Origin of the sequence: Sinorhizobium terangae, assembly GCF_029714365.1 — a bacterium.
Taxonomy (GTDB): Bacteria; Pseudomonadota; Alphaproteobacteria; order Rhizobiales; family Rhizobiaceae; genus Sinorhizobium; species Sinorhizobium terangae.
The window spans coordinates 910407-968077 of the sequence record NZ_CP121659.1 but is presented as its reverse complement, the minus strand read 5'-3'; the positions used below and the strand labels follow the sequence as shown (position 1 = coordinate 968077).

Below are 57671 nucleotides of genomic sequence, written 5' to 3'. Positions count from 1 at the left end.
GGCGTTTGGTGGGAAATGCGCGGGACTGGCCTGCGTCAAAAGAGCACGGTAGTAACAGAACAAGGACGGCTCCTGTCAACGGAAAAAAATTGCCGGACTGTCGCAAAAATGCAAAAAAAGCAGATGACAGCGCCCAATGTTTGAGCTAATTTCGGCTCACAAAACAGGCAAGAAGACCAAATTCTTGCCGGAATTCGCGGTCAAGTCTTGGGAGGATAAGATCTTAGGCGCGCTCGTTCGCTGCCGCCGGAAACGGATTAAAGATCACGCGAAACTTAGAAAACAAGGCTTTACGCCTTGTTTTTTTTTGCTTTTCGCAGCCTCCCTTTCACCGAAGCACTGTTGAAATATGTCAATTCTCTGGCAGTCAACCCGAGAATTTTTCGTTGCCGCTCAGGTCCCGGCGTCGGCGCCACCCGTTCTCCCTCGGAACTGCGAGAAAACAATTATTCAACTGCGAATTTGGCGGCGGGCTTTTGCCCGCTGGCACGATTTTTGCCCATCGGCAATTCGCAGTAGGCCTCGGCAGCCATTCAATAAAATTTCGGCGCGAAACGCGGGATGGAATCGATCCCGTATCCCAGTTTGACCGAAACGAAATACCAGCCGAGGTGAATGGCAGCAGCGATGGCGGTGGTCAGCAGCACGACGCGCAGGGCGCGGAACCGCGCGGGAGCGCTTTCGACACTGCCGGGCACGACATCGTTTTCCTCCGCTTGCGTGCGCACTCCCAGCGGCAGAACGGCAAAGAGCGTGAGCCACCAGATGATGAAATAGATAGCAAGGGTCGAAAAAACGGACATTGCGGGTCTCAATTCTTATCGCTGGATGGCCCTGCAGCGCCGCGCGTCTGATCAGACGCGCAGAGGACGCTGTAGCACTTTGAATTACCGCAAGGCCATCGCGTCCGCCTTATAACGCCACTCAGCCCGGCCGGCAAACAAGTGGGCCGCGCCCGACTGTCACACCTCTTCCAGTTCGATCAAGGTGCCTTGAAAGTCCTTGGGGTGCAGGAACAGAACCGGTTTGCCATGGGCGCCGATTTTTGGCGTTCCATCGCCGAGCACCCGTGCTCCCGCCTCCTTCAACCGGTCGCGAGCCGCAATGATGTCCGCCACCTCATAGCAGATGTGGTGCATGCCGCCCGCAGGGTTCTTCGCAAGAAAAGCGGCAATCGGGGATGCCGCGCCCAACGGCTCCAGCAGTTCCACCTTCGTATTCGGCAGCGTTACGAACACGACCGTGACACCGTGCTCGGGAAGCGCCTGCGGCTCGGTGACGTTTGCGCCGAGCATCGTACGGTAACTTTCAGCCGCCGTTGCCAAATCCGGCACGGCGATCGCCACGTGATTTACCCTTCCCAACATCGAATGCTCCCTTCCTTCGAGGCTCCGCAGTGGATTACGCCGCGCCTTCAGGTGGGGAAATCAGACTTTGGTAACAAAAACCGTGACAACCGGCTTCTTGCCCCATACCTGATTGGCGGTACTGCGCACAGCGCGGCGAACCGCTTCCTGCAACATGGCGAGATCCTTCCGCTTTGCCCGAGGGATACTTTCCACCGCGCCGAGCACAGCGTCGTAGAGCGTATCGCCCATATCCTCGCCCTCGTCGTCGAATTCCGGAAGTCCGATCGGTACGACATCCGGATCACCGAGGAAATCATAGCGATTGTCGAGCACGACATTGACGGAGACGTGGCCGGCGAAGGAAAGCTTACGCCGCTCGCCGATGCCCATCTCGTCGAAGTCGCCGATCAACGTTCCGTCCTTGTAGATGCGACCGTGCGGCGCCTGGTCGATCACCTCCGCTGGGCCGGGTGCCAGGCGCAGGATTTCACCATTGCGCAGCCGCGGCACACTAGCGATACCGGAGTGCAGCGCCAGTTCGGCATGTGCGGTCAGGTGGGCTGCCTCGCCGTGGACGGGCACGACGATCTGCGGCTTGACCCACTGGTACATCTGCTGCAGCTCGTTGCGCCGTGGGTGGCCGGAAACATGCACGAGCGCCTCGCTGTCGGTAATGATGTGAATGCCCTGCTCGATCAGGCCATTCTTGATGTCGTTGATCGCCTTTTCGTTTCCTGGAATGGTACGCGACGAGAAGACGATCGTGTCACCGGCCGAAAACGCCACATTGCGCATCTCATCCCGGGCGATCTTGGCGAGCGCTGCCCGAGGCTCCCCTTGGCTGCCGGTCAGGATCACGACGACCTTGTCGCGCGGAATATAGCCGAACTCGTCCTCAGCCAGGAACGGCTTCAGACCTTCCATCAGGCCGAGGTCCCTGGCGACGTCCACAACGCGCTTCATCGAACTGCCGAGCAGCAGAACCTCCCTGCCCGCTGCCTCCGCCGCTTCGGCGACAGAGCGAATCCGGCCGACATTCGAGGAGAATGTGGTGATGCCGACACGACCTTCAGCATTCGCGATGATCTTGGCGAGACTTTCAGAAACCTGTTGTTCGGATGGCGAAACGCCGTCGCGAAGCGCGTTGGTGGAGTCGCAGACGAGCGCCAACACGCCTTCCTCGCCGATCTGGCGGAAACGCGCTTCGTCCGTGATCGGGCCGAGCGACGGCTCAAGATCGATCTTCCAGTCGCCCGTGTGCACGATAGTGCCGAGCGGCGTGCGGATGACGAGCGACATCGGCTCAGGGATCGAATGGTTGACGCCGATTGCCTCGATGCTGAAGGGGCCGACATTGATCCGGTCCCCCTGCTTGAAGATCGTGACCGGAATTTCGCCGCGGCTTTTTTCGAAATCGCGCTTCGCCTCGAGCATGCCGGCTGTGAAGGGCGAAGCATAGACCGGAACGTTGAGGCCCGGCCAAAGGTCGTTCAACGCACCATAGTGGTCCTCATGCGCGTGCGTGATGATGATCGCCCTCAGATTGCGGCGCTCCTCGGCGAGGAAGGCGATGTCCGGCAAGACCAGTTCGACGCCGGGCAGTTCCGGGCCGGGGAAAGTCACACCGCAATCGACCATGATCCACTGGCGGTTGCCGGGCCGGCCATAGCCATAAAGGCCGAGGTTCATGCCTATTTCGCCGACGCCGCCAAGCGGCAAGAACACCAGTTCTTCTTCCTGCGCCATATCGTCGCGCGCCCCTATTCTTCAATCATCCAAAAAATACATCACCGGCGGCAATCGCCTGCTGGGTGCCGGATCCCGTGTCGAGCAACAACCGGCCGTCCTGATCAATACCGGCAAAGCGGCCCGAAAGCGACCGATCCGGCAGGTTGACGGTGATCGTCTCGCCGATCCCCCGCGCCGCCGCACGCCAGAGCTCGATGATCTTGGCGATGCCTGCGCCGCGGTCCCAGAGGGAGAGCATCTCGGCAACGGCGAGAAAAAGATGTGCGAACAGCTCATCCGGCGACGCCGACGCCCCCTCGCGACGAAGTGACGTCGCGGGATAGAGCGCTCCTTCGGGTGCGATGCCGACATTTACCCCGATGCCGATGACCAGTGCCCGCCGCCCGTCGGCAAGTTCCTCTCCTTCAAGAAGAATGCCGCATACCTTCTTGCCATCAACGAGGATGTCGTTCGGCCATTTGATTTCTACCGGCGCCGCGGCCGGCGGCATTACTGTCCGGATCGCCCGATGCGCGGCCACCGCGACGGCAAGCGGCAGCGAATGCAATCGCGCAATCGGCGCCGGATCGATGAGAAGCAGCGATGCGTAGAGGTTGCCGGGTTCGGAAACCCATGCGCGGCCGCGACGGCCGCGGCCGCCCGTCTGTCGGCCGGCGGTGATCCAGAGATTGCCGGGATCACCTTCTCGCGCCTTCGCCAGACACTCGCTGTTGGTCGAGATGGTCTCGGCAAGCGCAACATGCCGGAAGTCGTCAGGCGAAATCCGGCCGCCGCCCTTCCCGCCGGTCAAAAGAAGGTCCGCGCCGCAACTTCCGCGGCGCTTCCGAGCGGCCCGCCGATCAGCACGTATCCGAGAACGAACAGACCGGAGAGGCCGAAGACAAGGCGCAGTTCGCCGGCGGTGCGCGCGAACTCACCCTTGGCCTCATCGAACCACATGACCTTGATGACGCGCAGGTAATAATAGGCACCGACGACAGACGCGAGCACGCCGATGATCGCGAGCGCGTAGAGATGCGCCTCGATGGCGGCGACGAACACGAAATACTTCGCGAAGAAGCCTGCGAGCGGCGGGATGCCTGCCAGCGAGAACATCAGGATCGTCAGAGCCGTCGCCATAAACGGATTGGTCTGCGAGAGGCCGGCAAGGTCATCGATATTCTCGACGTGCTCGCCTTCCTTGCGGCGCATGGCGAGAATGCAGGCGAAGGTGCCGAGCGTCATGATCATGTAGATCAGCATGTAGAGGATCACGCCGCGCACGCCCGCCATCGAGCCAGCCGCAAGACCGACCAGCGCATAACCCATGTGACCGATCGACGAATACGCCATCAGCCGCTTGATGTTCCTCTGGCCGATTGCCGCGAAAGCGCCGAGCAGCATGGAAGCGATCGAGATGAAAACGACGATCTGCTGCCAGTCCGCGACCACCGGTTCGAAGGCATTGATGACGATGCGAACGAGGATCGACATCGCCGCGACCTTCGGTGCGGCTGCGAAGAAGGCGGTGACCGGGGTCGGTGCGCCTTCATAGACGTCCGGCGTCCACATGTGGAACGGAACCGCGGAAATCTTGAAGGCTAGGCCGGCGAGGATGAAGGCCAGGCCAAAAACGAGGCCCAGCGAACGGCCTTCCGCCGTCAGGGCCGCGGCGATCTCGTCGAAACCGGTATGGCCGGTGAAGCCGTAGACGAGCGACATCCCGTAAAGCAGCATGCCCGACGACAGGGCGCCGAGAACGAAGTATTTCAACCCGGCTTCCGTCGAACGGACGCTGTCACGATTGATCGCCGCCACGACATAGAGCGCCAGCGACTGCAGCTCCAGCGACAGGTAGAGCGAGATCAGGTCGTTCGCGGAGATCATCAGCAGCATGCCGAGAGTCGCCAGCACCAGCAGCACCGGAAACTCGAAGCGGTCGATCTGGGTCGAACGGGCATGGCCGACGGTCATCACCATCGCCGTAATCGAGCCGATCAGCGCCAGGACCTTCATGAACTTGGCGAAGGGATCGGAAAGGAAGGCGCCGCCATAGGCCTCACCCTCGCCTGTCTTCAGGACGAGCCACAGCCCGGCGATGATCAGCAGTGCGACGGCAAGTCCGGTTACGGTTGGCGTGGACGACCTTTCGTTCGAAAAGACGCCAATCATCAACAGCACCATCGCGCCGGCCGCGAGGATCAGCTCGGGAACCGAGAGTTGCAGGCTTGCGAAGAGGGTTTCAGCAGTCATGTCCAGTCACGTCCTGTGGTCATTGCACCGAAAGCGCAACGTCTTGCGCTGCCTGCAGGGCTGCGGAGTAGTTGTTTACGAGCAGATCCACGGAGGCCGCGGTCGCATCGAAGACCGGTGCCGGATAGACACCGAAGAAGATCGTCAGAATCACCAGCGGATAGAGGATAAGCTTCTCACGTGCCGATAGATCGAGGAGCGCCTTCAGGCTTTCCTTCTCGAGCGCACCGAAAATCACCCGGCGATAGAGCCAGAGCGCATAGGCGGCCGAGAGAATGACGCCGCTGGTGGCGAACAAGGCGACCCAGGTATTGGCGCGGAAGGCACCCACCAGCGTCAGCACTTCGCCGACGAAGCCCGAGGTCCCGGGAAGGCCGACGTTCGCCATGGTGAAGACCATGAAGGCGACCGCGTATTTCGGCATGTTATTGACGAGGCCGCCGTAGGCCGCGATCTCGCGGGTGTGCAGGCGGTCATAGACGACGCCGACGCAAAGGAAGAGCGCTCCCGAGACGATGCCGTGCGACAGCATCTGGAAGATTGCGCCCTGTACGCCCTGCGTATTGGCGGCAAACGTGCCCATGGTGACATAGCCCATGTGCGCCACCGAGGAATAGGCGATCAGCTTCTTGATATCGGTCTGCATCATCGCCACCAGCGAGGTGTAGATGATCGCGACGATCGACAGCGTGAACACGAACGGCGCGAAATAGTCCGAAGCGAGCGGGAACATCGGCAGCGAGAAGCGCAGGAAGCCGTAGCCGCCGAGCTTCAAGAGGATGCCAGCCAGAATGACCGACCCCGCAGTCGGCGCCTGGACGTGCGCGTCGGGAAGCCAGGTGTGCACCGGCCACATCGGCATCTTCACCGCGAAGGAGGCGAAGAAGGCAAGCCATAGCCAGGTCTGCATCTCGCGCGGGAACTTGTAGGCCAGCAGTTCTGTGATATCGGTCGTGCCGGCCTGCCAATACATCGCCATGATGGCGAGCAGCATCAGCACCGAGCCCAACAGCGTGTAGAGGAAGAACTTGTAGCTCGCATAGACGCGATCCCTGCCGCCCCAGACGCCGATGATGATGAACATCGGAATGAGGCCTGCTTCGAAGAACACGTAGAAGAGCACGATGTCGAGCGAGACGAAGACGCCGAGCATCAGCGTTTCCAGCATCAGAAACGCGATCATGTATTCCTTCAGGCGCTTCTCGATCGTGAGCCAGCTCGCCAGCACGCAGAACGGCATCAAGAGCGCGGTCAGCGGCACGAACAGCACGGAAATGCCATCGATGCCGAGGTGATAGGAGATGCCGGTGCCGAGCCACTCGCGCTTCTCGACCATCTGGAAGCCCGGGTTCGAGGGGTCGAACTGATACCAGATGTAGAGCGAGACGGCGAAGGTGAAGATCGTCGTCAGCAGCGACACGTTCAGGATGTTCCGGCGGCCGTAGACGCTGTCTTCCCTTGTCAGCAAGAGAAGCAGAACGCCGACGAGCGGCATGAAGGTGACCGCGGAAAGTACGGGCCAATCGGTCATCAGAAAGAACTCCCGAGCATCATCCATGTAACGAGCGCAGCGATGCCGATCAGCATGGCGAACGCGTAGTGATAAAGGTAACCGGTCTGCATCCGCACGACGCGATCGGTTACATCGAGGACACGCGCCGCAACACCGTTCGGTCCAAAGCCGTCGATCACCCGGCCGTCACCCTCCTTCCAGAGGAAGGTGCCGAGGCGCTTGGCGGTACGAACGAACAGGAAATCGTAGAGCTCGTCGAAGTACCACTTGTTCAGCAGGAACTGGTAAAGACCGCGGTGCTGGTTGGCGAGGTACTTCGGCGTCTCCGGCGAGCGGATGTACATGTACCAGGCGGTGTAGAGGCCGAGCGCCATGGCCACGAACGGGCTCCACCGCACCCACAGCGGAACGTGGTGGTATTCCTCGAGAACTTCATTTTCCGGCAGCGTGAAGAGAGAGCCCTGCCAGAACTCGGCATAGTGATGGCCGAAGAAATAATCGTGGAACAGGAAGCCCGCGACAAGCGCGCCGGCGGCCAGGATATAAAGCGGCACCAACATCACCTGCGGCGATTCATGGACGTGATGCATGACGTCCGAGGAAGCCCGCGGTCTGCCGTGGAAGGTCATGAACGTCAGGCGCCACGAATAGAAGCTCGTGAACAGAGCGGCGATTACCAGAAGGATGAAGGCGAAGGTAGAGACGGCACTATGCGAGGCGAAGGTCGACTCGATGATCGCATCCTTCGAGAAGAAGCCGGCCGTGCCGATGACGGTTCCGGGAATGCCGACGCCCGTCAGCGCAATCGTGCCGATGAACATCATCCAGTAGGTGACCGGAATGTGTGTGCGCAAGCCGCCCATGTAGCGCATGTCCTGCTCGCCATCGACGGCGTGGATCACCGAACCGGCACCAAGGAACAGGAGCGCCTTGAAGAAGGCATGCGTGAAGAGGTGGAAGATCGCGGCGCCATAGGCGCCGACGCCGAGCGCCACGAACATGTAGCCGAGCTGCGAGCAGGTCGAATAGGCGATGACGCGCTTGATGTCGTTCTGAACGAGGCCGACCGTCGCGGCAAAGAAGGCGGTGATGGCGCCGATCAGCGTGACGACCGTCAATGCATCGGGCGAGAGTTCGAACAGCGGCGACATGCGCGCGACGAGGAAGACGCCGGCGGTGACCATGGTTGCAGCATGGATGAGGGCCGACACCGGGGTCGGGCCTTCCATGGCATCCGGCAGCCATGTGTGCAGAAGGAACTGCGCCGACTTGCCCATCGCGCCCATGAAGAGCAGCAGGCAGGCAGCCGTCACGGCGTTCGCTTTGTCGAGATGCATACCGAAGAGCGTGATGACGGCTTCCCCGGCTTCGGCGCCTTCTGCAGGCAGGTAGCTCTGGGCGGTGGCGAAAACGGTTTCGAGATTGATCGAACCGAAAAGCACGAAGACCAGGAAGATGCCGAGCGAGAAGCCGAAGTCACCGACGCGGTTGACTATGAAGGCCTTGATCGCCGCAGCGTTGGCCGAAGGCTTCTTGTACCAGAAGCCGATCAGCAGATAGGACGCAAGGCCCACGCCTTCCCAGCCGAAGAACATCTGCAGGAGATTGTCCGACGTGATCAGCATCAGCATCGCGAAGGTGAAGAGCGACAGATAGGCGAAGAAACGCGGCCGGTTCGGATCATGATGCATGTATCCGATCGAATAGATGTGCACCAGCGTCGAAACCGTGTTGACGACCACGAACATGACGGCCGTCAGGGTGTCGACACGGAAGGCCCATTCGACATCGAAGCTGCCGGACTGGATCCAGCGCAGTACCGAAACCTTGAGCATTTCCTCTTCGCCGAGCGCGACGTTGAAGAAAACGAGCCAGGACAGCGCGACCGCGATAACCATCAGCCCGCTTGTCACATATTCGGATGCCTTGGCACCGATCTGCGTGCCCAGAAGACCAGCAACGAGAAAGCCGATCAGAGGCAGAAAGACGATAGCCTTGATAATGGTGTCCATAGCCCAATCAGCCCTTCATCGTGTTGATGTCTTCGACGTCGATCGAGCCGCGGTTGCGATAGAAGACGACGAGAATTGCAAGTCCGATAGCCGCTTCGGCGGCCGCCACCGTCAGAATGAACAGCGCGAAGACCTGGCCGGTGATGTCGTTCAGGAAGGCCGAGAAGGCCACCATGTTGATATTGACAGCGAGCAGGATCAGTTCCACCGACATCAGGATGATGATGACGTTCTTCCGGTTGAGAAAGATGCCGAAGACGCCGAGCGTGAACAGGATGGCGCTGACGGTCAGATAGTGGGAAATTCCGATTTCCATGTTGTAGTTCCTCGACCTCGCGTCCGGATTAGATGCCCTGCCCCGGCTTGACCGTGATCACCTCGACAGCGGTCTCGGGTGCGCGGGCAACCTGCCGCGGAATGCTCTGGCGCTTGATGTTCTGGCGGTGGCGCAGCGTCAGCACGATGGCGCCGATCATGGCGACGAGCAGCACGAGCCCCGCGATTTGGAAGAAGTAGATGTAATGTGTGTAGAGAACGTCGCCGAGTGCGGCCGTATTGGTCCGCTCGGTTACCGGCGGAATCGGCATCGCGATACCCTTGGCGATTTCCGGCGAGAAGGTCGTGCCGCCGACGACGATGATGAGTTCGGCCGCAAGGATCAATCCGATCAGAGCGCCGATCGGCGCATATTCAAGCACACCCGCGCGCAGCTCCGCGAAATCGATGTCGAGCATCATCACGACGAACAGGAACAGAACCGCCACCGCGCCGACATAGACGACGAGCAGGATCATTGCCAGGAACTCGGCCCCCGTCAGCAGGAAGAGCCCCGCCGAGTTGAAGAAGGTCAGGATCAGGAACAGAACCGAATAAACCGGGTTCTTCGATGCAATGACCATGAATGCCGATGCCACCGCAATGAAGGCAAAGAGATAGAAAAAAAGAACCTGCAGACCCATGATCGGTGCCTTTTTCGTCTTGCTCGGCGTGAAGGCGCCTGCCTCCACTCCATGGGCAAAGCCGGACACGGTCCGGCCGGCGCCCAATACCTGTTTCACATGCGTCGCTCTTAAGCGGCGCGATACAGCGTCACGCAGATAGCCTCAGCGGTAGGGCGAGTCCATCGCGATGTTGCGCGCGATTTCCCGTTCCCAACGGTCGCCATTGGCGAGCAGCTTTTCCTTGTCGTAGTAAAGCTCTTCACGCGTTTCGGTGGCGAATTCGAAGTTCGGCCCCTCGACGATGGCGTCGACCGGACAGGCTTCCTGGCAGAACCCGCAATAGATGCACTTCACCATGTCGATGTCGTAGCGCACCGTGCGGCGCGTGCCGTCGTTGCGGCGCGGGCCGGCCTCGATGGTGATTGCCTGGGCAGGACAGATCGCCTCGCACAGCTTGCAGGCGATGCAGCGCTCTTCCCCGTTCGGATAACGGCGGAGCGCATGCTCACCGCGGAAACGCGGGCTGACCGGCCCCTTTTCGAAGGGATAGTTCACGGTCGCCTTCGGCCTGAAGAAATAGCGCATGGACAAGAAGAACGCGCCGACGAATTCCTTGAGGAACAGCGAGTTGACGGCTTGCGAGAGACCGGCCATCATTTACCTCCAAACTTGCCGGCCTCGGAGACGCCGGCGGTATGCAGCGAAGCGCGGACGGACATCAAGCCCACCCCATCAGCTTCAAAACGAATGCGACGATGACGACCATGGCGAGCGACAGCGGAAGGAAGACCTTCCAGCCGAGGCGCATCAACTGGTCGTAGCGGTAGCGCGGCACGAAAGCCTTGACCATCGCGAACATGAAGAACACGAACGAGGCCTTCAGCACGAACCAGACGATGCCCGGGACCCAGTTCAGGAACCACACGTCGAGCGGGGGAAGCCAGCCGCCGAGGAACAGGATCGTCGTCAGCGCGCACATAAGGCAGATCGCCGCGTATTCGCCGAGCATGAACATCATATACGGAGTAGAGCCGTATTCGACCATGAAGCCGGCAACGAGTTCGGATTCGGCTTCGGGCAGATCGAAGGGCGGACGGTTCGTCTCGGCAAGGGCCGAGATGAAGAACACGACGAACATCGGGAACAGCGACAGCCAATGCCAGTCGAGGAACGAAGCCGGCAGGCCGATCATCGTTCCAAGGCCGTCGGTCTGTGCGGTGACGATGTCCGTCAGGTTGAGCGAGCCGACGCAAAGCAGAACCGTGACGATGACGAAGCCGATCGAAACTTCGTAGGACACCATCTGCGCGGCGGAACGCAAGGCGCCGAGGAAGGGATACTTCGAGTTAGACGCCCAGCCGCCCATGATGATGCCATAAACTTCAAGAGAAGATATGGCGAAGACGAAGAGGATGCCGACGTTGATGTTCGCGATCACCCAGTTTGCGTTGAGCGGAATGACCGCCCAGGCAGCAAGCGCAAGCGTCACCGAAACCAGCGGCGCAAGGAGGAAGATCGTCTTGTTGGCACCGGCCGGAATGACCGGCTCCTTGAAAACGAATTTCAGGAGGTCGGCGAAGGACTGGAACAATCCCCAGGGACCGACGACGTTCGGGCCGCGGCGGAGCTGCACAGCGGCCCAGATCTTGCGGTCGGCCAGCAGAATGTAGGCGATGAAGACCAGCAGCGCGACCAGCAGCAGCAACGACTGGGCGATCATGATGATCGCAGGCCAGAGATAGGTCGAAACGAAAGCGTCCATGATACTCTATTCCCTCGCGCTCATTCCGCCGCAGCTTTGAAATTGTTGCGTGCCAAAGCCGAGCATTCGGCCATGACGGCGGATGCGCGCGCTATCGGGTTCGTCAAATAGAAGTCTTTGACCGGAGACGCAAACGCGGATTTTGCCATCGCACCTGCTTTTTGTGCGAGTGCGGCAATTTCATCGCTGTCGCCGGCTGCGATCGCGTCGATATCGGCGAAATGCGGATGTGCCGCGTAGAGTTTCGCACGCAATTCGCCAAGCGAATCAAAGGGCAGCTTCCGGCCGAGCACATCGGAAAGCGCGCGGATAATGGCCCAGTCCTCACGCGCGTCGCCCGGGGCGAAGCCCGCGCGGCTACCAACCTGTACCCGGCCTTCGGTATTGACCCAGGTCCCGGACTTTTCGGTATAGGTCGCGCCCGGGAGAATAACATCGGCCGCATGTGCGCCGTTGTCCCCGTGCGAACCAATATAGACGGTGAAGCCGGCCTTTCGCGCCGAAAGGTCGATCTCATCCGCACCGAGCAGGAAGAGCACGTCGGTGCCGGCGACCATTTCCGCGGCCGACTTGCCGCCCTTGCCGGGGACGAAGCCAAGATCGAGAGCGCCGACGCGCGAGGCTGCGGTGTGAAGCACGGCGAAGCCGTTCCAATCCGCACCGACCGCGCCGACCGCGACTGCGAGCTTTGCCGCATTTGCGAGGACGGCCGCACCGCCCTCCCCTGCCAGCGCACCCTGGCCGACGACGATCAGCGGCCGCTCGGCCTTCTTCAAGGTGGCGAGGAACTTGGCCTTGCCGGAAAGGAGTTCGGCAAGCGTTTCGCTGCCCGCGCCGAGATATTCATAGTCGTAGCGCAGTTCACTCTGTTCGCCGATCACGCCGATCGGAAAATTGCCCATGCGGTAGCGCTTGCGGATGCGCGCATTGAGCACGGACGCTTCAAAGCGCGGGTTGGAGCCGATAATGAGCAGCGCATCGGCGTTTTCGATACCTTGGATCGTCGGGTTGAAGATGTAGCTGGCGCGGCCGAGCGATGGGTCGAGTGCGGCACCGTCCTGCCGGCAGTCGATGTTCTCAGAGCCGAGCGACGCGACAAGCTCCTTCAGAGCGTACATCTCTTCGACGGAAGCGAGATCGCCGGCGATCGCACCGGTCTTGTCGCCCGAGGTGTTTGCCACGGCAGCCTTGATCGCCTGGAACGCATCGCTCCAGCTTGCGGGCTGTAGACGGCCATCCTTCTTGACGTAGGGACGGTCGAGGCGCTGTGTCTTCAGCCCATCCCAGATGAAGCGGGTCTTGTCGGAGATCCACTCCTCGTTGATGTCCTCGTTGACGCGGGGCATGATGCGCATCACTTCGCGGCCGCGCGTGTCGACGCGGATCGCCGAACCGACGGCGTCCATGACGTCGATTGACTCCGTCTTGTTCAGTTCCCAGGGACGGGCCGTGAAGGCGAAGGGCTTGGAGGTGAGAGCGCCGACCGGGCAGAGGTCGACGACGTTGCCCTGCAGCTCTGAGGTCATCGCCTGTTCGAGATAAGTGGTGATCTCGGCGTCCTCGCCGCGGCCGATGAGGCCGAGCTCGGCAATGCCGGCGACTTCCGTCGTGAAGCGGACGCAGCGCGTGCAATGGATGCAGCGGTTCATCACCGTCTTCACCAGCGGGCCGATATACTTGTCCTCGACCGCGCGCTTGTTTTCCTGGTAGCGCGAGCTGTCGATGCCGAACGCCATGGCCTGATCCTGCAGGTCGCATTCACCGCCTTGGTCGCAGATCGGGCAGTCGAGCGGGTGGTTGATCAGCAGGAACTCCATGACGCCTTCGCGCGCCTTCTTGACCATCGGCGTGGTCGTGAAGACTTCCGGCACCTCGCCATTCGGGCCGGGACGCAGATCGCGCACACCCATGGCGCACGAGGCTGCCGGCTTCGGCGGTCCGCCCTTCACTTCGACCAGACACATGCGGCAGTTGCCGGCGACCGAAAGCCGCTCATGGAAACAGAAGCGCGGAACCTCGGCGCCGGCCTCTTCACACGCCTGGAGCAGGGTGAAATGATCCGGGACCTCGATCTCTTTTCCGTCGACTTTCAGCTTTGCCATCTTCGCACTCAATCCTGTCTTCCGTCCGCCTGCCTCTCGGCGGCAGACAATTCCGTTACGGCCACGCCGCTTGGTGGCGATGGCCGCGGAGGGGTCATCGCCTCATAATCTTTCATCACACGCCCTTGAGCGCCTTCGCCTGCCCTACCCAATCGTCGCGCAGGATGCGGCCGTCGAAGCCGAGTTCCTTATCCAGTCGCGCCACGTCCGCCTCGCTTAAGGCGGCGATGTCGGCAAAGCGGCGGATGCCCCTGGCGTTCAAGACCTGCTCAAGCTTCGGACCGATGCCGGAAATCCGCTTGAGGTCATCGGCTGCAACCGACGGCTTTGCAGACTTGGCCGGCGCCTTCGCTTTTGCCTTCGGCCTGGACACCCTGGAGGGCCGCGCAACAACGGGAGCCGGCAATGCTTCCGGAGCTTGCGCTACCACCCGCTTGGCCGGCGCTGCCGTAGGCTTCGGCGCGGCTGCGTGTGGCAGCACCGGCGCCGAGATGCCTTGCTGCATTGCACTCACAGCGCCCTGCATGGCGCCGAACATGATGCCGGCGATATGGCTCGATAGGCCGAAGCCAAGCGCCGTCGCGGCCGCGACCGCGGCCGTCGGATGCGCCATCAGCGGGTGCAGCGGCAGGTTCGGCATGTTTTTCATCCATTCGGCCATGCCGAACGGATCGGCCGGGTCGACGTCGAGGGACCGCGCGAATGGAATGACTACGCCGGGCTTTTCCATGCTTTGTCCGTCCTTACGTGCCCCGGCCATCGGTCGTTACTCCGCTGCTTCGAGCACCGCGCCGTGTGACGTCGCGTTGCGTGTGTATTCGTCGATGCGCTTTTCGATCTCCGGGCGGAAGTTGCGGATAAGGCCCTGAACCGGCCAGGCGGCCGCATCGCCAAGTGCACAGATGGTGTGGCCCTCGATCTGCTTCGTCACATCGAAAAGCATGTCGATCTCGCGCTTCTGCGCACGGCCTTGCACCATGCGTTCCATCACGCGCCACATCCAGCCCGTGCCCTCGCGGCACGGCGTGCACTGGCCGCAGCTCTCGTGCTTGAAGAATGCCGAGATGCGGGCGATCGCCTTGATGATATCGGTGGACCTATCCATGACGATCGCCGCAGCGGTGCCGAAGGACGACTTGACTTCGCGCAGACCGTCGAAATCCATCGGGCAGTCGATGATATCTTCGGCTTTCACGACCGGGCACGACGCACCACCCGGAATGACGGCCAAGAGATTGTCCCAGCCGCCGCGGATGCCGCCCGCATGCTTTTCGATCAGCTCGCGGAACGTGATGCCCATCGCCTCTTCGACCGTGCACGGCCTATTGACGTGGCCGGAGATCATGAACAGCTTCGTGCCGACGTTGTTCGGGCGGCCGATCGAGGAGAACCAGCTCGCGCCGCGGCGCAGAATGGTCGGCGCGACCGCGATCGATTCAACGTTGTTGACCGTCGTCGGGCAGCCGTAGAGACCCATGTTTGCCGGGAACGGCGGCTTCAGGCGCGGCTGGCCCTTCTTGCCCTCAAGGCTTTCGAGCAATGCGGTTTCTTCGCCGCAGATATAGGCACCGGCGCCGTGATGGACGTAGATGTCCATGTCCCAGCCGTGCTTGTTGTTCTTGCCGAGCAGACCCGCGTCATAGCATTCGTCGATCGCCGCCTGCAGCGCCTCGCGCTCGCGGATATACTCGCCGCGCACGTAGATGTAGGCGGTATGGGCGCCCATGGCGAAGCTCGCGACCAGACAGCCTTCGATCAGCGTGTGCGGATCGTGGCGCATGATGTCGCGGTCCTTGCAGGTGCCGGGCTCCGACTCGTCCGCGTTGACTACGAGATAATGCGGCCGTCCGTCGCTTTCTTTCGGCATGAAGGACCACTTCAGCCCGGTCGGGAAGCCGGCGCCACCGCGGCCGCGAAGGCCGGAAGCCTTCATCTCGTTGATGATCCAGTCGCGGCCCTTTTCCAGGATCTCTTTGGTGCCGTCCCAGTGGCCGCGCGCCATCGCGCCCCTCAGGGATTTGTCCTTGAGGCCGTAGAGATTGGTAAAGATGCGGTCTTCATCTTTTAGCATGGTTCACCTCTTTACCGCGGCTTCTTGCCGAAAACCTTGATGTATTCGGCTTCACCGCCCTTGGCGAGCGCCTTGGCCTGCTTGACCCAATCGTCGCGCTCGATACGGCCCTTGAAATTCAGATACCCGTCGACCCATTCGCGCTCGGCCTTCTTCCAGGAGGCAACCTGCGCAAACGTGTAGATGCCGATCTCGTGCAGGATCCCCTCGATCTTGGGGCCGACGCCCGAGATCAGCTTGAGATCGTCGACCGTCGCCGGCTTTTCGATGCTCGCCGGGCGGTTTTTGTCTTCGAGAGACGGCCGGCCTACGACCGCAGGCTTGGCAGGCTTGGACTTGTCGACGGTCTCGCCTTCGATCTTGGCGATGGTTGCCGCTTCTTTCCGCGCGGTGGCCGGCGTCTTCAATGTGGGATTGGTAACCGCGCTTGCGGTCTTCGCCCTTGCTGCGTTCGCCGGCGGGATGCTGACCGCCGGCTCGTTCGAGGTCTTCTTCGCCCGGCCGGGATTTGCCTGTGCGGGGCTATTTGTCGTCGCCGGATCCAGCGCCAGCAATGTCGTCGGGCCGCCAACGGGCGCGGAATAGACGCGGTCGATCTGGGGCCCGGGCGTAACTGCCGCACCCTTGCCTGCTTCGAAGTCGTCGATAATCTGTTCCAGGCGCTCAGGCGTCAGGTCTTCGAACGTGTCTTTGAAGATCATCACCATCGGCGCATTGACGCAGGCGCCCTGACATTCGACTTCTTCCCACGACAGGGTACCGCTCTCGTTCAGGGTGAAGGGATCCGAGGCGATCTTGCTCTTGCAGACCTTGATCAGGTCCTCGGCGCCGCGCAGCATGCACGGCGTGGTTCCGCAAACCTGCACGTGCGCACGCGTGCCGACCGGTTTCAGCTGGAACTGCGTGTAGAACGTCGCAACCTCGAGAACGCGGATATAGGGCATGCCAAGCATGTCTGCTACCGACTCGATCGCTGCCTTCGTGACCCAGCCATCCTGCTCTTGAGCGCGCATCAGCAGGGGAATGACCGCCGACTGCTCGCGGCCTTTCGGATATTTCTTGATCGTTGCCTTCGCCCAGGCAGCATTCTCTTTGTTGAACGCAAAGCTCGCTGGCTGGACAGTGTCTTCGGCTAGTCGACGAACGGACATTCTAGTGGACACCTTATCAGTTAATCGAACCGCACCGCGATTTCGCCACGGAGACGAATTCGCAGGCATAGGCTGACTGGTCTTTCTGCAAAAATACGATGTAGCGCGTGCCGTTGGCGACCGCGGCCTTGATCTCATAGCCCTTCGACAGGAGCGCGGACATGGAGCCGCCGCGCAATGCCTCGGACGACGCGCTGTTCACGTCCTCCTGGGCGAAAGCCGCAGAAGTGAACGCAAGAAGCCCGAGAACGGCAAGCAGCGCCAGACGCATCAGCGGTCTACCTCGCCAAACACGATGTCCAGGGAGCCGAGCACGGCCGAGACGTCGGCGAGCTGGTGTCCGCGACAGATGAAGTCCATGGCCTGCAGGTGGGCATAGCCCGGGGCGCGGATCTTGCACCGGTATGGCTTGTTGGAACCATCGGAGACCAGATAGACGCCGAATTCGCCCTTGGGCGCTTCGACCGCGGCATAAACTTCGCCGGCCGGGACGTGGTAGCCCTCGGTATAGAGCTTGAAGTGATGGATCAAGGCCTCCATCGAACGCTTCATCTCGCCGCGCTTCGGCGGCACGATCTTGCCGTCCATCGAAGAGACCGGCCCGGCCTCGGCGTCGCCGAGCAGGCGGTTCACGCACTGGCGCATGATCCTCGCAGATTCGCGCATTTCGATCATGCGGATCAGGTAGCGGTCGTAGCAGTCGCCGTTCTTGCCGATCGGGATATCGAATTCGAGATCGGAATAGCACTCATAGGGCTGCGCGCGACGCAGGTCCCAGGCGGCGCCAGAGCCGCGCACCATCACGCCGGAGAAGCCCCAGGCCCAGGCATCCTCCAGCTTTACGACGCCGATATCGACGTTGCGCTGCTTGAAGATACGGTTACCGGTAAGCAGCTCGTCGATATCGTCGACGGTCTTCAGGAACGGATCGATCCATTTGCCGATGTCCTCGACGAGCTGATGCGGCAGGTCCTGGTGCACGCCGCCCGGCCGAATATAGGCCGAGTGCATGCGGGCGCCACAGGCGCGCTCATAGAAGACCATCAGCTTCTCGCGCTCTTCGAAACCCCAGAGCGGCGGCGTCAGCGCACCGACGTCCATCGCCTGCGTTGTCACGTTAAGAAGATGCGAAAGGATACGGCCGATTTCCGAGTAAAGAACACGGATAAGCTGACCGCGGATCGGCACCTCCGTGCGCGTCAATCTTTCGACGGCAAGCGCGAAGGCATGCTCCTGGTTCATCGGCGCAACATAGTCGAGCCGATCGAAGTAGGGGATGGCCTGCAGGTAGGTCTTGGCCTCGATCAACTTCTCCGTGCCGCGATGCAGGAGGCCGATATGCGGATCGACGCGCTCGACGATTTCGCCGTCGAGCTCAAGCACGAGACGCAGAACGCCGTGCGCCGCCGGATGCTGCGGGCCAAAGTTGATGTTGAAGTTGCGGACGTTATGTTCGGTCATACCGATTGCTCCAGGCCGGTTGGCGTCCTCGCCGGACCGCCACGGGCCGACTTAAATCACCGTGCCTTCGCCTTCTCGTCGCCGGGCAGGACGTATTCGGTCCCCTCCCAGGGCGAAAGAAAATCGAAGTTGCGGAACTCCTGCTTCAGCTCTACGGGTTCGTAGACGACCCGCTTGGCTTCGTCGTCGTAACGCACCTCGACGAAACCGGTCAGCGGGAAGTCCTTGCGCAACGGATGGCCTTCGAAACCGTAGTCCGTCAGGATGCGGCGCAGATCCGGATGCCCGGTGAAGAGGATGCCGTACATGTCGTAAGCTTCCCGCTCGAACCAGTCCGCACCCGGATAGACCGAAGTGGCAGAAGGCACGGGGTCGCCGTCGGCAGTTGCGACCTTGACACGGACACGCAGGTTCTGGCGCGGCGACAGCAGATGATAGACGACGTCGAAACGATCCGGCCGCTGCGGGTAGTCTACGCCGCAGACATCGATCAGGCTGACAAAACCGCACTGCACGTCGTCGCGCAGGAAACTCAGGAGCGCAATGAGGTGCTCGGCCTCCACCGTCAGGGTCAATTCGCCGTATTTGATCGACGAATCGGCGATCAGCGCACCCCGCATCTCGCGCAGATAGGAGGCAAGCTCGTTCAGGGCTTCACTCATCTTAAAGACTCCCTGCCCTTAGCGCTCGATCGTGCCGGTCCGGCGGATCTTCTTCTGCAGCAGAAGCACGCCATAGAGCAGCGCTTCTGCCGTGGGAGGACAGCCTGGCACGTAGATGTCGACGGGCACGACGCGGTCGCAACCGCGCACGACCGAATAGGAATAGTGATAGTAGCCGCCGCCGTTGGCGCAGGAGCCCATCGAGATGACATAGCGGGGCTCCGGCATCTGGTCGTAGACCTTGCGAAGCGCGGGTGCCATCTTGTTGGTAAGCGTGCCGGCGACGATCATGACGTCGGACTGGCGCGGTGAGGCGCGCGGCGCGAAGCCGAAACGCTCGGCGTCATAGCGCGGCATCGACATCTGCATCATTTCGACGGCGCAGCAGGCAAGACCAAAGGTCATCCACATCAGCGAACCGGTGCGGGCCCAGTTGATCAGCTCGTCGGTCGAGGTAACGAGAAAACCCTTGTCGGCAAGCTCGTTGTTGATCTCGCCGAAGAAAGCGTCATTGCTGCCGATCGGCTTGCCGGTCGAGGGATCGATGATCCCCTTCGGCTGCGGCGCAACGAGCGTGGTGCCGGATGTTAGTTCCATTCCAGCGCTCCCTTCTTCCATTCATAGATAAAGCCGACCGTCAGCACCAGGAGGAAGACCATCATCGACCAGAAGCCGAACCACCCCATCTCCCTGAACGAGACAGCCCAGGGGAAGAGGAACGCCACTTCCAGATCGAAGATGATGAAGAGGATCGACACGAGATAGAAACGGATGTCGAACTTCATGCGGGCGTCGTCGAACGCATTGAAGCCGCATTCGTAGGCCGACAGCTTTTCCGAATCGGGCGCCTTGAAGGCGACAGCAAAAGGGGCGACCAGGAGTGCGAGGCCGATCACAAGCGCGATTCCAATGAAAATCGCGATCGGAACATAGGAACCGAGAAGTTCAGTCATTGTTATCCGTCCCTGCCTGCGGGAGAGCGCCGGAGAAGCGCTAAAACAACAAATCTCGCAGGCCGAAAAATATGTTGCAACGCCAGAGTGGTTAGCGCAGGCCGCGCCCGCGCGCAAGCCTTCAAGGGGCATTTAAACCGCTTCGCGACACAAGGATAATACGACATCATTCGGCGCAGCAGCGTCAAAGCGCGCATTTGTGGGAACGGACGAACTTTGCCGCAGATGGTTGCGCACCGAGACACAATGCCGCAATGCAAAACACGGAAATCCGCGCCACCAGATCGCATCGAAAGACAGGAGAAATGGCGCGAGTGACGGGGCTCGAACCCGCGACCTCCGGCGTGACAGGCCGGCACTCTAACCGACTGAGCTACACCCGCGCATCATGGCCATCTGGCCATTATTACATCATCGGCACATTTTGAGAATGCCGCTGCTTTGCCTTTCAAGAGTGGCGCGAGTGACGGGGCTCGAACCCGCGACCTCCGGCGTGACAGGCCGGCACTCTAACCGACTGAGCTACACCCGCATCATCTTGACTAGGCCGGAGCGACTTTGGTTCGCCCCGCATCAAAGCGGCCCTGCCGTTCGATGAGCGGCTAACTAAGCGGTTCGCATTTGGGTGTCAAGCGTGTTTGAAGACAAATCCGTGACGGAGCGGATTTTGATCCACAGCCCGCTTGGCGACACGGAATGAGGCACCAACCGAGACACCATTGGGCAGCCCGCCACCCGACATCCATGCGTTCCCAACACGACAACCTCCCAACCGCGCGAAGTTGTCCACAAGCGATGGCAATACACTTCGGTGCGAAACTCGCGTTCACAAAAAAAATCGAAAAAACCTTGCAAATGCTCTTGCGGTTTTTTCCGGTTGCGCATAGATCACGCCCACCGACGCGGCGGACACACTTGTTCGAAACGCGAGAGGGCGATTAGCTCAGTTGGTAGAGCGCCTCGTTTACACCGAGGATGTCGGGAGTTCGAGTCTCTCATCGCCCACCATTCTATCCGAAAAACGAAGCGACACAGCGGCATACACCCCTAAAACCGCGTCGCCCCGTCACGCTCCGCTGTACTGCTCGACCGTCACGTGTTCGAGCCAATCCACCACTTTGCCGTCGAGCGCTTCCTGGATGGCGATATGTGTCATCGCCGTATCCGGCCCGGCGCCGTGCCAGTGTTTTTCGCCCGGCGGAAACCACACGACGTCGCCCGCGCGAATTTCGCGCCGCTCCCCGCCCCAGCTTTGTGCCAGCCCACGACCTGCCGTCACGATCAGGGTCTGGCCAAGCGGATGCGTGTGCCACGCCGTCCGTGCGCCAGGCTCGAACGTCACCGTAACGACGCGAACGCGCGCCGGCTGGGGTGCCTCGAGCAGCGGGTCCTGCCGCACCGACCCAGTGAAATACTCTGTCGCGCCCCGCGCCGAGGGCCGCGATCCACATTCGATGATTTCCATTCGTAGGTCCTCCGTTTGCAGATCCAAAGTACGAAGCCAGCGTGTAGCCCGCGCTTCGTTACAGCCTGTGAATGGTTACTGACGGACAAGCGTACCGCGCGACGTCGCAAAGGTGTTCGTGATGGGTAAGATAGATCACCTGTCCGACGCGTGCCATGTCCGCCATCAATCCGAAGGCACGACCGGCGCGATCGTCGTCGAAAGTTTCCATGATGTCGTCGGCGATAAACGGCAGCGCTTCCCGGGCGGCGGCGACCTCGTGATAGCCGGCGATTCGAAGTGCGAGATAGAGTTGGAACCGCGTGCCCTTCGAAAGATCGCCGGCGAGCTTCGACCCGCCCGAAGCGACATTGGCGATCAGGAATTCCTGCCCCTTGTCCGCATGGGTGGAGAGGCCGGAATATTCGCCACCGCTGATCTGCATGAACATCCGCGAGGCTCGTTGCATCATGGCGCTGCGGTGGCGCTCTCGAAACAGCCGTAGCGCCTGCTCCGCCGCGATCACCCCTGCCCTCAATCGCAAATAGCCGATCGCCTTATTCTCGATGTCGAGAAGCAGCGTTCGGCGCCGCTGCTCCAAATCGGCGGCCCTGTCTCCGCCTTCGACGTCCGCAAGCGCCTTTTCCCGGGTCCGCACCTCCGCATGCAATTCGCTGACATCACGATCAGCAGCCTCAATTGCTTCTTCCAACCTCGCGAGTTCGTGCCGCAGTGCCGTCTCGTCGACCGCTGCCAGCATCGCCTCGGCCTCAGCGCATGTGGCCACGCCGAGCCGCGTGACAAGATCGTCGTCGAGTTCGGCGAGCCTTTGCCGCAACCTCTGCTGCTCGCGCACCGCGTCGAGGCAAGCGCCGGCTTCATCGAGCGTGGCGCAGCCAAAGAAGTCGAGCATGGCCTGTTTTGCGCACATATGAAGCTGCTCTTCGGCGTGCAGCCTTTGCAGGTCCTCTTCCATCCGCTCGATGCTGACAAGGGCCGCCTTGCGGTGCTCTTGCTGCTGATGAGCGATAGCGATGCGGTCGCGCATGGCGGCAAAGATCACCAAGGGATCATCGCCCGGCTCCAGCAACCCGAACGCTTCGGCCAAATTTGAAACCGCCTCGCGGAACGCGACCTGATCCTTGCGCATCCCGGAGATTCGATGATCGAGATCGGCTTTGCGCTGCATCAGCTTGTCAAAGTCCTGCAGGACCGCAAGCATTGGCCCGATCTCTTGCGGATTAGGCTGCTCGACTTGTCCGGCGAGCCAAGTCCCGGCAAGCCACGTCCCTGCTAGCGCCTCGTACCATTCACGCTGCCACGCGGCCATTTCGGCCTCTGCGTTCTCAAGCGTGATCTCCCGGTTTTCCAGCGCTTCCGAGGCCCGCCGATGCTGCTCGACAGCAGTCCGATGGGCGGCGGCAGCCGCCTGTGCCTCGGAAACGACGCGCTCCGTAGCGGCGAGCATGCCGTCGAGACGCTCCGGCAAATTCCCTGTCACGCCAATCCGTGCAAGCTCGTCCTGCAGTGCACGAACGATTGTCGCTTCCTCGCTGGCCGCCCGCTCGTGTTGCAGACGGGTCGCGCGCAAAGCCGCCCGTGTTTCCAGCGCAGCGGCACGTGTCGCCAACCAGGCCTCCAGCTGCGGTAACAGCATGCCGTTGGGTAAACCGCAGGCGCTCGCGGCCCGGGCAACCGCCGCGTCCAATTCCGCACGATCGCTGACGGCCACTCGTCGTTGCGCTTCAAGCTCGCACAGGCGGGCGCGCCGTTCCGTTATCGTGCATCTCAGGCCGCGCAGCTCCGCTATCCTTTCCGCCTGCCCCAACCGCAACGCGATTGCTTGGTCGTCCTCTTTCAGCAGCGTCTCGAAGGCGCTCGCAGTCCCGTGATCCAGCCGCAGCCTATGCTCCCGCCAGGCAACATCGCGCCGCAGCCGCAGTTCGCTCGCGGCCGCTTCGTCTAGGGTACCGCCGAAAGAGTTGAGCGCCGCAAGACGCGCTTCGTCACCGGCCTGGCGTTCGCTTTCGTCCGCGATCCTGGCATCAAGACGCAGCCGCCGCTCCCCAAGCGATGCCGCTTCCGCCCGCCAAGTCTCGACCATAGCAGGCGCCGGGACACAGATCGCCGCAAGCTCGTCCGCGCTTCCCTCGAACGGCCGTAACCCGCAGAGCTTGTCGGAAAGCTCCGCCTCCAGCCGATCGATCTCCCGGCCTGCCGCTTCTTGTCGAAGCAGGCAATCGTTCTGCCGCGCCAGCCGCAGGCGTTCCGCGAGATGGCAGAGGTCTCTCGCGCTTCCATCGTGTCGGCCAAGGTCCCGCTCGGCCTCCTGCCACTGCCGCTTCGCTTTCCCGACCTCCTCGCGCGCAGATGAAAGCCGCTCGGCGAGCGTCGCGTGACGCCGGACGAGATCCTGCAGCCGCGCGCCGGCTGCCGCGGGCAGGAGAAGAGCAGCAGGATCGGGATGGTCCTTTTGGCCGAGGCGGATGAGACAAGCTTCGATGCCGGCTGACGTAACGGCAAGCTCCTCGATGCGTGACGGCATGTCGCGCGCTGCCGTGAGATAGCGGGCGTCGAGCGCGGTTTCACGGAGCATGTCGAACCGCTCGGCAAACGTCAGCGCCAGCTCGTCCAGAGGCAGGCCCCCCAGTTCCTCGCGTCGGCGGCGCAATTCCTCGTTCAGTTGCGAAAACCGGGCGGCGATTTCCGTTTCCGTTTTGCGGAGCGCCGGCAGGTCGCTCCACCACTCCGAAGGGGGCAGCGGTAGCGCTTCCTGGCGGGCGAGCTCTTCCCGCACGCCGCGAAGCCGACCGAGAAGCGGCATGCAGTCGAGCTGCGCGCGTGTCCGGTCCCGCCCAACGCGGAGTTCCGCGCGGTGCGCCGACGCGCTGTCATGGCGCTCACGGGCACCTGCCAGCGCCTTGCGAAGCGACGCGTATTCGCGAGCGTTGATATCGATCGCGCTACGCTCTGCCTTCAGCGCGTCCAGTGCCGCCCTCAGTTCGGCAAGTTCGTGCTTGCGCCCTTGCGGCTTGTAGAAGGCATCTGCCTCGGCCCGCAACGTCGCCAATACGGCACTGCTGTCCGGCAGGCCGGAACTCGCGGAAAACAGCAGCGAACCAAGCTCGCCCTCGCTCTTGAGGATGCTTTCGCCGCCCTCTTCGATGCTGTCATCGTCCAGCGAAAACATCATGCGGTAGGTTGCGCGGTCGATAGACCCGAGGGCGGCCGAAAAGAGATTGTCCGGCACCGGCTGCTCGTCAGGGCCGACCAGGCTGTTTGCGTTGCGCTTGATGCGATAGGCGTGATGCCGCCGGCCGCCGGTTTCCACGACGCCACCGACGCGCATTGTCTGATAGGGGTGCAGAAAACCATAGGGGCTGAGTCGCTCGATCCCGAAAAGCAGATCGAGGAAACCGGAAAACAGGGTCGACTTGCCGGCCTCGTTCGGACCGTAAACCAGATGAAAGTCCGGTTGCCCGGGTTTGGCATCGCCGAAATCGAGGCTGCGCGCGGTGAATTTTCCGTAGCGTACAAGATCGAGTTGCTGAAGCCGCATCAGCCGCCACCCTTGGCGGCGGCGCCGTGGAGATGCGCCAGCACATCCGCACTCCCCATGAGGCTGGCATTCATCACCAGCTCTTCAAGCGCGTCTTCATCGGACGCCACCGTCTGCCGCAACTCAGGCGGGAGATGCTGCAGGAGTTCTTCAGCGACAGCCTTTAGTTGTTCACGAAAACCGAAGGCCGGCAGGACTTCATGTTCGACGAGGAAGGCAAGTTCCTCCACCGGCTCCCGGGACGGCCGATCGTCCTGCGCTCGCGGCTCCCGGCAGAGAAGGTCGATTTTTTCAACCCAGCATCCCCTCAACCCGGCAGAAATGTTCGTGAGCTCGGTTTTCAAGAGATCCGCATCCCTTCTCAGGCGCCAGGCAAGCGGGGTGGTGCCCGTCAGCGATAGACGCAGGATGAGATTCTCCGCCGATATCTCGTGTCGAAGGCGGGTCAGTGCACGCGTCCCCAGATCCAGCACGTCGCGCCACTCCGCCGCGCCCGTTACATCCACGGACAGCCGTTCGAACACGGCCAGACCGATCGGCCGCTCTTCTATTTCCACGCGGCCGTCATCGTCGATCGTGACGACGGTCACGCCTTTGCCGCCCGCTTCGTTGATGTCGCGCCCCTGCGGCATGCCCGGCATGACGATGAAAGGCAGTTCGCTGTGCACCTGGCGCTGGTGGACATGGCCGAGCGCCCAATAGTCGAAACCGTGCCGTTGCAGGTCGGCGACGCTGCAGGGCGCGTAGCGATCATGTCCCGGCGAGCCGGAGAGGCTCGTGTGCAGCATGCCGATGTTGATCGCGTCGGCGACCGGCGGATGAAACGACGGCAGCAGGCTTTCCGGTGCATGCGGATTGGCGAAGCTCACCCCGTGAATATGGACTGTTCTGCCGCTTGCCAGTGTCTTGGCAATGATCGGCTTGCTTCGCCCCTGGAAGACGTGAACCGACGGCGGCAACGTCAGCTCGCGCGTTACCTGGGACTGGGCGTCATGGTTGCCGCGAATAACGAACGTCCGGATGCCGGCCTCGTCCAGGCGACGCAGTTCACCGGCGAGGAACAGCGCGGTGTTCATGGAGGTCTGGCTACCGTCATAGAGGTCGCCCGCGACCAACAGAGCGTCGACGCTTTCGGCGATACATAGATCGACGATGCTTGTCAGTGCGCTACGGGTGGCTCCGCGCACGAGATCGGCGAGCTCCCCATTTCTGAGAGCCAGGCTGCGCAAGGGCGAATCGAGGTGGAGGTCTGCGGTGTGGACGAAGCGGAAGGGCATGGCCGACCATGGCCCGACGCTGCCTCGCCCGTCAATGGCGCCCGGCCGGTCGACCACAGGTGATCACGCTGACCGCACAAACACCCCTCGAAAACGGGGCCGTTTCTTTCTGCTGAACAAGGACGCCTTAAGAATTAAGAGGTTTTTGTCGACAAATGTCTCAATTGTAACTATCAATAGTGTTACTGCCATTTGACATGGCACCTCAAGATATAACTATAAAGGTCATGAAGAAGACATTCGAAGTTTCCGACAGGCTGTTCGAACTTTATCATCGCGTTCATCGATTGGTGAACGAGTCGATGACGGAGGAAGGCGTATCGCTTGCCCGAAGCAAGTTCCTGTTCTTTCTGAGCAAGCTCGGCCCTTGCCGATCCACGGATATCGCCTGCGCGCTTAATTTCGCGCCAAGGACCGTCACTGAGGCGATCGACGGACTGGAGCGCGACCGCCTGGTGATGAGGAAGCCTGATCCGGAGGACCGCCGCGCAAAGATCGTCTCGATCACCGAAACCGGCCGGGTCGTGCTCGAAGCAGCCGAACATCCACGCAAGCAGCTTATCGAGGAGATCTTCTCGGCGCTCGACGACGAGCAACTCGACCAGCTTTACGACATCGTCAGCAAGCTGGTGGAAAAGACCGACGAAATCCGCAGGCGCAAGGAAGAGGCCGAGGGGGCAGAGGTCGCCGTCGCGCGCTAGACTGCACACGACTCCGTAGAATCAGAAGGGGCCGGGACATCATGTCCTGGCCCCTTCCGTTTCTCTAGAGCATCCGGCTTTCGGGTGGATGCACCGAAAGCGGATAAGATGCTCTAGAACTTTGACTTGCTGCATGTTTTTATCCTTAAATCGGCGGCGATTTAAGGAAACATGCAGTAAGCGTCTGCGCTTACATCGCGTCGATGGCGCCGATGGAGAAGAACAGGGTTTCGCCGGAGGAGTCGTCGACGCCATCGTTGTCCGTGACGACATAGCCGTTTCCAGCGGCGTCGACTGTGAAGCCCTCGACCTTGTCGACGACGTAGCCGTTCAGCGCCTTGAGGTCCGGAATGAGATCCCGCACCTCTTCCTTCTTGACGACCGGCAGCTCGCCTCCGAGTGCAGCCGGCTTCAGGTCGGCAAGCGCGACGCGGTAGAGCTTTTTCAGCTTGGCCGCTTGCCCGATCTGGTTGTCGCGCTCGATGACATAGGCATAGTCGCCATGAACGGCGAGTTCGGAAAGGCCGACCCAGCCTTCTTCCGACTTGTCGAGCGGATAACGCACGGCGCCCCACTCCTTGCTTGCCGGCTTGTAGGAGACGAGTTTGACGAAGCCCTTCTCGTCATCCTTCCATTCACGCTGGACTGCCATCCAAAGGACCTGGTCGTCCCCTTTGCCGATCGTCGCAATGCCCTCGAAGCCATAGCGGGTCTCGTTTGCGCGCAGCTCCGCCGGAATCGCGATCTCCTGCTTGATCTCGCCCTTCTTGTTCACGTGGAAGAGCGCGTGGCTGTAGAGCTTGTCCGCATCGCCTTCGGAGGCGAGCCAGAAGCCACCTTCGCCGTCATTGGCGACGCCTTCGATGTCGAGCTTCTGCGCGGGAGCGCCGTTACGGGTGATCGGCAGCGCCTCGGTGATCAGCGCCGGCTGCTGCGTCGCATCGATCGTGAAAATCGTCGGCTGCGAAGAGAAGACGGAATCGTTGACCGCCTGCAGGAAGCCCGGCTTGTCCGCGACAGGTGCCAGACCCGAAAGTGCGCCGAAGCCGATCGGCATGCCATCCTTCTCCGCGGAGCGTATCTGCGGATAGGCTGCCTTCCCATCGCCCCGTTCATAGATCATGACATGCGCCCGCGCGCCGCCGTCCTCGACAAGATCGGTCTCGTTCGCGGTCGCAAACAAGTTGCGGCCCGGGATGGCAACCGCGCCCTCGGGCCCAATTCCAGACGGAAGGAGTTGCAGCAGTTCCGGCTCGGCGCCGGTGTCCTTGTAGACGCCGACGATCGATGCCCGCTCGGAGAGCAGGAAGAAGAGCTTGTCTTCGCCGTACTGCGCCTGTTCCATGCCTTCCGGCTCGACCCCCTTCGCCGACGAACGTTTTTCGGGATAGTGACCGATTGCCGCGATCGCGTGCTCGAATCTGGCGCCCGACTCGTAGAGAACCTTGCCGGTCGTGTCGAAGATCGTGAACCCGCGGGCCCCACCATCGTAGTCGCCCTCGTTGGCAACGACCAGGCGGCTATCGTCGAGCCATTTCATCGCATCCGGCTCGCGCTTGCGGCCGGTCTGCTCGCCGGTGAACGAGATGGCACCGTCGCGCTTCGTGTCGATGTTCTTCAGATCGACCGTGCCGGCCGAGAAATGTGTCTTCACGGCAGCGGTTTTGCCGTCGATGATGACGATGTGGTTGTTTTCCTGCAGCGTCAGCGCAATTTCGTCCTTGCCGTTGAAGGCGACGAATTCCGGCTCGGGGTCTTCGCCGGCTATCTCGGCGAGACCGGTCAGCGCCACGTGCTTGATGCTTGAGCAATCGGCGACACCATCCTTCAACGAGAGGATCACCAGATCGCCGGCCGGCATCTGCGGAATCTGCCCGTCGTTCACCTCCTCGTCGCGCTCGTTTTCGATCGCTATCGCGGCGAGCGTCTTGTCCTTGTTGATCGCAATCGAGTCCGGCTGGCCGCCGAGGTCGCAGGTCGCATCGACCTTTTTCGTCGCGAGGTCGACGACAGCAACGAGGCCGGAGGGCTTGGTAAAGCTTTCGCGCGTGTTGACGGCAACCAGCGCCTTCGGGCCAGCGACGGCAACCGAAGTCGGCTCGCCATCGAAAGACACGATGCCGCCCGCCTTCGGTGCCCTGGCATCGGTGATGTCGATGAAGCCAATGCGCTTTCCGGGGCTGTCGGAATAGATGAGCGTCTTGCCGTCTTCGCTTGCCGTTATGATTTCGGCCGAGGTCGGGGCTTTGCGATCCACACCTTCCGGCAGATTGTCCGCGACGGCAAAGGATGCGACGCGGTTGAAAACCTGTTCCGCGTGCACGGCTGTTGCCGTCGATGCGGCGAGCGCCGCCGCCAATGCTGTGGTGATTGAAAATGTCTTCATGTGTCCCTCCGTATCGCGACACATGGCAAATAGCCCCTGCGCTGTGCCGCTGTTGGCATCCGGAATCGCTGATCGTTTTACGCGCCGGATGGGAGGCTTTTGCAACCGTCGTGTAACAGCTCAATGACACGGCGGGCAGCAACGAAAAGAGGCCCGGACGAACCGGGCCCCAATTGATCTGCTTGCTTGCCTCCGCCATCAAAGCGGCGCCGCGGCAGATGAAACATGAACCTCTCTGCTGCCTATGTTCTCACAAGGGAAACGGCAAGACAGGGTGCAATGAGAAGTTTACTCGGGCTCTGGAACCCGCAAACACCAGATTAGTTGACAGCGTCCTTGAGGCCCTTGCCGGCCGTGAACTTCGGCACGTTGCGGGCCGGGATGTCAACTTCCGCCCCCGTGGACGGGTTGCGGCCCTTCGAGGCTTCGCGGCGGGTCACGGAGAAGTTGCCGAAACCGACGAGGCGGATGTCGCCACCGTTCTTCAGTTCAGCCTGGATGGTCTCGAAAACTGCATCGACTGCAGAAGACGCATCGGTCTTGGAAAGTCCGGCCTTCTCAGCAACGGCAGACACGAGCTCATTTTTGTTCATGTTTCCACCCCTTTCAATTGGTTCGAAACGACTGTCTTGTTAAGCCGGGGCGGCTTGCGCATCGCCCACGTCTTGCCATTCCCAATTGCGCCTAATCCCTTGGAATGCAAGGCTTGCGGACAGTTTTTACAACAAAAAAGACCGGCAAAGTGCCGGTCTTTCTTGTTTTTCTGGCGAGGGGCGCAAGCGGGACACAGTCCCCCGCCCCTTCCGGGGCTTGATCAGTGCGCTATCGAAGCGCCTGCTTCGTCCTGCGAATCGACAGCTGCGACCGGCGACGGCTGCTTCTCCGGGTCCCATTCGATCGGTTCTGGGCGACGCGTCAGGGCATGTTCGAGCACCTCGCCCATCCGCGAAACCGGGATGATCTCGAGGTTGTTCTTCACATTGTCCGGGATCTCGGCGAGATCCTTGGCGTTCTCCTCGGGGATCAGCACCTTTTTGATGCCGCCGCGCAGAGCTGCCAACAGCTTCTCCTTCAGGCCGCCGATCGGCAGCACACGACCGCGCAAGGTGATCTCGCCGGTCATCGCGACATCCTTGGAGATCGGTATACCGGTCATCACCGAGACGATGGCGGTTGCCATTGCAACACCCGCCGACGGGCCGTCCTTCGGCGTCGCACCCTCGGGCAAGTGCACGTGGATGTCACGCTTGTCGAAAAGCGGCGGTTCGATGCCGAAATCGATCGCACGCGAACGGACATAGGAAGCCGCCGCCGAAATCGATTCCTTCATCACGTCGCGCAGGTTGCCGGTCACCGTCATGCGGCCCTTGCCGGGCATCATGACCCCTTCGATCGTCAGCAATTCGCCGCCAACCTCGGTCCAGGCCAAGCCCGTGACCACGCCGACCTGATCGTCGCGCTCGGCCTCGCCGTGGCGGAACCGCGGCACACCGAGATAGTCGGCGATGTTTTGCGCCGTCACTTCGACCTTCTTGGACTTGCCCTTGAGGATCTCGGTCACAGCCTTGCGGGCGAGCTTCATCAGTTCGCGCTCGAAATTACGGACGCCGGCCTCACGCGTATAGGTCTGGATGACAGCCATCAGCGCATCGTCGGTCACCGAAAATTCCTTCGGCTGCAACGCGTGGTCGCGTATCGCCTTCGGCAGCAGGTGCCGCTTCGCGATTTCCAACTTCTCCTCTTCGGTGTAACCGGCAATCCGGATCACCTCCATGCGGTCCATCAGCGGCGCCGGAATATTCAGCGTATTCGCGGTGGTGATGAACATCACATTCGAGAGGTCATATTCGACTTCCAGGTAGTGATCCATGAAAGTCGAGTTCTGTTCCGGATCGAGCACTTCGAGAAGCGCCGAAGACGGGTCGCCGCGGAAGTCCTGGCCCATCTTGTCGATCTCGTCGAGCAGGAAGAGCGGGTTGGACTTCTTAGCCTTTTTCATTGACTGGACGACCTTGCCCGGCATCGAACCGATATAGGTCCGGCGGTGGCCGCGGATCTCAGCCTCGTCGCGAACGCCGCCGAGCGCCATGCGAATATATTCGCGGCCGGTTGCCTTCGCGATCGACTTGGCGAGCGAGGTCTTACCGACGCCGGGCGGGCCGACGAGGCACAGGATCGGGCCTTTGATCTTCGCGGAGCGCGCCTGTACCGCCAGGTACTCGACGATGCGTTCCTTGACCTTGTCCAAGCCGAAGTGGTCGGCATCGAGCACCTTCTCGGCGTGGTTGAGGTCGGTCTTGATCTTCGACTTCCTGCCCCACGGCATGCCGAGCAGCCAATCCAGATAATTGCGCACGACGGTCGCTTCAGCCGACATCGGGCTCATCTGGCGCAGCTTCTTCAGTTCCGCATCAGCTTTCTCGCGCGCTTCCTTGGAGAGCTTGGTCTTGGCAATGCGCTCTTCGATTTCGGCCATCTCGTCGCGGCCGTCCTCGCTGTCGCCAAGCTCCTTCTGGATCGCCTTCATCTGTTCGTTGAGGTAGTACTCGCGCTGGGTCTTCTCCATCTGGCGCTTGACGCGCGAACGGATGCGCTTTTCGACCTGCAGGACCGAAATCTCGCCTTCCATGAAGCCGAGCGCCTTCTCGAGGCGCATCTTGACGCTCGTCGTCTCCAGCATCTCCTGTTTTTCGACGATCTTGATGGAGAGGTGCGATGCGACCGTGTCGGCAAGCTTCGAATAGTCTTCGATCTGACTTGCGACGCCGACGACCTCGGGAGAAATCTTCTTGTTGAGCTTTACGTAGCTCTCGAACTCGGACACCACCGACCGGCTCAGCGCTTCGATCTCGACCGGATCTTCCTCCGGCTCGTGGAGCACATGGGCCTGCGCTTCGTAGAACTCCTCGCGCTGCGTATAGCGATCAATCTCTGCACGCGCGCGGCCTTCGACGAGAACCTTGACCGTTCCGTCGGGAAGCTTCAGCAGTTGCAGCACATTGGCGATGGTTCCGACATGATAGATGGCGGAAGGTTCCGGATCATCGTCGGTGGCGTTGATCTGGGTAGCAAGCATGATCTGCTTGTCGGTGCCCATGACCTCTTCCAACGCACGGATCGACTTCTCCCGCCCGACGAAGAGCGGCACGATCATGTGCGGGAAGACTACGATGTCGCGCAGCGGCAGAACCGGATAAGTCGCGCTTTCAGTCGCCGAGGACGTTTTGTTCGTCATGTCATTTCCTTTCCGTCCCGTTTTCGGGCCCGTTCCCGGGAGCCCTATGGCACTCCCGGCTGTCATTTTTTCTTCACGAAAGTGGAGTGCAAGAGCGGCCTTTTCAAGGTACGGCGCAGTCTCCCTTTCATGGACAGTTCCCAGTCCTTACGCTCGGACGCTGTTGCGGGCCTTGCGAAAGGACGTCGAAACATCAACGACAGGCAGCAAACGGGCCTTCACTGAATCGTCGCATCATCGCGTTGTTACTGCACTTTAGCAACCACAGTTTCATTAAATCGAACGGGCTGCGACCCCATCTCAACAGCTATGTGCACGAAATGAAAAAGCCCGCGCGCGGCGGGCTTTTCAAACAATCGTGAAAGAGAGCAACTAGGCCGAAACGTTGGTCTTCTCCTCGGACCGCTCCGAGTAGATGTAGAGCGGCCGCGCGGTTCCCTTGACCACCTCGTCCGAGATCACGACCTCGCGAACGCCTTCGAGCGTCGGCAGTTCGAACATCGTGTCGAGCAGGATCTTTTCCATGATCGAGCGCAGGCCGCGGGCACCGGTCTTGCGCACGATGGCGCGTCGAGCGATCTCGCGCAGAGCGTCCTCGTGGAAAGTCAGTTCGACGTCCTCCATTTCGAACAGACGCTGATACTGCTTGACCAAGGCATTCTTCGGCTCCGAAAGAATCTGGATCAGTGCATCCTCATCAAGGTCCTCGAGCGTCGCCAGGACCGGCAGACGGCCGATGAACTCAGGGATCAGGCCGAACTTGACGAGATCTTCCGGCTCAAGCTCGCGCAGTACCTCGCCAACGCGGCGATCCTCCGGAGCGCGGACGGTGGCGCCGAAGCCGATCGACGTCTTTTCACCGCGGGCCGAAATGATCTTGTCGAGGCCGGCGAACGCCCCGCCGCAGATGAAGAGGATGTTCGTCGTGTCCACCTGCAGGAACTCCTGCTGCGGATGCTTGCGGCCGCCCTGCGGCGGCACCGACGCCACGGTGCCTTCCATGATCTTCAGCAGGGCCTGCTGCACGCCTTCGCCTGAGACGTCGCGGGTTATCGATGGATTGTCCGACTTGCGCGAAATCTTGTCGACCTCGTCGATATAGACGATGCCGCGCTGGGCGCGTTCGACATTGTAGTCGGCAGCCTGCAGCAGCTTCAGAATGATGTTCTCGACGTCCTCACCGACATAGCCCGCTTCCGTCAGGGTCGTCGCGTCGGCCATGGTGAAGGGAACGTCGATGATCCGGGCGAGCGTCTGCGCCAGGTAGGTCTTGCCGCAGCCGGTCGGGCCGACGAGCATGATGTTCGATTTCGCCAGTTCCACGTCGCTGCTCTTCGCGGCATGCGCGAGGCGCTTGTAGTGGTTGTGGACGGCGACCGACAGGATGCGCTTGGCCTGCTGCTGGCCGATGACGTATTCGTCGAGGACCTTGATGATTTCCTGCGGGGTGGGAACGCCATCGCGCGACTTGACCATCGAGGTCTTGTTCTCTTCGCGGATGATGTCCATGCAGAGTTCGACGCATTCATCACAAATGAACACGGTCGGCCCAGCGATCAGCTTGCGAACCTCATGCTGGCTCTTGCCGCAAAACGAACAATAGAGGGTATTTTTCGAGTCACCGCCGTTGCTACCGCTGACCTTGCTCATTTCCACTTCCTTCCAGCACGCCGGACACCTTCGGAAAGATATCCCGGACCACTCAATTCGCCTTGCGCAAAAGCTTGCCACCCATCGCAAGGTTCTTGGGAGTACTCACCGTACCAGGCAAATCGCCTGAATTTCGGCCGCAACGACTCTCCCGCCGTAACCCGAGCACCGTGTTTCCAAACTCAGACACGGCACTTTGGTTCATATTAACGGCTTTAACCTGTCGATAAAGCCCCTTAGCAATTACAAATGTGTCACAATTACATCGGTCGTGACACAAAAGCTTGAAATCAAGCCTGTTCAGCGCCCTCGGCAGCCTCGCGAGACGTGATGACCTTGTCGATCAATCCCCAGTCCAGAGCCTCCTCAGAACTCATAAAATGGTCGCGATCGAGCGTCTGTTCGACCTCTTCATAGGTCCGTCCGCAGTGCTTGACATAGACCTCGTTCAGCCGGCGTTTCATCTTCAGGATGTCTCTTGCGTGCCGCTCGATGTCGGATGCCTGCCCCTGGAAGCCGCCCGAAGGCTGATGCACCATGATGCGTGAATTCGGCGTCGCGAAACGCATATCCTTGTGACCCGCCGCCAACAGCAGCGAACCCATGGAGGCCGCCTGTCCGATGCAGAGCGTCGAGACAGCCGGCTTGATGAACTGCATCGTGTCGTAGATCGCCATGCCGGCCGTCACGACGCCGCCCGGCGAATTGATGTAGAGCGCGATTTCCTTCTTCGGATTTTCTGCCTCGAGGAAAAGCAGCTGGGCGCAGACAAGCGTCGCCATCTGATCTTCGACCGGGCCCGTCAGGAAGATGATCCGCTCCTTGAGCAGACGCGAATAGATGTCGTAGGATCGTTCGCCGCGGTTGGTCTGCTCAACAACCATCGGCACCAGCGCCATGGCCGTATCAACTGGATTTCTCATATCGAACCTTCATCAATCGGGACCGCAATCCCTCGCGGGCCGGGAATCATCGGATTAGCCTCAGTCCTTACATAGAGTGTCAATGCCCTTCACTTCAAGTCGCGAACATTCGATAGGCTTATTGGTCGCGGCCATCCTTGCGCAAAGCCTTAAATGCTCCCCACCCGTTTGCCGGTAGAACATTTTTCCGGCGCGACCGCCCCGTGTGCGCCGCTTTGCTCACAGGCATTGCAGATGCATCGGTAAACGATCGGTAAACCCCATCGCGCCTGAAACGTCCGCGTTTCACAGTTGGGACTCCAGCGGCAAGAAGCGGATTGCGCCGGCGATCAACCGCCGAAGAACGCCAGCATCCGGCTCGCGCCGCAGCCATCTTTCCGTTCCACTCGTGCGATCGCGCCAGACCGGCCTGCCATTCTCCAAGGCCAGCCTATAACTCATTTCGGGCAATGTCTCGTCATCGAATATCGATTGAAGTTCTTTGGCCAAAGCTTCATCCGAAAATACGACTCCCATCTCCGTATTCAGCGACGCTGAACGCGGATCGAAATTCATCGAGCCGACATATCCGATCATCCCGTCGATGACGAAGGCCTTGGTGTGCAGGCTTGCATTGCGCGCGCCGAAGAGGGACATGCGGTGGCGATCGATGAAATCGCCGCGCTCCTTGAGCTCGAAGAGATCTATTCCACCGCGCAGCAGTCCTTTGCGATATTTCACATAGCCGCCATGCACGGCCGCGACATCCGTCGCCGCGAGTGAATTGGTCAGCACGGCCACCTTCGCCCCCTTCCCGGCAAGTGCCGTCAGTTCGCGCGTTCCCTCGGCGCCCGGGATGAAATAGGGGGAAATGATGCGCAGGTCGCGCTTGGCGGCGTTGATCAGCGGAAAGAGTTCACGCAGCAGCCAGTTCTGGCGCTTTTGCATCAGTGCCTTTTCGGGCGGATCGAAGGCAATGCGGACATCGGCGCTCCGGTGGAGCGGGCGGCTGCCCCGAAAACAGCCCTTCTCAGCGGCCGCCTTGTCGACCTGTTCCAGGTAGAAGCGTGCGGCGGGGGTGCGGGCAAGCGCATCGAGCGCTTCACGCAGCGCCGGCAGAAATTGCTTGCGCGGCGTGCGCAGCGCCGCGATCGGCAGGACGGAGGCGCTGTTCCAATAGCGATCGAACATCTCCGTCGCCTGATCGACGACCGGCCCGATCAACCATACATCCAGATCGCGAAAGTTCGAGAGTTCGGCCGCATCGAAATAGGCATCGCCAATGTTGCGTCCGCCGGCAATCGCCAACCGGCCGTCGGCTATCCACAGTTTGTTGTGCATGCGGCGCGTAGCGCTAAAGGCGCGGATCGCCATCTCGAAGCCGCGGCGAAAGCGATCCGTGCGCGCCCGGCTCGGATTGAACAGGCGGACATCGATATTCGGATGCGCATCAAGCGAGATGCACAGGCGATCATGGATGCCCGCATTGATATCGTCGAGCAGCAACCGAACACGCACGCCACGGTCGGCGGCCATGACGAGTTCGCGCGTCAGCAGAAACCCGGTCAGGTCGTCCTTCCAGTAATAATATTGCAGGTCGAGGCTACGCCCGGCTCGTCGCGCGGAGTGTGCTCTCGCGACAAAGGCCTCGATGTTGTCGGATATCAATGCGACCCCGCTTTGGCGAGGGCTATCGAGCAGGAGCAGACCGATATCCAGATCGATCTCCGTTTCGTTTTCGGCAACCGGCAGCGCAAAGGACGGCTGTGCCTGGGGACGACGCCCAAACCGCCCGTAAATGTAAAGGATCGCCGCACCGGCGAGGGCAATCAAAATGGCAAGAAAGACCGTAATCCAAAACACCATCGCACGCCGCCTCAGCCTGCTTTAAGCCGAATCCGTCCCGATCAGCGCGGCGCGACGCGGGTCGCTTTCGCCGTGTTGAACCGCCTTCAGGTCAATCGATGCCTTTACCGGCAGATGGTCCGAGGCAACACGCGCGAGCGGCGAGTCGTGCACTGCCACGGACGTGACCAGATGATGCGGATTGCCAAGCACGCGATCGAGCGGCAGCAGCGGAAAACGCGACGGAAAACTGGCGACCGTCGCATGCGATGGATCAAAGGTCGGGCTCAGAAACTTGAGCGATGAACGCTTGCCCATCCGCCATTCGTTGAGGTCGCCGATAAGCAGGGTCGGTCGGCCGACTCCATCGGCCGCGGCACGCAACAGCGCTTCGGCCTGCTGCGCTCGGGAGTGGCGCAACAGTCCAAGGTGGGCGGCGATCACCCGCAGCGGTCCGGCCTTGAGGTCGAGATCGACGACCAGCGCGCCCCGCGGCTCGACACCGGGCAGCTTCAACTGGCGGATGTCGGAAACCGCCCCCTCTCTCAGCAACAGGACGTTGCCGTGCCAGCCGTGCCCCTTGGCTGAAAAGGGTGAGATCGGCACCGAAACCAGATGCGCCTCGCGCCGCAGGTGTTCCAGGTCGAGAAGGCCGGCCCGTTCGCCGAAGCGCTGGTCCGCTTCCTGCAAGGCCACGATATCCGCACCGATCTCGCTAATGACCTGCGCCGTGCGTGCCGGATCAAATCGGCCATCGGTACCGACGCATTTATGGATATTGTAGGAGGCTATGACGATGTCCCCGCGGTCCACCGCCGCATCGCGCGCTACCACCGTGGGCCGTCGCCTGCGGATCGCCGCCAGAATGCCCGCGGATAAACTGTTCTGAATTTTTGCCATGCCGCTCCCTGCTTGCTGCCGCATCATGCTCAAATAGGTCCGCCCCTGCCACCGAAAAAGTCCGGGCCACGCATCTTATTGCTTCCTGACCACGGGCTCACATGGAGCGCCTGCTCCGCACATTCGTCGACCGATTAGGCTTGCGGCACCCGCGTCCGGAGCAATAGAGATGCAGATGAAGCAGCGAGTTACCCATACCTGAAGAGTTGAGTCATGCCCGAAGTTCCCGGTATTTCGATCGACGGTTCCAGTCGCCGCGTTTCGCTCGACGTTCGCGATCCGGCTTTCTTCCGCAATCCGCTTCCCGCCTATGCGGCTCTCCATGAGCAATGTCCGGCCTTCTTCTGGGAGGAACGGCAGCAATGGTATTTTGCCGGCTATGATCAGGTAAACGGCCTGCTGCGAGACCGCCGTTTCGGTCGCCAGATTCTGCATGTCGCGACGCGCGACGAACTGGGCATGCCCGAGCCGAAACCGCATTTGAAGGATTTCGATGCGCTGGAGGCGCATTCGCTGCTGGAGCTGGAGCCGCCGGCACACACGCGGCTGAGGACGCTCGTCAACCGCGCTTTCGTTTCGCGGCAGATCGAGCAGCTAAGACCGGAGATCGAGGCGCTTTCGCACGCCGTCATCGACAGCTTCGAGAAGAGCGGCGAGGTGGAATTGCTGAAGACCTATGCCGAGACGATCCCGGTGACCATCATCGCGCGCATGCTCGGGATCCCCGTCGAAGCGGCCCCTCGCCTTCTCGACTGGTCGCATCGCATGGTCCGGATGTACGTCTTCAATCCGAGTTTCGAGACGGAGCTCGACGCCAATCAGGCGTCCGCCGAATTCGCCACCTACCTCAGCGACGTCATCGCCGAAAAGCGAGCGAACCCCGGCGATGACCTGCTGACGCATATGATCACTTCGGAGAAGGACGGAGAGCGACTGTCGGATGCCGAGCTGATCTCGACGACCGTCCTGCTCCTGAATGCCGGTCATGAGGCAACGGTCCATCAGATCGGCAATGCGGTGCGGACGATCCTTCAATCGGGTCTTTCGCCGGCTGAGCTTTTCGCAAGTGAAGATTCGACGGAACGGGCCATCGAAGAATGCCTGCGCTTCGCGGCCCCGCTGCATATCTTCCAGCGCTATGCGCTGACAGATATCGAGCTCGACGACGGCATCGCCCTCAAGAAGGGCGACAAGATCGGACTGATGTTGGGCGCGGCCAACGTCGATCCGCGGAAGTTCTCGGCACCCGATACATTCAAACCGGATCGCGACGAAGGCCCCAATGTTTCGTTTGGTGCGGGCCTGCACTTTTGCATCGGCGCGCCGCTGGCGCGGCTCGAGCTCAACATTTCCCTGCCGATCCTTTTCCGCCGCCTGCCGGGCATGCGGCTCAAGCACGAGCCGCAAGTCAAGGACAGCTTCCATTTCCACGGCTTGGAGCGCCTGGAAGTCGCCTGGTAGGCCCGCGGCGGCGGGGTCGCCGATGTAGCAGGTCGCGGCGTTCAGGGTCGGTTAACCATAAAGCCCTATTCCGGTCCGGACGGAGCGGCGATGGAGCCTGACGATGCGTCCAAACAAGTGCACAAGCGTGATCGTATCCGGCCTGATCGTTTCTGGCCTGATGCTGAGCAGTTGCCAAAGCGACCTTGCCATGGTGGCCGACGCCGCGTTCAGGAATGCGCCGGGGTACCCCGCGGCGCAGCGACCCGACACCGACCCGCCGACCGGACCGTCGACACCGGCCGATCCGGCTCCGCTGCCGACGAGCCCCTCAGTTCCGCCTGCACAGAACGTAGCGGAAAAACCGGCCTGTGACGCGGACGTGCAGTCGAGACTCAAGGCGGCGGGAACGGGTGTCGTTTCGCTGCAATGCAGCGTTCGACTGTCATCGGCCGATGTCGTCACCCATCCGATCGTCTTCGAAGGAAGCGCCGCTTCCGGATCCGTCCTCGATTGCGGCGGGGGGACGCTCGACGTCAGCGCCGGCGCTTCGCGGAAGGAGAAAACCGCGGTGGTCGTTCGCTCCCGGCAGATCGGCTCCGGAAGCTGGGACGTCCCCACGAACGTCACCATACGCAATTGCAAGATCAAGGGTTTCGCCCAGATCTACGGGCTTGGCGAGAACGCCGACGGCGCGACGATGAAAGCCTCCTCGCGCAACCCCGACCATACGGCCTTCGCCCAGGCTTCTGCCCCCAGGAACGTGCGCCTGGAGAACGTCACCTTCACCGCGCCCGGCGGCATTCCGTTCTACGTCGGCCCCGGGGTGACGAATACGGCGCTCGTCAATTCGCGGATCAACGGCAAATCAACCTCCGTCGCCGTCTATCTCGACGCCGAGTCCGCCAACAACACGATCAGCAACAACGTCTTCGGGATCACAACCGAAAAGAGGGAGTTGATCGCCGTCGACGGATCGGCGAACAACCGGATTACCAACAACACGTTCCAGCATGCCGAAAACGGCGGCATATTCCTCTACCGGAACTGTGGAGAGGGCGGCGTGATCCGCCATCAGAAGCCGCAATCCAACCAGATCACCGGCAACACCTTCCGTTACACATCGTCGTTCCTCGCGCAGCCGGCAGTCTGGCTGAATTCGCGCAACGGCAACCGGAGCTATTGCTTCAAGGATCCGGCCTATCCGTTCGGCAGCAGCGCCAGCAATCTCGATTTCGCGCAGAACAACGTGGTGCGCAACAACAGGCTCGAGGGCGGTTCCGAGAGCCTGATCCGCAACGACGATCCGACGAACGACATCGGGGGGAACACGTCGACCGGCGGCTGGTGACCGTAAGGGATCAGCCTTCAAAGCCGGATCACATAGTCCTTGCGAGTCGTTTCAACGACTTCCCAGGCCCCCTTGAAGCCGGGTCTCAAGATCAGGCTGTCGCCGGCCCTGAGATGGACGGGTTCTCCGCCCTCCTCGGTTATGATCGAATGCCCGGACAGGATGTGGAAATACTCCCATTCGTCATAGACGATCCTCCATTTTCCGGGCGTCGCTTCCCAGATGCCCGCATAGAGGCCGCCGTCCCCCTCCTCCAGGTTCCAGGTGCGAAACTCGGGATTTCCAGCGATGAGCCGGTCGAGCGCCGGCGCTCCAACCTCCGCGTCGACGGTAGACGGATCGAACTTCAGGAGATTGCTCATGGGACACCTATGTCAAAGGGGCCGAAAGGCCGCATCGCGTTTCAGATCTTTGCGAGGGATTGCTCAAGGTCGGCGATGATGTCGGCCACGTCCTCGATGCCGATCGAGAGGCGGATGACGTCGGGTCCGGCACCGGCCGCGACCTGCTGCTCCGGCGTGAGCTGGCGATGCGTGGTCGATGCCGGGTGGATAACGAGCGACCGCGTGTCACCGATGTTGGCGAGGTGCGAGAACAGTTCGAGCCCCTCGACGAAGCGTTTTCCAGCCTCAAAGCCGCCCTTGAGGCCGAAGGTAAAGACGGCACCCGCCCCCTTTGGCGAATAGCGCATCTGGAGCGCGTTGTTCGGATCATCTTCGAGACCGGAATAGCGAACCCACGATACCTTGTCGCGTTCCTTCAGCCACTTTGCGACCGCCAGCGCATTGTCGCAGTGGCGTTGCATTCTCAGCGGCAGCGTCTCGATGCCAGTCAGGATCATGAAGGCGTTGAACGGCGAGATCGCCGGCCCGAAATCGCGCAGGCCGAGAACGCGCGCTGCGATCGCGAAGGCGAAGTTGCCGAAGACCTCGTGCAGCACGACACCAGCATATTCCGGGCGCGGCTCGGAAAGAAGCGGGTATTTGCCCGATTTCGACCAATCGAAGGTGCCGCCATCGATGATTATGCCGCCCATCGAATTGCCGTGGCCGCCGATGAACTTGGTGAGTGAATGGACGACTATGTCCGCGCCGTGCTCCAACGGCCGCAGCAGATAGGGAGTCGCCATGGTGTTGTCGACGATCAACGGCAGGCCATGCCGGCGCGCCACCTCGGCGATTGCCGCGACATCGACGAAAGTGCCGCCGGGATTGGCGAGACTTTCTATGAAGATCCCCTTGGTTCGCTCATCGATTTTGGCATCGAAGCTTGCGGGATCCGCGCAGTCCACCCAGCGAACCTGCCAGTCGAACGATTTGAAGGCATGGCCGAACTGGTTGGTGGAGCCGCCATAGAGCTGCTTCGCAGCGACGAAGTTATCGCCGGGCCGCATGATCGTATGGAAGACCAGAAGCTGCGCCGCATGTCCCGAAGCGACCGCAAGTGCCGCAGTGCCGCCCTCGAGCGCTGCGACGCGCTCCTCCAGCACTGCCTGCGTCGGGTTCATGATGCGTGTGTAAATGTTGCCGAACTGCTGCAAGCCGAAAAGTGCAGCGGCGTGATCGGTGTCGTCGAAAACGAAGCTCGTCGTCTGGTAGATCGGCGTCACGCGTGCGCCGGTCGTCGGATCGGGCTGGGCCCCGGCGTGAATTGCAAGCGTGCTGAAACCCGGACCGGCCTTCGCCATTCGTTTCTCCCTGAAACCTCCAATGCCGCGCGTCGGAATCAGACCCGCAAGGCCACTGAAGCACTTTGATTGCTGCATGATTTATCGGCAGAGCGCCTGCGATCAGGGCACCCCGGTCGTCAGCCTATCAGGCGCGGATACTCGATCGCGGGACAGCGGTCCATGACGACCTTGATCCCGGCCGCTTCCGCCTTGGCCGCGGCCGTGTCGTCCCGCACGGACAGTTGCCCCCATATCACCTTCGGCAAGGATGGGAGCTCGAGGATTTCGTCGACGAGCGCGGGCAGCGCGTGGGCGGCGCGGAAGACGTCGATCATGTCGATAGGCTCCTTGATGTCCGCGAGCCTCGCCACGACTGGCTGGTCAAGGATCGTCCTGCCGGCCTGGCCCGGATTGACTGGAATCACGCGATATCCCTTGCGCAACAGAAATGCCATCACGCGGTGACTCGGCCGCTCTGTCTTTGGCGAAGCGCCGACCAGGGCGATCGTCTTCGTCGTGCTCAGGATGTCGGCGAGATAGTAGTCCGGGTAGGCATCATGATTCATGCTGGCATATCCAAGGATCATTCACACGTCTGGATACTTGGCCCTGCATGCCCACAAGTCAACCGAAGCGGGCAGAATCATCGGTCATTTCAACAACGGTCCGGAGATTTCCCTTGCCTGACGGAATCCGGTTGCTTTTCATCCGGCTCGCCGCCACAAATCCGGAGCGCTCCACACCGTCCCGCCGAGGTTCATTTTGCCGCTTGATGTTATCGTGCTTGTCCTCTTCGGGGCGCTTCTGCACGCAACCTGGAACGCACTCGTCAAGGCCGGTTCGGAAAAATCGCTGGATGCGGCCATGGTGGCGCTCGGCGCGGCGACCGTGGCCGTGCCGTTCCTGCCGTTCCTGCCACTCCCCAAATCCGAAGCGTGGTCCTTCATCCTGGTTTCGGCAATCTTCCAGTTCGTCTATTTCCAGTTGGTGGCGGCATCCTATCGCGCCGGTGACATCGGTCTCGTCTATCCGCTGATGCGTGGCGTCGCACCGCTTATCGTCGCCTCGACGAGCAGCATCGTTGTCGGTGAGGAACTGAGCCGCGGCGCCGTCGCCGGAATCCTGACGATCTGCACCGGCGTGCTCACGCTCGCCTTCGAATCCCGCAGGGGCGGCGCGTATGCGATCCTGCTCGCGCTAGCCAATGCCTGCGTGATCGCATGCTACACCTATGTCGACGGCATCGGGGCGCGGCTCTCCGGGAACCCGATTTCCTACACGCTATGGATGGCTTTGCTGCCGCCCGTGCTTCTTTTCGCCTGGGCGTTTGTTCGCCGCGGGATGAAACCGGTGTTGCGGCATGTCCGCCAGCAATGGTGGCGCGGGCTGATCGGCGGGGCTGGATCGCTCGGCGCCTACGGCCTGGCGCTCTGGGCGATGACCAAAGCGCCGGTCGCAACGGTCGCGGCGCTTCGGGAAACATCGATCCTTTTCGCGGTCGTGATCTCCGTTGTCTTCCTCAAGGAGCGCGTCAGCGTCTGGCGCATCGCCGCCGCATCGGTCATCGCGCTCGGCGCATTGCTCCTCAAGCTTGCCTGAAGGTCAGTCTTCCTTCCACTCCGGCATGCGCTTGCCGAGAAAGGCACCGATACCTTCTTCCGCATCGCGCGCGAGCATGTTTTCGACCATCACGCCGACCGCGTAGTCATAGGCCTCCGCCATCGGCAGGTCAGCCTGCCGATAGAAGGCTTCCTTGCCGATCTTTAGTGCCTGCGGCGACTTCGAGGCGATGACGGCGGCGTATTTGTCAACCACCTGGCGCAGATACTGCTTCGGCACGATGCGATTGACGAGGCCGAAATCCTTGGCCGTGGAGGCGTCGATCGTCTCGCCGGTCAACAGCATCTCCATCGCCTGCTTACGGTGGGCAGCGCGCGAGAGGGCAACCATCGGCGTCGAGCAGAAGAGGCCGATGTTTACGCCGGGCGTGCAGAAGGTTGAACTGTCGGTGCAGATCGCAAGATCGCAGCTTGCCACCAACTGGCAGCCGGCGGCCGTCGCGAGACCGTCGATCTCGGCGATCACCGCCTGTGGCACCCGGGTGATCTTCAGCATCAGGTCTGCGGCAAGCCGGATGGTGCGCTCGAAGAAGGCCCGGCCGCAATCTTCGTCGGTGCGATGCAAGGTCATTTCCTTGAGATCATGACCGGCGGAAAAGAGCTTGCCGGCAGCCGCGATCACGATCACCTTGATGTCCTTCGAAGAGGCAACCGAATCGAACTCGGCCAGAAGCGCTTCCATCAGGGCGATCGACAGCACGTTCGCTGGCTGGTTGTTGAGCGTCAACCGCAGAACCGGGCCGTTCACTTCGCGCAGCAGCAAGCCGTTCGGCTCTTCCTTCCTGAATGAAACGACGTCCGCCATGACCTTCTCCGAATGATTGCCGTTGGTGACGCGTGGTACGCTGCTCAAGCGGCTCTTTCAACCCTACTGCATGTTTCCTTAAATGGGATCCGATTTAAGGAAAAAACATGCAGCAACTCAAAGTGGCTACAGCGTCCTTTGCGCGTCTCAAAGACGCGCGGCGCTGTAAGACCATTTTCCAGCTTGCGCGATCGCCGCGGGCATTTTGTAAAGGAGGCGGGAAAGAGGAGGAAAGCGATGAAGCTGCAGCCGATCATGACCGTCGATGAATTGAACAGCTTCCTCGACACCGACTTTCCGCAGGTCCACACGGACGGCAAGGTCTTCGCCGTGACCGATACCGGACCGGGCTTTGCAAGGATGCGGCTCGATCCGAACGAACGGCACATCCGTCCTGGCGGCACAGTGTCTGGCCCGACACTATTCGCTCTTGCCGACGTTTCTGCCTATATCGCGTTGATTGCGCATATCGGCCCGGTTCCCCTTGCCGTCACCACCAATCTGAACATCAACTTCCTGCGAAAACCGGAGCCGGAACCGCTCGAATGCACCTGCCGGATCCTGAAACTCGGCAAGCGGCTCGCGGTTCTCGACGCTTCGATAACGCCCGTTGGTGCGGACGATCTGGTTGCTCACGCCACGGCGACCTATTCGATTCCGCCGCGCTAAATTGTGGTATCCACGAACCACATTGCTAACTCTTTGATTTCACATATCATTCTTTTAGGCGACGCAATAAGACGCCCTTGACGGCATTTTCGCACTTCCGTATAAGCTGCCCGCAGATCGCGGTCCCGTTCGGGCCGCCTTCTTTTTTGACCCGCCCGCGGGTCAAACCAAGCAACAAGAAACGCCCGGCGGTACGCTTCCGGGTCCAACGAAAGAGTATAGATATGGCAACCTTCGTTCAGAAGCCTGCAGAGGTGGAGAAGAAGTGGATCCTCATCGACGCCGAAGGCCTCGTTGTCGGTCGCCTCGCTTCCATCATCGCAAATCGCCTGCGCGGCAAGCACAAGGCCACCTTTACCCCCCATGTCGACGACGGCGACAACGTCATCGTGATCAACGCCGAGAAGGCCGTTCTCACCGGCAAGAAGTACACCGACAAGAAGTACTACTGGCACACCGGTTACCCGGGCGGCATCAAGGAGCGCACCGCACGCCAGATCATCGAAGGCCGCTTCCCGGAGCGCGTCATCGAGAAGGCCGTTGAGCGCATGGTTCCGCGCGGCCCGCTCGGCCGTCGCCAGATGAAGAACCTGCGTGTCTACGCCGGCTCCAACCACCCGCATGAAGCACAGCAGCCGACCGTCCTCGATGTCGCCAAGCTGAACAGCAAGAACACAAGGAGCGCCTGATAATGGCTGACCTTTCCGCTCTCAAGGATATCGCCACGACCGCGGAACCGGCTGCTCCGGTTCACGTCAAGAAGGTCGACGCGCAGGGCCGTTCCTACGCGACCGGCAAGCGCAAGGACGCCGTCGCCCGCGTTTGGGTGAAGCCCGGCTCCGGCAAGATCACCATCAACGGCAAGCCCTATGCGGCTTACTTCGCTCGCCCGGTTCTGCAGATGATCCTGCAGCAGCCGATCGTCGCTGCTGCCCGTGACGGCCAGTTCGACATCGACGCGACCGTTGCCGGTGGCGGTCTCTCCGGCCAGGCCGGTGCCGTTCGCCACGGCATTGCCAAGGCTCTCACCTACTTCGAACCGGGCCTGCGCTCTGTTCTGAAGCGCGGTGGCTTCCTCACCCGCGACAGCCGCGTGGTCGAGCGCAAGAAGTACGGCCGTGCAAAGGCACGCCGTTCGTTCCAGTTCTCCAAGCGTTGATCGCTGGCAGTTGCTGCACTTCCAAGGCCGGGCATGTCCCGGCCTTTTTTGTTGCGCAATTTCAAAGAGTCAGATCGGCAGTTCCGTGGTCGACTTGAGCTCCCTCAGCACGAAGCTCGAAACCACCGTCCGCACATGCGGGTTGCGCATCAGGTAGCGCGTCATGAACGCGTCATAGCTTTCCACATCCGCCGCCCGGATCTTCAGCATGTAGTCGAACGTGCCGGAGAGCGCGTAACATTCCATGATTTCCGGCCTCTCCCTGACCACGGCAGAGAACGAGGCGATCGCCTCGTCATGGTGATCCTCGAGCGTCACATGGGCGATGATGCAGAGCTTCAGATCCAGCTTTGCCGGATCGAGCAGCGCCACGCGCTTGCGGATCACGCCATCGGCTTCGAGTTCCTGCAGCCGGCGCCAGGCCGAGCTTTGCGACATGCCGGCCTTCTCCGCCAGCTCCGCGAGCGACTGGCCGCCATCGGCCTGGATTAGGCGAAGCAATCGGCGCAACGGTTGAAACGATTCCTTCAAATCTGACGGCATCTCGAAATTTCCTCCCGCCAGGAAGCCGATGACCGGCAACTGTGAAACAAATACTCAGCCCGTTGGGGATACAATTGCAACAGCAATCTGTTCTGGCGAATGAGGAGGCGTCATGACCAAGCAAAGCACCTACACCGCGAAACTGCCGGAACCGGACGGCACCTATCTCTACACACCGGAGGAGGATGCGGTCTGGGGCGAACTCTATCGGCGGCAAATGAAGTTGCTTGCCGACAAGGCATGCGACGAATATCTCGAAGGCGTGCGGACCCTCGGCCTCAATCCGGATCATGTTCCGCAGCTCAAGGACGTCAACCGGAGGCTCGCGGAAACCACGGGCTTCGGTGTCGAGGGTGTGCCGGCGCTTATCCCGCCTTCGCGCTTTTACGAGCTCCTGTCGCAGGGCAAGTTCCCGCTCGCGACCTTCATGCGCCGGCGGGAACACATCGACTATATCGAGGAACCGGACCTCTTCCACGAGGTCTTCGGCCATTGCCCTCTGCTGACGAACCAGAGTTACGCCAACTTCGTCCGGCGCTTCGGCCAAAAGGCGGTCAAGCTCGGCAAGGATTATTCGTGGCACCTGTTCCGTTTCTTCTGGTTCACGGTCGAGTTCGGCCTGATCAACACGCCGAAGGGCAGGCGCTGCTACGGCGCGGGTGTCGTTTCATCAACCAGCGAGACGCGCCATGCCATGGAGACGATGGACTGCGAATTCCGCCCCTTCGATCTGATGAGCGTTCTGCGGACGCCCTACCGCATCGATATCGTCCAGCCGATCTACTATGTCATCGACAGTTTCGCGCAGCTCGAGACGATTATCGAGGAGGACATCACGGCTCGGATCAATGAAGCCAAGAGGCTTGGTGATTTTGCGCCGACCTTCGAGGCCAAGGCGTCCTAAGGGTGCCTCCCCTGGAATGCACATGATTTTGCCGGCAAGCTCTTGCCTTGCCGGCATCGATTGTCCAACGTCCCGTCAAACTGAGGGGAGACGGGCATGGCAAACGAGACGATCGACCACGCGATCACGGCAAGATCACTGACTGCGGCGGCGTCCGATCCCACCCACGCCGGTATCCTTTCCTTCATGCGGCGGAAATACACCAAGCAGCTGAAGGGCGTGGACACCGTGGTCTGGGGCATTCCGTTCGACGCAGCGACCTCCAACCGGCCCGGTGCCCGTTTCGGACCGCAGGCGATCCGCCGCGCCTCCGCCATCTTCGACAACGATCCGCAATATCCGTTCGAGCGTGATCTCTTTGCCGACATGGCGACGATCGACTATGGCGACTGCCTGCTCGACTACGGCAACCACACCAAGACACCCGCGACGATCGAGCGCGAGGCGGCGAAGATCCTGAAATCCGGCGCCTATCTGCTGACGCTCGGTGGCGACCATTTCGTCACCTATCCCGTACTCAAGGCGCACGCCGCCTTGCATGGTCCCCTCGCCCTCGTTCAATTCGACGCCCATCAGGACACCTGGCCGGACGAGAGGGGCCGCATTGACCATGGCTCCTTTGTCGGCCGCGCGGCGCGCGAAGGGTTTATCGACGTCGAGCGTTCGATCCAGATCGGCATCAGGACGCACGCTCCCGAGGATTGCGGCATCAGGATCGTTTATGGCTACGAGGTCGAGGACATGCGCGCCGAGGAGATCGCCGACACGATCGTCCGGCATGTCGGCAGCCAGCCCGCCTACCTGACCTTCGATATCGACTGCCTCGATCCTGCGTATGCGCCCGGCACCGGCACGCCGGTGGCCGGCGGCCCGTCCAGCGCGAAAATCCTTTCGGTGCTGCGCAAGCTCGGCGCTCTCCACATCGCCGGGAGCGACGTGGTCGAAGTGGCGCCCGCCTACGACCACGCCGACATGACCGCCATTGCTGGCTCGACCATCGCCATGTATATGCTGGGCCTGCGTGCCGAATGGCTCGCGGAAAGGCGCGGCTAATTCGTAGAGCACGCTAAGAAATTGATTCAATTCTATGCCAGACTGATTCCGGAAATTTCCGCAACCGTCTGCAGGAACAGGTAAATCATGAAACCGAAGATCTTCATCGATGGCGAACACGGCACCACCGGGCTGCAGATCCGCACCCGCATGGCCGGTCGTACGGATGTCGAACTGCTGTCGATCCCGGAAGCGGAACGCCGCAACGCCGCGATGCGCGAAGACCTGCTCAACGATGCCGACATCGCCATTCTCTGCCTGCCGGACGACGCGTCGCGCGAAGCCGTGTCCATGGTAGCCGGCAACAATCGCGTGCGCATCATCGATACGTCGACCGCGCATCGTGTCGCGCCCGACTGGGCCTATGGCTTTGCGGAAATGGACAAGGCGCAGCCGGAAAAGATCCGCGAAGCGCGTCACGTCGCCAACCCCGGCTGCTACCCGACGGGCGCCATCGCCCTGATCCGGCCATTACGCCAGGCCGGCATCCTGCCGGATGGCTACCCGGTCACCGTCAATGCGGTTTCCGGCTACACCGGCGGCGGCAAGCAGATGATCGCGCAGATGGAGGACGACCAGAATCCGGACCACATCAGCGCGCCACATTTCCTCTACGGGCTGACGCTCAAGCACAAGCATGTCCCGGAAATGAAGATGCACGGCCTGCTCGAACGCGCCCCGATCTTCTCGCCGTCCGTGGGGAGATTCCCGCAGGGGATGATCGTGCAGGTGCCGCTCTATCTCGATGACCTTGCCGCCGGCGCGACTCTGGAAAGCATTCATGCCGCGCTCGTCGAGCATTATGCCGGCCAGTCGATCGTCGAGGTCGCCCCGCTTGCCGAAAGCGCGCAGCTCGCCCGCATCGACGCGACGGAACTTGCAGGCAAGGACACAATGAAGCTTTTTGTCTTCGGGACGTCTGGCGGGACGCATGTGAACCTCGTCGCCCTGCTCGACAATCTCGGCAAGGGCGCGTCGGGCGCAGCGGTCCAGAATATGGACCTGATGCTTTCGGCCTGAATGAAGCCGTGAAAAACAGTGCCCCCGACAGTCGCCTGTCGGGGGCTTTTCTTATGGCTATTGGTCAGTCGCGGAACTCGATCGCCGTCGATTTCGGATATTCGCCGACGAAGCCGCGCCAATGCGCGATGGCGAAGCCGAGCACGACCAGCGCGCCTGCCTGGTGCAGCACGCCCCAACCGATCGGCACCTCAAGCACGAGCGTCGTGATGCCGATCATCGCCTGGATCGTCACCAGGCCGAAGAGGACCACGGAGCGTCGCGCGTGCGTCGTTTCCGGCGCCGCCCGCAATGAAGCAAGCATATGCGCCAGTGCCAGCGCGAACAGCAGATAGGCGCCGGCACGATGGAAGAATTGTACGGTCTTCGGGTTCTCGAAGAGGTTGATCCAGGCCGGTTGCTGCACGAACAGTCCGCCCGGGATGATCGCTCCGTCCATCAGCGGCCAGGTATTGTAGGTGAAGCCTGCGTCGAGACCCGCCACCAGCGCGCCCAGATAGATCTGGAACAGGCTCATGGCAGCGAGGATCGCCGCCATCGATCGCGACCTTTTCGTCGGCGCGGCGTCGCCCGAATGCGGGCAAAGACCGCGCAGGATCCACATGCAGGCAGCGAAGATCAGGCAGGCGATGACGAGGTGCGTGGCAAGCCGGTACTGGCTGACTTCCGTGCGTTCGGCGAGGCCGGAGGAAACCATCCACCAGCCGATGAAGCCCTGGAAACCGCCGAGCGCCAGAATGCCGACAAGCGGCCACCTCAAGCGTCGCTCGATCCGACCCGTTACCCAGAAGAAGAAAAGCGGCAGGGCGAAGATAACGCCGATAGTACGCGCCAGCAGCCGATGCGCCCATTCCCACCAGAAGATCGTCTTGAACTCCTCGACGGTCATGCCCTTGTTGAGCTGTTCGTATTGGGGAATGCGCTGATAGAGCCGGAACTCCTCTTCCCATTCTTCGGCGGAAAGCGGCGGTATCACGCCATGAATTGGCTTCCACTCCGTGATCGAAAGACCGGATTCAGTCAATCGCGTTGCACCACCGACGAGTACCAAGGCGAACAGAGCGAAGAGAACGGCTGCGAGCCAGCCGCGGATTTGCCGGCGGTTGCGCTCTGTCCTGTCGATCTCCTTCAGGAGCATCTGTTCTGCCAACTCGACCTGGGCCATGGAATTTCCTCTTTTCTCGCCGGGGCGCAGCAAGGTTCCAGCCCAGCCGGCCCCGAAAGCCGTTGATTTGCACCAGAGTGCCGTGCAAAACAAGGCCGAAGCCTTTGCGGCATGCCGTCGCGGCTACTGCATGCTTCCTCAAATCGTACCGACTTGAGGAAACATCCGATAGGACGCACGGCGCTGTAGTGAAGCGCAAACCACCCGAAAGAAACGAAATGCCCGTACGCCTCAGAAAACTGATCGGCACGATCCTCATCATCATCCTCGTCGTCGTTTACGCGCTGGCGGCCATCACCTTCGCTTCGCTGCTGCTCGGCGCGTCGCCCTGGTGGGTGCATCTGCTCTACTTCTTCCTGACGGGCCTGCTGTGGATCCTCCCCGCGATGCTGATCATCAAGTGGATGGAAAAGCCCGCCAAGAATCGCTGATTGCCGGGAGTATCAGATGAGGGTCGCGGTTATTTCCGATATTCACGGCAACGATCTCGCACTCGAGGCGGTGCTTGCCGACATCGCCACGCAAGGGATCGCGGAGATCGTCAATCTCGGCGACCATCTGAGCGGCCCACTCAACGCCGCACGAACCGCCGACATCCTGGCCGAGCACAACATCCCCGCGATCCGCGGCAACCACGATCGCTACCTGCTGACGCTCGACCCGGCGCACATGGGACCGTCCGATCGGGCCGCTCACGACGAACTCGAGCCACGTCATCTGGCGTGGCTTGCCTCCTTGCCTGAAACCCGGGTCTATCGAGGCGCGCTTTTCCTTTGTCATGGCACGCCGCGCAGCGACGAAACCTACTGGCTGGAAACGCTGGCGGCCGATGGCATCGTCCACATGGCGGGACGCGACATCATCGAGAGCTTCGCCGCGGACACCGACTATCCCGTGATCCTCTGCGGCCACACGCATATTCCGCGGGCCGTGCGGCTCACGGACGGCCGGCTCGTCGTCAACCCCGGTAGCGTCGGCTGTCCGGGCTACGACGATGACAAGCCTGTTCCTCACAAGGTCGAAAACGGGTCGCCGGATGCGCGGTATGCCATCGTCGAGCGCAGTGGCGACGAGTGGAATGCCACCTTCCGTTGCGTGCGTTATGATCATATGGCCATGTCGCGCCTTGCTGCACGCCGCAATCGCCCCGAATGGGCAAGGGCTCTCGCAACCGGCTTCCTCGACTGACTCTATCGGGCGCGTTCCAGCGCATGAAGATCCGCGCAGGTGATTGCAGCAATGTTTCGCGTCACCTTGTCGACGAGAATTTTGTCGCCGGGATTTGGTGCGGAGGGAGTAACCGGCATGAGATGCTCCTTGAGAACAAAGTCATCATAGCGTGTGGGCGATGCGGCCGCTGGCGGTGCGCTTCATGCTTTGCTAACCGCATTCTGCTGTCGCCCGCGAAATAGCCGCCACTCCCGCGCGAAATTAAGGTGAATGTAGCGACATCTGCGTTTCAATGGAGGCACGATCTCCCTTCCGAACGGTAGATGAAATGACGAATGCCTGCTTCACTTTGACGTCGTTGGACGAGCCGCAGCCGAACGACCGCGCCTCAACCCACCGTTCGGAAGCACAACGCGTCGAAAAGATAACGGTCTCCATCCATACGGACATGGCCGCGCTCGAAGCGGAATGGCGGGTCCTGGACAAGAACGGCCAGAACTCGCTGCACCAGAGCTTCGACTGGTGCGCCGCATGGCGGAAAACACACGAAAGTGAGACGCTGTTCATTCGCGCTGCGCGCGGCCGACAAGTGCTCTTTATTCTGCCGCTCGAAATCGACCGCGGACCCCTCTTCCGCACGGCGCGGCTGATCGGCTCCGATCACAGCAATCTCAATACCGGCGTGTTTGCCGAGGAGGACGCCACTCCGCCTACGGAATTCGTGCGCGTGCTGACCTGCGGAATCAAACGCCAGCTGCAAGCGTTCGCAGATATCGTCACGCTCGACAGGACGCCTGCGACGTGGCGCGGGAAGGTTCATCCGCTTGCCGCCCTGCCCGCCGTGCAGAACGTCAATGCCTCTTTTCAATTGCCGCTGCTCGGGAATATCGAACGCACGCTGGCACAGCTCAACGCGAAGCGGCGGCGCAGGAAGGTGCGGATATCGGAGCGGCGTCTCGCCGCCCTTGGCGGCTACGACTACGTGGTCGCACGCGAGATGTCGGAAGCGCACGCACTTCTGGAAACCTTCTTCCAGCAGAAGGCGGCACGCTTCGACGCGCGCGGCCTGCCGGACGTGTTTCAGGAGGCCGAAACACGCGCCTTCTTCCATCAGCTCCTAGAGCACGGTCGATCGGCGGACGACCAGTTACTGGAGCTCAACACCATTCGCCTCAGGGGCGAGCATGAAGGCCGGATCCTTGCAATCGCCGGCCTTTCGCGCAAGGGCGACCACGTCATCTGCCAGTTTGGCTCGATCGACGAGGAGATCGCCGCCCACAGCAGTCCAGGAGAACTATTGTTTTACCGGATAATCGAGCGGCTGTGTTCCGAAGGCGTGGCGCTCTTCGATTTCGGGATCGGCGATCAAGCTTACAAGCGCTCGTGGTGCACCATCGAGACCCCGTTACGGGACATCGTCTTGCCCCTGACGCTTCGCGGGCATCTGGCCGCCCATATTCATCGCGGGGCGTTGCTGGTCAAACGCATGGTAAAGGGCAACAAAGCATCCTACGCATTCATCCAGCGGCTGCGCCAGCGGAGCCAACGCTGAAGCCGACGGACGAGCATTGAGCCTCCGAACGGCCCGCGTGCGCTTCAGGCGGCGTGGCGATCCGGGAAATCGGGGTCGCTTTCGCGCTGTCCGGTCATCAGTACGATGTTGCGGTATCCAGCTTCGCCGAAGTCTGTCAGCAGTTCCACAATACGCTCATCGCTGACGGACGAAGCCGACACTATGATCTCCGTTCCCTCTCGCCGGGCGATTCTGGTTACGGCGCTGGCATCAGCCGGGCCACACTCGATCAGCACCAGATCATAGGCATTGGTGAGCGCATCGATGATCATCTGCAGCCGCTCGATCCCGCGCATTGCTGTCCGCGGGTCGGAATTTCCCCGTGGAATAATGTGCGCTTCCGATAAGCGGTCCGCGTGTATCGACTCGGCGAAGGCGATGTCGCCGGACAGCAGGTTCGTGATCCCCGGCAGCGCCGAGGACTGTGCCATCAGCCGCGTCGGGCAGGCCGAGCCGGAAAGATCGATGAGAACGACCTTCCGTCCGTCTTCCGCGAGGAGCCGCGCCAGCATGACAGTCGCCGTCGATCCTTCGTCGCCGCCCGGCGACACGGAAACGGCGGAACGGATGTTCTGGTCAAGAAGGTGAGCGGCAACGAACTCGATTGAGAAGTCGCTTCCCGCCGTCTTCGCATCTTCCACCGGTTCAAGGTCCTTGACCGGCCCGTCGCTCTCCGCAAGCGCGAGCATCGGTTCCCCAGAGTTCGGTTCCGCCGGGCCGGCGGGCAATTGTTCGGAAGCTTCCGGCTCCACGACGGAAATGGGCTTGAGCGCCCGTCCGCTGAAGAGCTCGCCAAGCATGATGGCGACGCAACCGATCAGGAAGGTGGCGAGCGCCGCAACCACCGTGATCGGCACGACCTTCGGGAAGTTCGGCGTGCTCGGAACGACCGCATTCGAAATCACGCGCGCATCTGCCGGCGTCGCGTTCGCAACCGTGCGTGATGTCGCCTCCCTGTAGCGGGCGAGATAGGTTTCGAGAAGCTGACGCTGCGCTGTTGCCTCGCGCTCCAGTGCGCGGAGGCCGACCTCTTCCTCTCCCGCCTGTGCGGATTGTGCCTTGAGCGTGTTGAGGCGCTGCAGCAACTGCTCCTCGCGCAACTGCCCGACCTTCGCTTCATTCTCCAGGCTGACGAGAACCTTGCGGGTCTCGGTGCGGATTTGCTGCGCGATGCCTTCAAGCTGGGATTTCAACGCCTTGAGCCGCGGGTGGCCGTCGAGCAATGACGTCGACAGGTCCGCAATCTGGCCCCGGATGTTAGCTTCGCTTTCCTTCAACCGCTGGATCATCTGCGAGCCAACGACGTCGGTCAACGTGTCCGGCGCACGGCCGTCGGCGAGCGCCGTCCGCACGCCTTTCGCGCGTGCTTCGGCATTGGCCCGCTCTCCCCGCACGCGGGCGAGCTCGGTCGAAATATCGGTGAGCTCGCGCGTGGCGAAGTTTTCCGTCTCACTGGTCGGCAGCAGGCCGGAGGAAGCACGGTAGGCCGCAACTTTCGCTTCCGCCTCACGCACCTTCTCGCGTAGGTTGGCGATTTCCGGTTCCAGCCAGCGGCTCGCCTCCGAATTCGAATCAAGCTTCGCGCCGCTCTGCAGGGATAAGTAGACTTTTGCCATCTCATCCGGAATGGCGGCCGCAAGCCTGGCGTCTTTCGAGGTGAAGGCGATGGCGATGACGCGCGACTTTTCGACCTGATAGACCTGTAGCTTGGACTCGAACTCCTTCAGCACGCGCTCTTCGGGCGGCAAATCGAGCGGGTTCTTCTTGACGCCGAGCATCACCAGGAGATCGGAAAGCGCCGAGGGTTCGGCCGAAGGATCGAACTCCTTGCGTTCATGCAGCTTCATGTTGCGCGCGACCTGTTTGATCAGATCGGCGGAACGCAGCACCTGGACCTGGCTTGAAATACCCGATTCATCGAAAACCCGGTCGGATCCCATCGGGGCAAGCTGGTTCGATCCGCTGAACTCCGGTTCACGCGACTCGATCAGCAGCCGGGCTTCGCTCTGATACTGAGGAGCGATCATCATCGCTGTGGTGAAAGCTGCTCCCGCGACGCAAGCCGTGGCGAGCAAAACTCGGGTTCGCCGCGCCCAAACGGCGCGGAAGAGGCCGCCGAGATCTATATCCACATCCTGCTGCCCGCCGCCGATGCCTGACATGCCTCAACTCCGAAGGTTCTTCATTCGGCCGGAAAGTAAAGGAACATGGTAACGCAACGGTTAATATCGAGCACAACCCTGAGGTGGCGCTCCCTGCCGCCGCCAAATCAAAATTCCTGGGCGAGTTTACCGGCTATTAACCCTAACGGATCGATAACGTCGCCAGAGGTGATCGTTTCCGGAGTCCGAGACCCACATGTCGACCGCAGGCAAAAAGACAGCACGCGCTATCGCATTGGCGATATTGTCTGCACTGGTCGGCGGCTGCACGAGCTACCAACCGGCTCCCAAAGCCTTCAGCGAGGCCACCATCCAGCCCTACAGGCTGGACAGCGGCGACCGCCTTCGCATCAACGTCTTCGAACAGGCCGGTCTCAGTGGCACCTATACCGTCGATCAAGCCGGTTATGTCGCCTTCCCGCTGATCGGCGCCATACCGTCGCGCGGCCATACGCTGCCGGAACTGGAAGGCATGATCGCCGCAAAGCTGCGCGAGGGCTTTCTCCGGGATCCGGACGTCACGATCGAGGTGGACCGCTATCGTTCCGTGTTCATCATGGGCGAAGTGGGCCAGGCCGGCCAATACAGCTATGTTCCCGGCATGACGGTTCAGAATGCGATCGCGGTGGCCGGCGGCTTCTCGGCGCGTGCGAACCAGTCAAACGCCGATATCACCCGCAAGATCAACGGCCGCATTATTACCGGCCGTGTGCCGATTTCCGACCCGGTCATGGCCGGTGACACGATCTATGTCCGCGAACGGCTGTTCTGACACCCATGCAGAACGAACGTCCCCTGCGCATCCTTCATTGCTTCAGGTCGCCGGTCGGCGGCATATTCCGGCACGTAAGGGATCTAGCCGAAGCCCACGCCAATTCCGGGCACGAGGTGGGAATTCTGTGCGACAGCACGACCGGCGGCGCTCACGAAGACGCCCTGTTCGATGCGATCCGCCCCCATCTGGCGCTCGGCATCGTTCGCCTGCCCATTCACCGCGCCATCGGACCGTCCGACATTGTCGCACTTTGGCGCAGCTATAGCGAAATCAGAAGTTTGCAACCGGATGTGCTGCACGGGCACGGCGCCAAAGGCGGCGTCCTTGCGCGCATTATCGGTTCAGCCTTGCGGGTCAACAAGTATCGCGTAGCCCGCCTTTATTCACCCCACGGCGGCAGCCTCCACTACGATTCAAGATCGTTGAAAGGTCGAGCGATTTTCCGTCTCGAGCGGCTGCAGGAGCGCCTCACAGACGCTCTCGTCTTCGTCTGCGATTACGAACGCCAAACCTATTTCGCAAAGGTCGGCCGGCCGCCCGGTCGCAACGAACTGATTTATAACGGCATCGACGACCGCGAATTCGATCCCGTCACGGTTGCGCCGGACGCAGTGGATTTTTTGTATATCGGCATGATGCGGGACCTCAAGGGTCCCGATCTGTTTGTGGAGAGCTTTGCTGCGGCCGAGCGGATCGCCGGCCGCCCTCTCTCCGCCCTGATGATCGGCGACGGGCCG

52 protein-coding genes and 3 tRNA genes (1 of these 55 only partly in view) are annotated in these 57671 nt (G+C 61.3%); 16 read left to right on the top strand and 39 right to left on the bottom strand.

Annotation, left to right across the window (positions count from 1 at the left end):
• Positions 1-533: 533 nt before the first annotated feature.
• The 22 genes from QA637_RS04570 to QA637_RS04465 form a co-directional block, all read right to left on the bottom strand.
• Positions 534-803 carry a DUF1467 family protein gene (locus QA637_RS04570; protein WP_153436589.1) on the bottom strand — a complete coding sequence of 90 codons (270 nt, stop codon included), beginning with the start codon at positions 801-803 and terminating at the stop codon, positions 534-536.
• Positions 804-962: 159 nt separating this feature from the next.
• Positions 963-1367: a methylmalonyl-CoA epimerase gene (gene mce, locus QA637_RS04565; RefSeq protein WP_153436588.1), complete on the bottom strand. Its 405-nt coding sequence runs from the start codon at positions 1365-1367 to the stop codon at positions 963-965.
• A gap of 60 nt (positions 1368-1427) precedes the next feature.
• Positions 1428-3095 (bottom strand): ribonuclease J, encoded by a 1668-nt coding sequence (locus QA637_RS04560; protein WP_283063902.1) that lies wholly within the window; start codon positions 3093-3095, stop codon positions 1428-1430.
• Between the two features lie 25 nt (positions 3096-3120).
• Positions 3121-3888: a biotin--[acetyl-CoA-carboxylase] ligase gene (locus QA637_RS04555; protein ID WP_153436586.1), complete on the bottom strand. Its 768-nt coding sequence runs from the start codon at positions 3886-3888 to the stop codon at positions 3121-3123.
• Positions 3885-5330, bottom strand: coding sequence for an NADH-quinone oxidoreductase subunit NuoN (gene nuoN / locus QA637_RS04550; protein ID WP_153436585.1), 1446 nt, complete (start codon positions 5328-5330; stop codon positions 3885-3887). Before nuoN ends, QA637_RS04555 begins: the two co-directional genes overlap by 4 nt.
• Before the next feature lie 19 nt (positions 5331-5349).
• On the bottom strand, positions 5350-6861 hold the full coding sequence (locus tag QA637_RS04545; RefSeq protein WP_153436584.1) for an NADH-quinone oxidoreductase subunit M: 1512 nt from the start codon (positions 6859-6861) through the stop codon (positions 5350-5352).
• Complete coding sequence (nuoL, locus tag QA637_RS04540; protein WP_283063898.1) at positions 6861-8855, bottom strand: NADH-quinone oxidoreductase subunit L; 1995 nt, start codon at positions 8853-8855, stop codon at positions 6861-6863. The genes QA637_RS04545 and nuoL overlap by 1 nt, the downstream gene beginning before the upstream one ends.
• A gap of 7 nt (positions 8856-8862) precedes the next feature.
• Positions 8863-9171, bottom strand: a complete 309-nt coding sequence (nuoK, locus tag QA637_RS04535) for an NADH-quinone oxidoreductase subunit NuoK (RefSeq protein ID WP_066869967.1) — start codon at positions 9169-9171, stop codon at positions 8863-8865.
• A 28-nt stretch (positions 9172-9199) separates the two neighbouring features.
• The gene (locus QA637_RS04530; RefSeq protein WP_283064873.1) at positions 9200-9814 is read right to left on the bottom strand and encodes an NADH-quinone oxidoreductase subunit J; all 615 of its coding nucleotides are present in this window, start codon (positions 9812-9814) and stop codon (positions 9200-9202) included.
• A gap of 144 nt (positions 9815-9958) precedes the next feature.
• The gene (gene nuoI / locus QA637_RS04525) at positions 9959-10450 is read right to left on the bottom strand and encodes an NADH-quinone oxidoreductase subunit NuoI (protein WP_136504284.1); all 492 of its coding nucleotides are present in this window, start codon (positions 10448-10450) and stop codon (positions 9959-9961) included.
• Between the two features lie 64 nt (positions 10451-10514).
• Positions 10515-11558: an NADH-quinone oxidoreductase subunit NuoH gene (gene nuoH, locus QA637_RS04520; protein ID WP_153436582.1), complete on the bottom strand. Its 1044-nt coding sequence runs from the start codon at positions 11556-11558 to the stop codon at positions 10515-10517.
• A 20-nt stretch (positions 11559-11578) separates the two neighbouring features.
• Positions 11579-13660 carry an NADH-quinone oxidoreductase subunit NuoG gene (nuoG, locus tag QA637_RS04515; RefSeq protein WP_283063893.1) on the bottom strand — a complete coding sequence of 694 codons (2082 nt, stop codon included), beginning with the start codon at positions 13658-13660 and terminating at the stop codon, positions 11579-11581.
• Positions 13661-13775: 115 nt separating this feature from the next.
• Complete coding sequence (locus QA637_RS04510; RefSeq protein WP_283063891.1) at positions 13776-14420, bottom strand: NADH:ubiquinone oxidoreductase; 645 nt, start codon at positions 14418-14420, stop codon at positions 13776-13778.
• 6 nt (positions 14421-14426) lie between these two features.
• A complete protein-coding gene (nuoF, locus tag QA637_RS04505) occupies positions 14427-15731 on the bottom strand; it encodes an NADH-quinone oxidoreductase subunit NuoF (protein WP_283063889.1) in 1305 nt (434 codons plus the stop codon).
• A gap of 11 nt (positions 15732-15742) precedes the next feature.
• Positions 15743-16882 carry an NADH-quinone oxidoreductase subunit E gene (locus QA637_RS04500; RefSeq protein WP_153436578.1) on the bottom strand — a complete coding sequence of 380 codons (1140 nt, stop codon included), beginning with the start codon at positions 16880-16882 and terminating at the stop codon, positions 15743-15745.
• Positions 16883-16898: 16 nt separating this feature from the next.
• A complete protein-coding gene (locus QA637_RS04495; protein WP_283063887.1) occupies positions 16899-17153 on the bottom strand; it encodes a hypothetical protein in 255 nt (84 codons plus the stop codon).
• Positions 17153-18343, bottom strand: a complete 1191-nt coding sequence (locus QA637_RS04490; protein ID WP_283063885.1) for an NADH-quinone oxidoreductase subunit D — start codon at positions 18341-18343, stop codon at positions 17153-17155. Before QA637_RS04490 ends, QA637_RS04495 begins: the two co-directional genes overlap by 1 nt.
• A 56-nt stretch (positions 18344-18399) precedes the next feature.
• A complete protein-coding gene (locus QA637_RS04485) occupies positions 18400-19005 on the bottom strand; it encodes an NADH-quinone oxidoreductase subunit C (RefSeq protein ID WP_283063883.1) in 606 nt (201 codons plus the stop codon).
• Between the two features lie 18 nt (positions 19006-19023).
• Positions 19024-19602 (bottom strand): NuoB/complex I 20 kDa subunit family protein, encoded by a 579-nt coding sequence (locus tag QA637_RS04480; RefSeq protein WP_153436575.1) that lies wholly within the window; start codon positions 19600-19602, stop codon positions 19024-19026.
• On the bottom strand, positions 19593-19958 hold the full coding sequence (locus tag QA637_RS04475; RefSeq protein WP_153436574.1) for an NADH-quinone oxidoreductase subunit A: 366 nt from the start codon (positions 19956-19958) through the stop codon (positions 19593-19595). The genes QA637_RS04480 and QA637_RS04475 overlap by 10 nt, the downstream gene beginning before the upstream one ends.
• 306 nt (positions 19959-20264) lie before the next feature.
• Positions 20265-20341 (bottom strand) — tRNA-Asp (locus QA637_RS04470).
• 72 nt (positions 20342-20413) lie between these two features.
• Positions 20414-20490, bottom strand: a tRNA-Asp gene (locus tag QA637_RS04465).
• 400 nt (positions 20491-20890) lie between these two features.
• Between QA637_RS04465 and QA637_RS04460 the strand changes: the two genes are divergently transcribed.
• A tRNA-Val gene (locus QA637_RS04460) sits at positions 20891-20966 on the top strand.
• Positions 20967-21024: 58 nt separating this feature from the next.
• Here the strand turns inward: QA637_RS04460 and QA637_RS04455 are convergent.
• The 3 genes from QA637_RS04455 to QA637_RS04445 are packed head-to-tail and all read right to left on the bottom strand — an operon-like array spanning position 21025 to position 26238.
• Positions 21025-21423, bottom strand: coding sequence for a (R)-mandelonitrile lyase (locus QA637_RS04455; protein ID WP_283063880.1), 399 nt, complete (start codon positions 21421-21423; stop codon positions 21025-21027).
• Between the two features lie 58 nt (positions 21424-21481).
• Positions 21482-24961, bottom strand: coding sequence for an ATP-binding protein (locus QA637_RS04450; RefSeq protein WP_283063878.1), 3480 nt, complete (start codon positions 24959-24961; stop codon positions 21482-21484).
• On the bottom strand, positions 24961-26238 hold the full coding sequence (locus QA637_RS04445) for a metallophosphoesterase family protein (protein ID WP_283064872.1): 1278 nt from the start codon (positions 26236-26238) through the stop codon (positions 24961-24963). The genes QA637_RS04450 and QA637_RS04445 overlap by 1 nt, the downstream gene beginning before the upstream one ends.
• 227 nt (positions 26239-26465) lie before the next feature.
• Here QA637_RS04445 and QA637_RS04440 point away from each other — a divergent pair, with 227 nt between their 5' ends.
• Positions 26466-26939 (top strand): MarR family winged helix-turn-helix transcriptional regulator, encoded by a 474-nt coding sequence (locus QA637_RS04440; protein WP_153436932.1) that lies wholly within the window; start codon positions 26466-26468, stop codon positions 26937-26939.
• Positions 26940-27129: 190 nt separating this feature from the next.
• Here the strand turns inward: QA637_RS04440 and QA637_RS04435 are convergent, their stop codons facing one another.
• The 7 genes from QA637_RS04435 to QA637_RS04405 all read right to left on the bottom strand — a co-directional run bounded on the left by QA637_RS04435 (position 27130) and on the right by QA637_RS04405 (position 37857).
• Positions 27130-29325 (bottom strand): esterase-like activity of phytase family protein, encoded by a 2196-nt coding sequence (locus QA637_RS04435; RefSeq protein WP_283063877.1) that lies wholly within the window; start codon positions 29323-29325, stop codon positions 27130-27132.
• Between the two features lie 320 nt (positions 29326-29645).
• Complete coding sequence (gene hupB, locus QA637_RS04430) at positions 29646-29918, bottom strand: DNA-binding protein HupB (protein ID WP_136504269.1); 273 nt, start codon at positions 29916-29918, stop codon at positions 29646-29648.
• A 221-nt stretch (positions 29919-30139) separates the two neighbouring features.
• Positions 30140-32560 (bottom strand): endopeptidase La, encoded by a 2421-nt coding sequence (gene lon / locus QA637_RS04425; protein WP_153436930.1) that lies wholly within the window; start codon positions 32558-32560, stop codon positions 30140-30142.
• Positions 32561-32932: 372 nt separating this feature from the next.
• Positions 32933-34210 carry an ATP-dependent Clp protease ATP-binding subunit ClpX gene (clpX, locus tag QA637_RS04420; protein ID WP_136504267.1) on the bottom strand — a complete coding sequence of 426 codons (1278 nt, stop codon included), beginning with the start codon at positions 34208-34210 and terminating at the stop codon, positions 32933-32935.
• Positions 34211-34500: 290 nt separating this feature from the next.
• Positions 34501-35133 (bottom strand): ATP-dependent Clp endopeptidase proteolytic subunit ClpP, encoded by a 633-nt coding sequence (clpP, locus tag QA637_RS04415; RefSeq protein ID WP_153436929.1) that lies wholly within the window; start codon positions 35131-35133, stop codon positions 34501-34503.
• Positions 35134-35418: 285 nt separating this feature from the next.
• A complete protein-coding gene (locus QA637_RS04410) occupies positions 35419-36978 on the bottom strand; it encodes a phospholipase D family protein (RefSeq protein ID WP_283063876.1) in 1560 nt (519 codons plus the stop codon).
• Positions 36979-36999: 21 nt separating this feature from the next.
• The gene (locus tag QA637_RS04405) at positions 37000-37857 is read right to left on the bottom strand and encodes an endonuclease/exonuclease/phosphatase family protein (protein ID WP_153436927.1); all 858 of its coding nucleotides are present in this window, start codon (positions 37855-37857) and stop codon (positions 37000-37002) included.
• A gap of 213 nt (positions 37858-38070) precedes the next feature.
• Between QA637_RS04405 and QA637_RS04400 the strand changes: the two genes are divergently transcribed.
• Positions 38071-39318, top strand: a complete 1248-nt coding sequence (locus QA637_RS04400; protein ID WP_283063874.1) for a cytochrome P450 — start codon at positions 38071-38073, stop codon at positions 39316-39318.
• Between the two features lie 103 nt (positions 39319-39421).
• Complete coding sequence (locus QA637_RS04395; RefSeq protein ID WP_283063873.1) at positions 39422-40648, top strand: right-handed parallel beta-helix repeat-containing protein; 1227 nt, start codon at positions 39422-39424, stop codon at positions 40646-40648.
• 17 nt (positions 40649-40665) lie between these two features.
• Here the strand turns inward: QA637_RS04395 and QA637_RS04390 are convergent, their stop codons facing one another.
• The 3 genes from QA637_RS04390 to QA637_RS04380 form a co-directional block, all read right to left on the bottom strand.
• Entirely contained in the window at positions 40666-41010 is a 345-nt protein-coding gene (locus QA637_RS04390; RefSeq protein ID WP_283063872.1) for a cupin domain-containing protein, read from the bottom strand.
• Between the two features lie 41 nt (positions 41011-41051).
• Positions 41052-42335 carry an O-acetylhomoserine aminocarboxypropyltransferase gene (locus QA637_RS04385; protein ID WP_283063871.1) on the bottom strand — a complete coding sequence of 428 codons (1284 nt, stop codon included), beginning with the start codon at positions 42333-42335 and terminating at the stop codon, positions 41052-41054.
• 119 nt (positions 42336-42454) lie between these two features.
• On the bottom strand, positions 42455-42883 hold the full coding sequence (locus QA637_RS04380; protein ID WP_153436922.1) for a CoA-binding protein: 429 nt from the start codon (positions 42881-42883) through the stop codon (positions 42455-42457).
• A gap of 196 nt (positions 42884-43079) precedes the next feature.
• On the opposite strand from QA637_RS04380, the gene QA637_RS04375 reads away from it, so the two are divergent.
• Complete coding sequence (locus QA637_RS04375; protein ID WP_283063868.1) at positions 43080-43916, top strand: DMT family transporter; 837 nt, start codon at positions 43080-43082, stop codon at positions 43914-43916.
• Positions 43917-43919: 3 nt separating this feature from the next.
• Here the strand turns inward: QA637_RS04375 and QA637_RS04370 are convergent, their stop codons facing one another.
• On the bottom strand, positions 43920-44741 hold the full coding sequence (locus QA637_RS04370) for an enoyl-CoA hydratase (RefSeq protein ID WP_283064871.1): 822 nt from the start codon (positions 44739-44741) through the stop codon (positions 43920-43922).
• 237 nt (positions 44742-44978) lie between these two features.
• On the opposite strand from QA637_RS04370, the gene QA637_RS04365 reads away from it, so the two are divergent.
• The 3 genes from QA637_RS04365 (at position 44979) to rpsI (ending at position 46569) form a co-directional block, all read left to right on the top strand.
• Complete coding sequence (locus QA637_RS04365; protein ID WP_283063866.1) at positions 44979-45410, top strand: PaaI family thioesterase; 432 nt, start codon at positions 44979-44981, stop codon at positions 45408-45410.
• A gap of 224 nt (positions 45411-45634) precedes the next feature.
• On the top strand, positions 45635-46099 hold the full coding sequence (rplM, locus tag QA637_RS04360) for a 50S ribosomal protein L13 (RefSeq protein WP_064240798.1): 465 nt from the start codon (positions 45635-45637) through the stop codon (positions 46097-46099).
• 2 nt (positions 46100-46101) lie between these two features.
• Positions 46102-46569, top strand: a complete 468-nt coding sequence (gene rpsI / locus QA637_RS04355; protein ID WP_136504255.1) for a 30S ribosomal protein S9 — start codon at positions 46102-46104, stop codon at positions 46567-46569.
• A 69-nt stretch (positions 46570-46638) separates the two neighbouring features.
• On the opposite strand, the gene QA637_RS04350 is transcribed toward rpsI, so the two are convergent.
• Positions 46639-47112 (bottom strand): Lrp/AsnC family transcriptional regulator, encoded by a 474-nt coding sequence (locus QA637_RS04350; protein WP_283063861.1) that lies wholly within the window; start codon positions 47110-47112, stop codon positions 46639-46641.
• Between the two features lie 112 nt (positions 47113-47224).
• On the opposite strand from QA637_RS04350, the gene QA637_RS04345 reads away from it, so the two are divergent.
• The 3 genes from QA637_RS04345 (at position 47225) to argC (ending at position 50089) form a co-directional block, all read left to right on the top strand.
• Positions 47225-48016, top strand: a complete 792-nt coding sequence (locus QA637_RS04345) for a phenylalanine 4-monooxygenase (protein ID WP_283063859.1) — start codon at positions 47225-47227, stop codon at positions 48014-48016.
• A gap of 96 nt (positions 48017-48112) precedes the next feature.
• On the top strand, positions 48113-49069 hold the full coding sequence (gene speB, locus QA637_RS04340) for an agmatinase (RefSeq protein ID WP_283063858.1): 957 nt from the start codon (positions 48113-48115) through the stop codon (positions 49067-49069).
• A gap of 87 nt (positions 49070-49156) precedes the next feature.
• The gene (gene argC / locus QA637_RS04335; RefSeq protein ID WP_283063856.1) at positions 49157-50089 is read left to right on the top strand and encodes an N-acetyl-gamma-glutamyl-phosphate reductase; all 933 of its coding nucleotides are present in this window, start codon (positions 49157-49159) and stop codon (positions 50087-50089) included.
• Positions 50090-50153: 64 nt separating this feature from the next.
• Here argC and QA637_RS04330 read toward each other — a convergent pair whose 3' ends face one another.
• Positions 50154-51254: a COX15/CtaA family protein gene (locus QA637_RS04330; RefSeq protein WP_283063854.1), complete on the bottom strand. Its 1101-nt coding sequence runs from the start codon at positions 51252-51254 to the stop codon at positions 50154-50156.
• A 218-nt stretch (positions 51255-51472) separates the two neighbouring features.
• Between QA637_RS04330 and QA637_RS04325 the strand changes: the two genes are divergently transcribed.
• The 3 genes from QA637_RS04325 (at position 51473) to QA637_RS04315 (ending at position 53976) form a co-directional block, all read left to right on the top strand.
• Complete coding sequence (locus tag QA637_RS04325) at positions 51473-51685, top strand: DUF2842 domain-containing protein (RefSeq protein WP_153436915.1); 213 nt, start codon at positions 51473-51475, stop codon at positions 51683-51685.
• Positions 51686-51701: 16 nt separating this feature from the next.
• Positions 51702-52442, top strand: a complete 741-nt coding sequence (locus tag QA637_RS04320; protein ID WP_283063851.1) for a metallophosphoesterase family protein — start codon at positions 51702-51704, stop codon at positions 52440-52442.
• A 310-nt stretch (positions 52443-52752) separates the two neighbouring features.
• Positions 52753-53976 carry a GNAT family N-acetyltransferase gene (locus QA637_RS04315; RefSeq protein ID WP_428843118.1) on the top strand — a complete coding sequence of 408 codons (1224 nt, stop codon included), beginning with the start codon at positions 52753-52755 and terminating at the stop codon, positions 53974-53976.
• A gap of 44 nt (positions 53977-54020) precedes the next feature.
• On the opposite strand, the gene QA637_RS04310 is transcribed toward QA637_RS04315, so the two are convergent.
• The gene (locus QA637_RS04310; protein WP_283063850.1) at positions 54021-56159 is read right to left on the bottom strand and encodes a GumC family protein; all 2139 of its coding nucleotides are present in this window, start codon (positions 56157-56159) and stop codon (positions 54021-54023) included.
• Between the two features lie 196 nt (positions 56160-56355).
• On the opposite strand from QA637_RS04310, the gene QA637_RS04305 reads away from it, so the two are divergent.
• Complete coding sequence (locus tag QA637_RS04305) at positions 56356-56931, top strand: polysaccharide biosynthesis/export family protein (RefSeq protein WP_153436911.1); 576 nt, start codon at positions 56356-56358, stop codon at positions 56929-56931.
• A 5-nt stretch (positions 56932-56936) separates the two neighbouring features.
• Positions 56937-57671 carry the 5' portion of a glycosyltransferase family 4 protein gene (locus QA637_RS04300; protein ID WP_283063848.1) on the top strand. It continues 435 nt past the right edge of the window, so the window shows 735 of its 1170 coding nt (coding positions 1-735); the start codon lies at positions 56937-56939; its stop codon lies beyond the right edge, outside the window.

Coding starts and splice junctions, on each gene's coding strand:
- QA637_RS04570 (WP_153436589.1), bottom strand. CDS start 803: ATGTCCGTTTTTTCGACCCTTGCTATCTATTTCATCATCTGGTGGCTC.
- mce (WP_153436588.1), bottom strand. CDS start 1,367: ATGTTGGGAAGGGTAAATCACGTGGCGATCGCCGTGCCGGATTTGGCA.
- QA637_RS04560 (WP_283063902.1), bottom strand. CDS start 3,095: ATGGCGCAGGAAGAAGAACTGGTGTTCTTGCCGCTTGGCGGCGTCGGC.
- nuoN (WP_153436585.1), bottom strand. CDS start 5,330: ATGACTGCTGAAACCCTCTTCGCAAGCCTGCAACTCTCGGTTCCCGAG.
- QA637_RS04545 (WP_153436584.1), bottom strand. CDS start 6,861: ATGACCGATTGGCCCGTACTTTCCGCGGTCACCTTCATGCCGCTCGTC.
- nuoL (WP_283063898.1), bottom strand. CDS start 8,855: ATGGACACCATTATCAAGGCTATCGTCTTTCTGCCTCTGATCGGCTTT.
- nuoK (WP_066869967.1), bottom strand. CDS start 9,171: ATGGAAATCGGAATTTCCCACTATCTGACCGTCAGCGCCATCCTGTTC.
- QA637_RS04530 (WP_283064873.1), bottom strand. CDS start 9,814: ATGGGTCTGCAGGTTCTTTTTTTCTATCTCTTTGCCTTCATTGCGGTG.
- nuoI (WP_136504284.1), bottom strand. CDS start 10,450: ATGGCCGGTCTCTCGCAAGCCGTCAACTCGCTGTTCCTCAAGGAATTC.
- nuoH (WP_153436582.1), bottom strand. CDS start 11,558: ATGGACGCTTTCGTTTCGACCTATCTCTGGCCTGCGATCATCATGATC.
- nuoG (WP_283063893.1), bottom strand. CDS start 13,660: ATGGCAAAGCTGAAAGTCGACGGAAAAGAGATCGAGGTCCCGGATCAT.
- QA637_RS04510 (WP_283063891.1), bottom strand. CDS start 14,420: ATGGCCGGGGCACGTAAGGACGGACAAAGCATGGAAAAGCCCGGCGTA.
- nuoF (WP_283063889.1), bottom strand. CDS start 15,731: ATGCTAAAAGATGAAGACCGCATCTTTACCAATCTCTACGGCCTCAAG.
- QA637_RS04500 (WP_153436578.1), bottom strand. CDS start 16,882: ATGTCCGTTCGTCGACTAGCCGAAGACACTGTCCAGCCAGCGAGCTTT.
- QA637_RS04495 (WP_283063887.1), bottom strand. CDS start 17,153: ATGCGTCTGGCGCTGCTTGCCGTTCTCGGGCTTCTTGCGTTCACTTCT.
- QA637_RS04490 (WP_283063885.1), bottom strand. CDS start 18,343: ATGACCGAACATAACGTCCGCAACTTCAACATCAACTTTGGCCCGCAG.
- QA637_RS04485 (WP_283063883.1), bottom strand. CDS start 19,005: ATGAGTGAAGCCCTGAACGAGCTTGCCTCCTATCTGCGCGAGATGCGG.
- QA637_RS04480 (WP_153436575.1), bottom strand. CDS start 19,602: ATGGAACTAACATCCGGCACCACGCTCGTTGCGCCGCAGCCGAAGGGG.
- QA637_RS04475 (WP_153436574.1), bottom strand. CDS start 19,958: ATGACTGAACTTCTCGGTTCCTATGTTCCGATCGCGATTTTCATTGGA.
- QA637_RS04455 (WP_283063880.1), bottom strand. CDS start 21,423: ATGGAAATCATCGAATGTGGATCGCGGCCCTCGGCGCGGGGCGCGACA.
- QA637_RS04450 (WP_283063878.1), bottom strand. CDS start 24,961: ATGCGGCTTCAGCAACTCGATCTTGTACGCTACGGAAAATTCACCGCG.
- QA637_RS04445 (WP_283064872.1), bottom strand. CDS start 26,238: ATGCCCTTCCGCTTCGTCCACACCGCAGACCTCCACCTCGATTCGCCC.
- QA637_RS04440 (WP_153436932.1), top strand. CDS start 26,466: ATGAAGAAGACATTCGAAGTTTCCGACAGGCTGTTCGAACTTTATCAT.
- QA637_RS04435 (WP_283063877.1), bottom strand. CDS start 29,325: ATGAAGACATTTTCAATCACCACAGCATTGGCGGCGGCGCTCGCCGCA.
- hupB (WP_136504269.1), bottom strand. CDS start 29,918: ATGAACAAAAATGAGCTCGTGTCTGCCGTTGCTGAGAAGGCCGGACTT.
- lon (WP_153436930.1), bottom strand. CDS start 32,560: ATGACGAACAAAACGTCCTCGGCGACTGAAAGCGCGACTTATCCGGTT.
- clpX (WP_136504267.1), bottom strand. CDS start 34,210: ATGAGCAAGGTCAGCGGTAGCAACGGCGGTGACTCGAAAAATACCCTC.
- clpP (WP_153436929.1), bottom strand. CDS start 35,133: ATGAGAAATCCAGTTGATACGGCCATGGCGCTGGTGCCGATGGTTGTT.
- QA637_RS04410 (WP_283063876.1), bottom strand. CDS start 36,978: ATGGTGTTTTGGATTACGGTCTTTCTTGCCATTTTGATTGCCCTCGCC.
- QA637_RS04405 (WP_153436927.1), bottom strand. CDS start 37,857: ATGGCAAAAATTCAGAACAGTTTATCCGCGGGCATTCTGGCGGCGATC.
- QA637_RS04400 (WP_283063874.1), top strand. CDS start 38,071: ATGCCCGAAGTTCCCGGTATTTCGATCGACGGTTCCAGTCGCCGCGTT.
- QA637_RS04395 (WP_283063873.1), top strand. CDS start 39,422: ATGCGTCCAAACAAGTGCACAAGCGTGATCGTATCCGGCCTGATCGTT.
- QA637_RS04390 (WP_283063872.1), bottom strand. CDS start 41,010: ATGAGCAATCTCCTGAAGTTCGATCCGTCTACCGTCGACGCGGAGGTT.
- QA637_RS04385 (WP_283063871.1), bottom strand. CDS start 42,335: ATGGCGAAGGCCGGTCCGGGTTTCAGCACGCTTGCAATTCACGCCGGG.
- QA637_RS04380 (WP_153436922.1), bottom strand. CDS start 42,883: ATGAATCATGATGCCTACCCGGACTACTATCTCGCCGACATCCTGAGC.
- QA637_RS04370 (WP_283064871.1), bottom strand. CDS start 44,741: ATGGCGGACGTCGTTTCATTCAGGAAGGAAGAGCCGAACGGCTTGCTG.
- QA637_RS04365 (WP_283063866.1), top strand. CDS start 44,979: ATGAAGCTGCAGCCGATCATGACCGTCGATGAATTGAACAGCTTCCTC.
- rplM (WP_064240798.1), top strand. CDS start 45,635: ATGGCAACCTTCGTTCAGAAGCCTGCAGAGGTGGAGAAGAAGTGGATC.
- rpsI (WP_136504255.1), top strand. CDS start 46,102: ATGGCTGACCTTTCCGCTCTCAAGGATATCGCCACGACCGCGGAACCG.
- QA637_RS04350 (WP_283063861.1), bottom strand. CDS start 47,112: ATGCCGTCAGATTTGAAGGAATCGTTTCAACCGTTGCGCCGATTGCTT.
- QA637_RS04345 (WP_283063859.1), top strand. CDS start 47,225: ATGACCAAGCAAAGCACCTACACCGCGAAACTGCCGGAACCGGACGGC.
- speB (WP_283063858.1), top strand. CDS start 48,113: ATGGCAAACGAGACGATCGACCACGCGATCACGGCAAGATCACTGACT.
- argC (WP_283063856.1), top strand. CDS start 49,157: ATGAAACCGAAGATCTTCATCGATGGCGAACACGGCACCACCGGGCTG.
- QA637_RS04330 (WP_283063854.1), bottom strand. CDS start 51,254: ATGGCCCAGGTCGAGTTGGCAGAACAGATGCTCCTGAAGGAGATCGAC.
- QA637_RS04325 (WP_153436915.1), top strand. CDS start 51,473: ATGCCCGTACGCCTCAGAAAACTGATCGGCACGATCCTCATCATCATC.
- QA637_RS04320 (WP_283063851.1), top strand. CDS start 51,702: ATGAGGGTCGCGGTTATTTCCGATATTCACGGCAACGATCTCGCACTC.
- QA637_RS04315 (WP_428843118.1), top strand. CDS start 52,753: ATGACGAATGCCTGCTTCACTTTGACGTCGTTGGACGAGCCGCAGCCG.
- QA637_RS04310 (WP_283063850.1), bottom strand. CDS start 56,159: ATGTCAGGCATCGGCGGCGGGCAGCAGGATGTGGATATAGATCTCGGC.
- QA637_RS04305 (WP_153436911.1), top strand. CDS start 56,356: ATGTCGACCGCAGGCAAAAAGACAGCACGCGCTATCGCATTGGCGATA.